Here is a 57,671-nt window from a genome sequence, read left to right on the forward strand (position 1 = left end):
CGAGATCATCTCGCTCGGCGGCCTGTTCTCCGACCTCGAATGGGGTTATGTGCTCGCCTTCGCCTTTTTCATCGTCATGATGTTCATCCGGCCCGCGGGCCTGCTCGCGAGGCGCCGATGATGGGGCAGGGGCGGCTTGCGGCATGGGGAATTGGGCTGGCGGCGCTGGTCGCGCTGCCCTTCGTCTATCGCGATCCCTATCATCTGCACATCCTGGTGCTGATCCTGATCTGGTCGTTCGCCTACACGTCGTGGTCGATGATGGGGCGGTTCGGCCTCGTCTCGCTCGGCCATGGCGGCTTCATGGGGATCGGCGCCTATGTCACCGCGCTGCTCTGGAATCACCTCGGCGTGTCGCCCTGGATCGGCATTCCCGTCAGCATGGTCGCTGCCGGCGCACTGGCGCTGATCGTCGGTTATCCCTGCTTCCGCTTCCGCATCACCGGACACTATTTCGTGCTGGTGACGCTGGCGCTGTCGGGCATCGTGCTCCAGGTTATCACGGCGACGCGCGACTACACTGGCGGCTCGCTGGGCTACACGCCGAATCGAACCTCGGGCAACAAGCTGCTGGCACTGCAGTTCGACGACAAGACGACCTGGTATCTGATTGCGCTCGGGGTCTGGCTGTTCGGCATCGTGGTCTGGCACTGGGTCGACCGCAGCATGAGCCGCTACGCGCTGGAGGCGATCTCGGAGGACGAGGATGCAGCTGCCGCCGCCGGTGTCGACGTCACCGCGGAAAAGCTGAAGATCACGCTGCTCAGTGCGCTGATGACGGCGCTTGCGGGCGCGATCTACTGCCAATACCAGATGTTCATCACGCCCGACACCGTCAGCGGCATCGCGGTGTCGCTGCAGATGGTGTTCGCGGCCATCGTGGGTGGCCTGTTCGTCTCGCTCGGTCCGACCTTTGGCGCCGTGATCACCATCCTGCTGGCGGAAACCCTTCGCATCGGCTTCGGCACCAAGGCGGTCGGCTGGGACAATCTCGTCTACGGCGTGCTGCTGGTCCTTTTCATCATATTCCTTCCCAAGGGCATCCTTGGTAGCTTGCTCGACCGACTGAAGCCGCAACCCAAGGTGCCCCGCGCTCATGAGCAAGAAGCCGTCCAAATCGCTCGCCCAGGAACTTGACCGCTACATCACGCCATTCCGCTACGATGGATCGGGCAAGTTTCATCTCAAGGCGCACAAGACCGACGAGAAGGGCGATCTCGACAAGGAGAAGGCGCTGGCGATTCTCGACGCCAACAAGAAGCGGCTGATCGGGTTTCAGGAGAAGCTCTATGCCCAGGACCGCTGGTCGCTCCTGATCGTATTTCAGGCCATGGACGCCGGCGGCAAGGACAGCGCCATCAAGGCGATCTTCGAGGGCATCAACCCGCAGGGCTGCGAGGTGACCGCCTTCAAGGCGCCGAGCAAGAACGAGCTCGACCACGATTTCCTTTGGCGGCACGCGGTCGCACTGCCCGAACGCGGCCATATCGGCATCTTCAATCGCTCGCACTACGAGGAATGCCTCGTCACGCGCGTTCATCCGCAACTTCTGGCCAACGAGAAACTGCCGTCAAAGCTCCTCACCAAGAACATCTGGAACGAGCGGTTCGAGGACATTGCCGCCTGGGAGCGGTATCTCTGCCGCAACGGCACCGTGGTGCTGAAGTTCTTCCTCAACGTCTCCAGAGAGGAGCAGCGCAAGCGCTTCCTCGACCGGCTGGAGGAGCCGGCCAAGCAATGGAAGTTCTCGATGGACGACATCAAGGAGCGCGCGCTGTGGCCGCGCTACCAGGCGGTCTACCAGGATATCGTCCGGCACACCTCTACGCCGCATGCGCCGTGGTATGTCGTGCCGGCGGACCACAAATGGTTCGCGCGCGTCGTGATCGGCTCGGTGATCAATGCCGCGCTTGAAAAGCTAGACCTGCGTTTCCCCCGCGCCGACAAGGCCTCGGTGGCGGAGTTCGACGAGGTGCGCAAGGCCTTGGAGAAAGAGGGGACGGGAGGCAAGAAGAAAGCAAAGTGACAGCCAATCGGACCGCCGACCGCAAGACCGTCAATTTCGCGCTCCAGGGCGGCGGCGCGCACGGCGCCTTCGTCTGGGGCGTGCTCGACCAGGTGCTCGAAGACGGCAGGCTCGCGATCGAGGCGGTCAGCGCGACCAGTGCCGGCGCCATGAACGCGGTGGCGATGGCTTCCGGCATGGCGCACGGGGGCGCAGAGGCCGCGCGAGAGAGCCTGCACGCATTCTGGTACGAAGTGTCTCGCATGGACATGGCGTACGATTTGATGTCGCCGCTGAACCAGTGGATTCAGGCCCTGAAGCTGCCGCCGGAATATCATCCGGTTCACGCCGTCATCCACACGTTGACGCACACGCTGCCGCCGGGTCTGCTCAATCCCTTTCATTTCAATCCGCTCCGGTCGCTCTTGCAGCGGGTCGTCGATTTCGATCGGCTCAATTCCTCGCCCGAGGCACCGCAACTGTTCCTCAACGCGACCAACGTCCGCACCGGCAAGATCAAGGTATTTCAGAGCCCGCATCTCACCGCGGAGACCGTACTGGCCTCGGCCTGCCTGCCGCCCTATTTCCAGGCCGTCGAGATCGACGGCGAGCATTATTGGGACGGCGGCTACCTCGGCAATCCCGCGATCTTCCCGCTGATCTACCGCAAGGGCAGCCACGACGTCGTCGTCGTGCAGGTCACGGCGATCCGGCGCGACGAGCTGCCGACGAGCGCGGCCGACGTCCTCCATCGCATCAACGAGATCAGCTTCAATTCGTCCCTGATGCGTGAGATGCGCGCGATCGCCTTCGCCACACGGCTGATCGACGATGGCGAGCTCGACAGCGGCAAGCACAGCCGCATGTACATGCACTGGATCGGCAACGACCAGCTGATGTCGCAGCTCGGCACGGCCACGCAATTCCATCCCGAATGGAGCCTGTTGTGCCGCCTGCGCGACGAGGGCCGTTCGGCGGCGCGAAGCTGGCTGGCGCGCAACTTCGACCAGGTCGGGATCGCCTCGACGGTGGACCTGGCCGACATGTTTCTCTAGGCCACAGACAAAAACTACGAAAACGACCCCATGCACAGTAGCCGGGCGCAGCGGAATCAATGGTTTGCCGGCGGGTGTCGTATGAATGCGGATTTTACGAAATAGACTTGATGCGTCGGGCAAAACAGATGCTGCGTCAAACCCTGCGGAACTGACGCCTCCAATTGTGATCGCGCGCTTGTCGATCCCGCTTGACAGTTTTGTGGCACAGGAGGAGCATTCCGCTGGTCGCAACAAGCGACGCGCAACGTCCACCTCGTGAGCAAGGGGAGGTCTATGACTCCACCTCCGCAAATCCAGCCGCGTTAAGTGCGATGGAGCTCGTTCGGACTATCGCATAGCGGCGGAAACCGCGAACGGCACGCCGGGTCAAGGTTTAGCGGGCTGCATCAGTGAGGCAGAGCCCCTACCTTCCCGGCGCTGTATTTTGCATCACATCGATCGTGTCCGGATGGCCAAGACGAGGCTGACCGCGACAGGTGGTTTTGACATCCTGCTTTTCTCCTCCACCTTCCTCCTTGCCGTCATTCCGGGCCGACTCCCGGAATGACGGAGGGTTTGCATGGCACGTCGGCTGGCCCGAGCGCGTCTCGAACCATGGCCGCAGCGCAATTGCCAGGCAATTGACCCGCGCCGATGTTGCGGTTCCCCGATCTTCGCATTGCGGCAAATGCCAAGAGAATGTCGCCTCAAAGGCCAACTTCCGACACAGGCCGGAGGCGAATAGCTGCGATCCGACATGACGCGTGTGCTTCGGCGGCGACGGTCCCGACGCCGCCGGCTCATTCATTTTTTCCAGGGAATCCTCGTGTCGCATAAGCTTGCCCCGGCGGTCCTCGCCGCTCTCTTCCTCGCGATCTCCTCTTTCTCCGGCGTCCGCGCCGAAACGCCTCGGCCGGCGGCCAACAATGCTGCCGCACTGTCGCCCGACGAAGCCAGGCGCGCGCTGGATACGCTCCAGGATGACAAGAAGCGCGCGCAGATGATCGACACGCTGCGCGCGATCGCGAGTGCGTCCGGTCAGCAGCAGCCTGCGCCGCCCGCGCCTGAGCAGAAGTCGCCGATCCCGCTCTCCGCCGACGGCCTTGGCGCGCAACTCCTGCTCACGGTGTCGGAGGAGATTGGCGCGATCTCGAGCGAGATCGCCAGCATGGCGCGGACGCTCACGCACTTCCCGGCCTTCTACTACTGGTTCCTGCGGACTGCGAACGATCCTGCCGCCTACAATCTCCTGATCGAGATCGCCTGGAAGCTGGCGCTGGTGCTCGGCTGCGCCCTTGTGGCCGAGTGGGTGATCTTTCGCCTGATCCGCCGCCCGGTCGCGTTCCTGGAAGGACGCGTGCCGCAAACCGCGCACCTGCCGGCACAGGTGATCCCCGTTGCCGACCCGCCGTCGTCAACGGCCGATGTCACGCCCGCGCCCGACTTGAACAAGCGACGCCACAGCCTCGCGCGCGTGTGGCAGGTCCTGTTGCGGCTGCCCTTCGTACTGGGACGTCTCGTGCTCGAACTGCTGCCGGTGGTCATCTTCGTCGGCGTCGCCACCGCGCTGCTCGGCACCGAGATCGGCGAGCCCACGACCGTTCGCCTCGTGATCCTCGCGGTGGTCAATGCCTATGCCTTCTCGCGCGGACTCATCTGCGTGATCCGGGCGCTGGCGGGACCGTTCGGGCTGTTTCCGGTCCGGGCCGAGACCGCGGCCTATATCGAGATCTGGGCGCGCCGCATCGTCGGCGTCGGCGTCTCCGGCATCGCCTTTGCCAATGTGGCCCTGCTGCTCGGCCTGCATCGTACCGGTTATGCGGCGCTGCTGCGCATGGTGATGCTGGTCGTGCACCTCTTCATCGTCGTCATCATCCTGCAATGCCGCCGGCAGGTCGCCGAGGCCATCCGTGCGCCGGCCGAGCGGCAGGGCATCGCCGCCCGCCTGCGCAACCGCGTCGCCGGCGGCTGGCATTATCTCGCCATCGCGCTCGATCTTGCGCTGTGGGCGGTGTGGGCGCTCAACATCCGCAACGGCTATTCCCTGCTTTTGCAGTATTTCGTCGGTACGGTCGTTGTGGCGCTGGTCACGCGCGTCGCCATCATGCTGACGCTCAGCCTGATCGACCGCGGCTTCCGCATCAAGCCGGAGATCCTCCAGCGCTTTCCCGGTCTCGAGATCCGCGCCAACCGCTATCTGCCGCTGCTGCGCAAGATCGTATCCGGCGTGATCGGCTTCATCGGCTTCGTCGCCGTGCTCGAGGTCTGGGGCGTGGACGCCATCGTCTGGTTCTATGGCGGCCAGATCGGCAGCCGGCTGATCTCGGCCGTGGTGACGATCGGCCTCGCCGTCCTGATCGCGGCGGCGATCTGGGAAGCCAGCAACGCGCTGCTGGACCGCCAGATCAACACGCTGTCGCGGGACGGGCACTACGCCCGTGCCGCGCGGTTGCGCACCTTCCAGCCGATGCTGCGCACGGCGCTGCTGTGCCTGATCGCCACCGTCGTCGGCCTCACCGCGTTGAGCGAGATCGGCGTCAATGTCGCGCCGCTGCTCGCGGGCGCCGGCATCGTCGGCATCGCCATCGGTTTCGGCTCGCAGAAGCTCGTGCAGGATCTCATCACCGGTCTCTTTTTGCTGCTGGAGAACACGGTGCAGGTCGGCGACAATGTCAGCGTGTCGGGGCTGTCGGGCGTGGTCGAGAACGTCTCGATCCGCACCATCCGTCTGCGCGCCGGCGACGGCGCCGTGCACATCGTGCCGTTCAGCGCGGTCACGACCATCACCAATGCCAGCCGCGGCGCCGGCAACGCCTCGGTCAGCGTCAACGTCGCCTACAAGGAAGACACCGACCGCGCCGGCCAGATCCTCAAGGACATCGTCGACGAGATGCGCCGCGAACCGGAATTCCGCCCGCTGATCCGCGGCGACCTCGATCTGTGGGGCATCGACAAGGTCGACGGTGCGATGGTGTCGATTGTCGGCCAGATCCGCTGCACCGAGGCCGGGCGCTGGCCGGTCCAGCGCGAATTCAACCGCCGCATGAAGCTGCGCTTCCAGCAGAACGGTATCGACGTCGCTTCCGCCACCCAGACCATCCTGATGCACGTCGTGCCGCCGGCAGATGGTGCGGCCAATCTGACGCCGCGGCGTGCCGCCGGATAGCGGTCAACTTACCGCTTGCCTCGGCCCGCCCGGCAGCGTTCACTCGCCCTCCAGCCCGCTGCCGACATGCGGGCGGCGAAAAGGGTGGGAGAGGCTGATGCGGGGGCTGTGGGCCGTGTTGCGCGGTCACGTGATCGTCGTTGGCGCGTTGATTGGATGCGCGATGTGGTGCGCACCGGCAAGCGCTCAGCCATCGCGCCCCATAACCCTCATCGTACCGTTCGCGGCGGGAGGCCCGACCGACACGCTGGCGCGAATCCTGTCCGAGCGAATCGCCGCCGCGCTGCACACCACGGTCGTGGTCGAGAACGTGGCCGGCGCCTCCGGCAGCATCGCCGGCGCGCGTGTGGCGCGTGCGACACCCGACGGCACCACCATCACCATCGGTCATTGGGGCACCCATGTGCTGAACGGCGCGATCTTCAAGCTGCCCTATGACATCGTCGCCGATTTCGAGCCGGTCGCAATGATCGCGATGGGGACGCAGCTCATCGTCGGCAGGAAGTCGCTCGAGGCGAATAACCTGAAAGAGATGATCGCCTGGCTGAAGGCCAACCCCGGCAAGGCCACCGCCGGGACGGCCGGGGCCGGCACGGGCGCACATGTCGCCGGCGTCTTCTTCAAGGACAAGACCGGCACCGACTTCCAGTTCGTGCCCTATCGCGGCGCAGGACCTGCCATGATCGATCTCGTCGCTGGGCAGATCGACATCATGTTCGACCAGGCCTCGAACTCGCTGCCGCACGTCAAGAGCGGCGCGATCAAGGCCTTCGCGGTGACTTCGCCGACGCGGCTCGCATCTGCGCCCGATGTGCCGACCGTCGACGAAGCGGGCCTGCCGGGTCTCTACATCTCCTACTGGCACGGCATCTGGGCACCGAAGAACACGCCGAAGGACATCGTCACCAAGCTCAACGCGGCCATCATCGCCGTGCTCGCCGAGCCCGCCGTCAAGCAGCGCTTTGCCGAACTGGGGCAGGAGATTCCGCACCCGGCGCAGCAGACGCCCGCAGCGCTTGCGGCGTTCCAGAAGGCCGAGACCGAGAAATGGTGGCCGATCGTGAAGGCTGCCGATATCAAGCCGGAATAGCCTTGCGACGTTAACCTTTTCGCGTGCGACTGCCTGTCGTTCGCGAGAGTCTCGCTGCAGTGCGAGATCACAATCGATGCCTCCGTCGCTACGTCCTTGATCTCAATGGAGCGCTGGCCGACAATGTCCGCGGTTCAATATGAAGCTTCTTGGGGGAATTCGTGAATAGACCTGCCCGGGTCGTTGCCCAACCGACATCGTCCAATCCGCCGCAAGGCATGACACTGCTGCGCGATCCCTTGCTCAACAAGGGGACCGCCTTCACGGAAGCCGAGCGCGAGGCGCTGGGCCTGCGCGGCCTGTTGCCGCCTTGCGTGCTGACGATGGAGACGCAGGCTCAGCGCGTCCTCACCAATCTGCGAACGCTGCCGACCGATCTGGAAAAATACGTCGCGCTGAACGCGCTGCATGACCGCAACGAGGCGCTGTTCTTCCGCGTCGTCGTCGACAATATCGACGAGATCCAGCCGATCATCTACACCCCGACGGTCGGGCTCGCCTGCCAGAAATTCGGCCTGATCTTCCAGCGGCCGCGCGGCATGTTCATCTCCTCGCGCGACCGCGGTCAGATCGCGGACATTCTGAAGAACTGGCCCTATCCGGCCAAGCTGATCGTCGTCACCGACGGCGAGCGCATTTTGGGACTGGGCGATCTCGGTGCCAACGGCATGGGTATTCCGGTCGGCAAGCTCTCGCTCTATTCGGCCTGCGCGGGCGTGCATCCGGAAGCGTGCCTGCCGATTGTGCTCGACGTCGGCACCAACAACGAAGAGCTCTTGAACGATCCCTATTATCTCGGCCTGCGCGAGCGGCGGCTGACGGGCGAGGCCTATGACAGCTTCGTCGACGAATTCATGCAAGCTGCGCGAAAAACCTTTCCGGGCGTGCTGATCCAGTTCGAGGATTTCGCCAATCATTCGGCGTTCAAGCTGCTGCACAAATACCGGGATGAAGCCTGCGTCTTCAACGACGACATCCAGGGCACCGCGGCAGTCGCGCTCGCCGGCCTGTTCTCGGCGCTACGCGTGAACGGCGGCAAGCTGAAGGATCAGCGCATCCTGTTCCTCGGCGCAGGCGAGGCGGCAACCGGCATTGCCGATCTCGTGGTCTCCGCGATGATGGCGGAGGGTGCTTCGGAAGCCGAAGCACTCCGGCGCAACTGGCTGGTGGATTCCCGCGGGCTCGTCGTCGGCGGCCGTGAGGGCCTTTCCGGCCACAAGCTGCGCTATGCCCACACCGGCCAGGCGCCGATCGCCGACTTCCTCACCGCGATCAAGACGCTGAAGCCGACCGCGATCATCGGTGTCGCCGCGGTTGGCGGCGCCTTCACGCCCGAGGTGCTCAAGGCGATGGCTGAGCTCAACGAACAGCCGATCGTGTTCGCGCTGTCCAACCCGACCTCGAAGGCCGAATGCTCGGCGGAGGACGCCTATCGCTACACCGATGGGCGCGCGCTGTTCGCCTGCGGTAGTCCGTATGATCCGGTGACGCTGAACGGCCGCAGTTTCGTGCCGCGCCAGGGCAACAACTCCTACATCTTCCCCGGCGTCGGCCTCGGCGTCATCGCCAGCGGCTCGAAGCTGGTGACCGACGAGATGTTCATGGCGGCCGCCCATACGCTCGCCGATTGCGTCGGCAAGGAAGATCTCGCGCAGGGCAGCCTCTATCCGGCCCTGCCGCGCATCCGCGAGGTCTCGGTCCGCATCGCCGCGGCGGTGGCGGATGTTGCCTATCAGCGCGGCCTCGCCGACGGACCCGCACCCAACGACGTCAAGGCGCTCGTGCAGTCGCAGATGTACGAGCCGCATTACTAAGCCGCCATCCCCGGCCAAGCGGCGCGGTTAGGGCGCGTCACGTGTCCGCCTCGTCATGGCCGGGCTTGTCCCGGCCATCCTCGTCTTGACGCGCGGTACGAACGTGGATGCCCGGGACAAGCCCGGGCGTGACGACCTCGCATATTTCGACTTCCCTCAAATCACGAGCCGGCAACTAGGTCAGCACACCGGCACCATCCCAGGTGGAATCGCCATTGTGCCGCGCGGCCGCATATGCGACGGTCTGTAGCGCTACAAGAAAACTCAATCCGCAAGGTAAGTCGCCATGGACGATCGTTTGCCCGAACTGGGCGACCTCGAGCACGAGGTCATGCAATTGGTTTGGGCCCATGGTCCTGTCACGGCCGAAATCGTGCGCGAGCGGTTGTCGCGGCGTCTGAAGGAATCGACGGTGCGCACGGTGCTGCGCCGGCTCGAAGAAAAGGGCTATGCTAACCACACCGTGGACGGACGTACCTACGTCTACCAGGCCGCCGAGCCGCGCGCGAAGGTGGCGGCCAAGGCGGTGCAGCGCATCGTCGACTGGTTCTGCAACGGCTCGATCGAGGAGGTCCTCGTCGGCATGGTGGACAACAAGATGCTCGACCAGCAGCAATTGCGCACGCTGGCCGACCAGGTGGCCAAGGCGAAGAAGGCGAGGGGAGTGAAGAAAGAATGATCGCAACTCTGGCGGAGGCGGCACTGCGCTCCCTTGTGCTGGGAGGCGTCGTCTGGTTCGGTCTCAATCTGTTTCGCGTGCGCAACCCGCACGTTCACATGACGGCCTGGGTCGTCGTGCTGCTGGCCTCGCTGGCGATGCCGTTCGTGATGCATTGGCCGACGCTCACGATCACCCGGCTGCCCTTGCCGGTCGCCGTGCCGGATGATTTTCTGCCGGCCGACGTCTCGATGCTGGAGACGCCGCAGCCCGCGCTGCCAGTCGCGCCCGGCATTGCCATCGCGCCGCAGGCCAGAAGCGGGCTCTCGATCAATTGGTGGCTCGTTGCCACCGTGATCTATGCCGGCGTCGCTGGCCTGTTGCTGCTGCGGCTCGCGATCGGGCTCTGCCTGACCTGGCGTCTGGCGCGCGCGGCAAAGCCGATGAAGGGCCTGCAGATGATCGACGCCGACGTGCGCGTCAGCCGCGATGTCGGCGGCCCCGTCACCTTCGGCTCGACCATTCTGGTGCCGCCGCAATTTTTCAGCTGGGACGCGAAGAAGCGCCTTGCGGTGCTCGCGCATGAAGGCGCGCATGTCGTCAACCGCGATTTCTACGTCCTCCTGCTGGCGTCGTTCAACCGCGCGGTGTTCTGGTTCAGCCCGTTCTCGTGGTGGCAGCTGGCGCGGCTTGCCGAGCTCGCCGAGATCATCAGCGACGCCGAGGCGATCGAGGTGATCGACGACCGGCTGTCCTATGCGGAAATCCTGCTCGACTTTGCGAGCACGGTGAAACCGCGGCCGGTCGAGCTTGCGATGGCGCGGGCCTCGACCGTGCGCGCCCGTGTCGAGCGCATCATCGCGGCTGCCGCGATGCCCGTCGCCGTCAGCTGGCGCAAGCGGCTGTGGATCGTCGCTGCGATCGTCCCCGTGGTGATCGTGTCCGCCGGCATGATCGCCTATCGCACGCCGGACGCGGCGCCGGTGGCCGCGGATATCGGCGAGGTGCCCGTCCAGCATTACCGCCCGTCCGTCAATTTCTACGCCATGGGTCCGACCTCGGTGTTCGCCGTCTTCCGCGAGGGCGACGAGCTTTATGGCCAGCTCACGGGCCAGCGCAGGCTGCGCCTGACGGTCGGCAATGACGGCATGGCGTCCTACGCGGCCTCGTCCGGCGAGATCACCTTCGCGCTCGATGCGGAGCGCCGCTCGTCCGAGCTGACGCTGCGCATGAACGGCCGCGACATTCGTGCGGTTCGTGTCGCCGAGATGCCGGCGGCGGTAGCCGAGCCCGTATCGCTCGACCCGTATGTCGGTTGGTACAGGATTGCGCCAAACCGCGTGCTGACGGTGCGGCGTGACGGTGATCGGCTCCGGGTGCAGGAAACCGTGCTGGGCCCGGCGACGCTCCTCGCCGAAGGTGCCGACATCTTCTCAATCCGTGGCGAAAATCTCCTGATCTTCCTGCGTGACGAGCAATCAAAGGTCTCGCGGGTGCTGGTGCACAATTCGGTCTTTGGCGCCCGCCTGGCGCCCCGGATCGATGCAGCGTTGGCTCAGGCGATCGAGGCGGATTTCGCGCGCCGCCTTGCGGAAGTGCCTGACCGATTCAGGGAGCAGGTCCCGGCGCCCGGCGGCAAGGAGATGATCTTGCGCGGCATCGAGGATCTTCGCCGCGGTACGCCCAAGTACGATCGGATGAGTGCGCCGCTGGCGGCCAAGGTTCACCGGCAGCTCAGTGAGTCGCGGGCGACGTTCGTGGCGCTCGGCGCGGTGCAATCGATCTTCTTCCGCGGCGTCGGCCCCGGCGGCTACGACATCTATGGCGCGAAGTTCGAGAACGGCACGGCGGAATTCCGCCTGATGATCGAGCCGGACGGCAAGGCCGGCGACGTGCTGTTCCGGGCCGACGGCAATGAGGAGCTCGGCGGCATCGTGCCTTGCGCGGAGGAGGGAAGCGTTCGCGGCCGCGCCGGCACCTCGCCGATCAGGATCATGCTCTACAACGAGATGGCCGACGACATCCAGGTGTTCAAGCTGGACGCGGACGGCAATCGCAAGGCGCAGATCGTCAGGCCCAACATGACCTGGTTCACCACCACCACCGTAAACAATCCCTGGATGATCGCCGACAAATCGGGACGGTGTCTGGAGATCCTGATGCCGGGCCGGCAGACCCGCTTCCACAATGTCGAAGCCTCGAATATCGGCGCGCATCCCGGTCGCGCCGCGCGCCGCGCCGTTCCGATCGCCAATGGCGAGGCGATGCTTCGCCGCTATATCGAGGGCGTCGGCAGAGGACAGCCGGACTACGAGCACATGACCTCGGAAGTGGCCGACATCACGCGTCAGCAGTTGCCGTTCGACCAGGCGATCCTGGCGCGGCTCGGTGCGTTGCGTGCGGTCTCCTTCCGCGGCGTCACTGCGCTCGACAGCGACATCTACATCGCCCAGTTCGCCAACGGCTCGGCGGAATGGCGCATCGGCGTCAGGAACGACACCATCACGAAGATCGCGCTCGGGCCGAATTTCTAGGGCCGCCGGCTGCTCCCGATGTCTTGATGGAGGTGTTTCAATCTCCGCTTGTCTGCCAGTCCCGCGAATGCTACGATATGTAGCATTACAATTCGTAGCCTCGAGCGGTGCCGTCGGGCGGGCTCGTAGAATTGGGCATTCGCCATGAGCAATTCCGCAAAGGCCGAAGCCGTGCTGGCGCTCCATCGCTTCGGGATGGGGCCGCGGCCGGGCTCGATTGCCGCGCTGGGAAGCGACCCGCGTGGCGCGCTGATCGCCGAGCTCGACCGGCCGCTCGTGCTCGCCGCGGCGGCCAGCCTGCCCTCCAGTGCGAAAGCCTATCGCACCGTGGCCGATGCCAATGCGCGGCGCACGGCCCGCGCCAAGCAAGCGCAGCAGCAGGCCAAGAAGCAGCAGATGGCGTCGGCGCCCACCGCAGCTGACGACCAGGCTCAGCCGCAATTGCAGACGCAGGGGCAAGCGGGCCAGGAAAAGGACGCCGCCGAGATGGCGGCGAAGCAGGCCGCCGACGCTATTCCTGATCCCGGACGTCCGATGTATTTGCAGGAAGCCAAGCTGCGCACGGAGGCGGCGCTTGCAGCCGATATCGGCTTTGCCGAGCGGCTGGTCTGGTTCTGGTCAAATCATTTCTGCGTCTCGGCCAACCGGATCCAGAGCATGTCCGGCGCCTATGAACGCGAGGCGGTTCGCGCCAATGCGCTTGGCCGGTTCGTCGATCTCCTGCTGGCCGTCGAAGGCCATCCGGCGATGCTGTTCTATCTCGACAATCTCGGTTCGATGGGGGCGAATTCGACCGCGGGCATCAACCGCAGCAGCGGCCTCAACGAGAACTTTGCCCGCGAGATCATGGAGCTGCATACGCTCGGCGTGCGCTCCGGCTACACCCAGGACGACGTCATCAGCTTCGCCAACGTGCTGACCGGCTGGACGCTGGTGCCGCCGGGCGCCGATCCCCAGCATGGCGGCGAGTTCACCTTCAATCCCCGGCTGCACGAGCCCGGCGGACAGACCGTGCTCGGCAAGCGCTATGAGCAGGAGGATGTCGAGCAGGGCCGCGCCGTGCTGCGCGATCTCGCCGCGCATCCGGCCACCGCGACCCATGTCGCGACCAAGCTCGCGCGGCACTTCGTCGCCGACGAGCCGCCGCCGGCCCTCGTCGAGCAGATGGCGAAGGTCTTTCGCGACACCGATGGCGACATCAAGCCGGTCGCAATCGCGATGGTGTCGTCGGACGAGGCTTGGGGCGGGCCGCCGTCAAAGCTCAAGCGTCCCGGCGAATGGGTCGTCGGCATGGTGCGTGCGACCGGCATCACGCAGGTCGATCCCGTCCTCTACACCAGTGGCCAGCAGCTGCTCGGCGAGCCGCTGTGGCGTCCGCCCGCGCCCAAGGGTTATCCGGACGATGAAGCGAGCTGGATCGACGGCGTCGGCCGGCGGCTCGACGTCGCCAACAATTTCGCCGAACGCATCACCGGCATGGCCGATCCGCAAGCCATCATCGAGGACGTCCTTGCATCGCAAATCGCCCCCGAGGTGAAGCAGGCGGTCGGCCGCGCCGAGAGCCGGCAGCAGGCACTGGCGCTGCTGTTCATGTCGGCGGATTTTCAGAGGAGGTGAGCATGGGCTTCGTCGATCACCTGCCCACGCGGCGGGAGCTTCTGGTCGGCTCCGGGGCGCTGTTCGCATGGAGCCAGATGCCCAGGATCGCGCGCGCGGAGGGGCGCGATCCGCGCCTGCTCGTCATCGTGCTGCGCGGTGCGCTCGACGGCCTCGGCGCCGTCGCGCCGGTCGGCGATCCCGACTGGATCTCGTTGCGCGGCGATCGCGCGCTGGTGCTGGACGGCAAGCCGCCGGCGCTGCCGCTCGATGCCTTCTTCGCGCTCAATCCGGCGATGCCGAATTTGCACCGGCTCTACAAGAGCGGCAAGGCGGCGATCGTCCATGCAGTTGCGACGCCCTATCGCGAGCGCTCGCATTTCGATGGCCAGGACGTGCTGGAGAGCGGGCTCGTCAAGCCGGGGATGACCAGTTCGGGATGGCTCAACCGCGCGCTGCTCGCGCTGGAATCGGGCGGCCGCGTCGATCCACGCGGCAGCCGCGCGCTCGGCATCGGCTCGGTGACGCCGCTGGTGGTGCGCGGCTCGGCGCCGGTCATGACATGGGTGCCGCAGAAATTGCTCCCGGCGAGCGAGGACACGCAGAGCCGCCTGCTCGATCTCTACCAGCACACCGACCCGAAGCTCGCGACCGTGCTGCAGGCGCGCATGAAGCTCGCTTCGCTCAGCGGGGCACCCAGCGCGGGCGACGTCATGTCGGACGATCCGACCCTGGCGCCGCCGGGCATCGCGCGCGTGCGCGCCTACTTCGCCGACGCCGCCGGCACCGCCGCGCGGTATCTCGCCAAGCCCGACGGTCCGCGCGTCGGCGCCATGGGCTTCGTCGGATGGGATACGCACATCGCCGAAGGCGCGGCCTCGGGCCAGCTCTACAATCTGCTGGGCGCGCTCGACGGTGCCTTCGCCGCGATCGAGAGCAACATGGGCGAGGCCTGGGGCGAGACCGTCGTCGCCGTGGTCACCGAGTTCGGGCGCACCGCGCGCATCAACGGCACGCAAGGCACCGATCACGGCACCGGCACGGTCGCATTCCTGATCGGCGGCGGGCTCGCCGGCGGCCGGGTGATCGCGGACTGGCCGGGGCTGAAGCCGGCGCAACTGTTCGAGGATCGCGACCTCAAGCCGACCACCGATCTGCGCGCCGTGCTCAAGGGCCTGCTCAGGGATCATTTGCGCGTCGAGGAGAAGGTGCTGGCGGATGCGGTTTTCCCCGGCAGCGCCGACGTCAAGCCGATGGGGGGCCTTGTGGCCTGAAGGCGCAATGTGCACGCTGACGCAAAGAGAGCTCGATTTTCTCGCCAGCTTGAAGACGAACTGGCGAAGGCTCTATTGGCGTGAGTTCGCGCGCATCCTCAGAGAGAACGCGCAGCCCCGATACGCCGGCGCCGAAGCTGGCTCCGCGCCGCAACAGGGATGAGGCTCGCATGAGGCGGCGCCAGTTCATTTCGCTTCTCGGCGGCGCCGCACTGGCGCCGCTCTCCGCGGTCTGCGCGAACGCAGCCGACGGCTGCGATGTTCCGCCCGAACGGGGCGACGGCTGGCCGGGCGGCTCCGTCGCTGGCGACAGTCTCGTCAATCGCGAGGCGCTGTGCGGGATGGCCGACCGGCTCGCCACGAGCGATGCCAATATCCATGCGGTGCTGGTCGCCCGCGACGGCAAGCTGGCGTTCGAGCATTACTTCAAGGGCGCCGACGAGATACCCGGCTACATCTACGGCCGCCGTGTGGAAACCATCGCCTTCGATGCCGATACGTTGCACAACATGAAGTCTGTTTCGAAGAGCGTTGCATCGCTCGTCGTCGGGATTGCGATCGATCGCGGGCTGATACGCGGCGTCGACGAGCCGATCTTCAGCTTCTTCCCCGAGCTGTCCGACTTGCGTTCTCCCGAAAAGGACCGCATCCGGCTGGTGCACGTGCTCACCATGTCGATGGGCCTGAAGTGGGTCGAGGCGACGCCCGCGACGGGAGACGACGACAATGACGAGACGCGCATGCATATGGCGTGGGATCCGTGTCGCTACGTTCTCGGTCTTCCCGTGACCGCCGCGGCGGGGCAGGAGTTCTTCTACAACACCGGCGCGCTCACGCTTGTGTCGGCCATCATCCGCAAGGCGACGGGACGTCCTCTCGATGAATTCGCGCGCGAGAATTTGTTCGAGCCTCTGGGTATCACCGGCACGGCGTGGGGCCGGTACAGGGGGGATACCGATGCCGGAGGAGGATTGCGCTTGCGACCGCGCGACATGGCCAAGATCGGCCAGCTCGTGCTTGCGGGCGGTCGCTGGAACGGCCGCCAGATCGTCTCCAAGGCGTGGATCGAGGTTTCGACGGCAGAGAAGATCAAGGCGACGGACTCTCAAACCTACGGATATCTGTGGTGGCGCGGCCAAACGCGCCTCAATGACCGCAAGATCAACTGGATCGGCGCGCTTGGCCGCGGCGGGCAGTCGATCCGCATCGTCCCGGAGCTCGATCTCGTCGTCGCGGTGACTGCGGGTTACTATCAGGACTACAGCTCGCAAGCGTTTCGATTGCAGTTCGGCGTCTTCCGGGACGTGTTGCGCTCGATCCCGCCTCCGGCCTGAACGGGAAGGGCCCCTCTGGGGCGGTCACCGTCCCGATTCAGGACACGCTGGTGTGGTGGAATCGTCACAGCTGACGCGAAACGGCGGCGGCCCCAGGCCCGCTTTTGTTCCGACAAGGTTCTGCCCTCATTGCCCACCGAAATTCCGGGCAGTTCGGAGGGCGCATCATGTCTTGCATTGCACGTGCCGAAACTGCCCGGATTTCGCTGGCAACCTCGAGCCGGCTGCTGCTGGCCATCGTCGGGGCAGCCTCGCTCGCCGCCTGCGCGCAATCGCCGGTCGGCCGTCAGAAGGCCGATCTCGGGGGCACCGGCCGGCAGGCCGCGATCGAGCGGCCGCACCGGGTGGCGGCGCTGCATCCAAGGCCGATCAGCAGGGCGCGCATTCCCAATGGCGATGCAAAGCAAGCGACCTCACACGGCGTTGCCAGCTTCTATTCGGATACGGAGACTGCGAGCGGCGAGAAGTTCGACAAGAACGAATTGACCGCGGCCCATCCGACCCTGCCATTCGGCACCAAGCTGCGCGTCACCGACGTTTCCTCCGGCCGCTTCGTGACCGTCAGGGTCAACGATCGCGGTCCCTATATCCGCGGACGCGTCGTCGACGTCTCGCCTTCCGCGGCCGAGGCGCTCGGCATGGTCGACAGGGGCATCACCAATGTCCGGCTCGACGTCGTGCAATGAGGCCCGGCCCGTCGAGATCGACCCGCGCACTTAACCGGCTGTTAGCTGCTCTGTCGCACCATGGCTGTCCAACAAGTCGAGGCTCCAGGTTCGGGGTCTTCTGGGGAGGCGGCGCTTGAACACGATCCAGTATCTCGAAGATCAGGCTGCGCGCGCCGAGCGGCTCGCCAAACGGATCACGGATACGCTGACGATCGAAAGGCTCCTGACCTTCGCGGGCGAGCGTCGCCGCGAGATCGAAGTCATCGCCGGCAAGCATCGCCGCGCTTAACTCCCGCATTCATGCTATGGCTCTCGACGAAGTCGCTGAGATAGTCGGGCAGCTCTATGCCATAGATGTCGCAGCGCGCCTTTATCGCGCCGGCGACATCGGTCGAGATGTCCTTCATCCAATGTTCGAGCGTGTTGAACGAAATCACCTTGATGGGGTCGTTGAAGCAACCGGCGACGAACTCGCCGATCGTGGCTTCGAGATCGCTCCGCTCGATGCGAATCTCCGTCGCCTGGTCGAGGCGATCGATCACCACGAACAGGGTCTTGTCTGCGCCATAGGGCACGACCGGGGGTAGTACGCCAGTTGCAAGCATGTGAGGCACTCACGCCTTGACTTCCGATTTCCACCAACGGGAAAAACCGGCAGAAGGTTCCTAACGCGCCTGCATGTGAAGCGCCGTCAGAGAAATTCTCTCCAGCGCGAGAGTTCGATAACGTGTTCGGGCGAGAGGATGCCGGTCACGAGCGGCGGCTGCGCCGCTGTCCGGATCTCATAGAGATGCCGGGTCGTCGCCGGCTTCCCCATGAACGCCGAGATGCACTCGTCGAGCGTGCCTTCCCTTATCGGGTATGATTCCCGGTCCGGCCGGCGCTGGTTTGCCAGCGATGGCCATTTATGCAGGGCCGCCAGCGCATCGAAATCGACCTTTGAAGCCGCAACCACGTCCCCCATCGTCCCACCTCACGCAAAAACACCCCAGCACGCGGATTTGCGTGCCGGGGCCCATACCTGTCGCTGCATCTCAATGCCACACGCACTTAACGGGGCAGCGGGGAAAAGGTTCCCGGCCGCTCCGTTTCCGCTCAACTCGCGGCCGCCGCGATTTTGTGCCCTGGGCTGGCGTTGCCGTGATTGTCCTCGTCACCGCGGCCGATCTCCGGCGGCAGCCCGGCGAAGCGTCGCAAGGCTTCCGCCATTTGCACGCGGCCCGGCACGCCCGTGATCACCACATCGACCATTGTGAAGGACGAGTGGAAATGGCCGTGCGCCCTGAGCTGCTCGACCGGGACGCCTGCGGCCGCCATCGCTTCGGCATAAGCGATGCCTTCGTCGCGCAAGGGATCGAACTCGCAGGTCGCCACGAAGGCCGGCGGCAGCCTTTCGACCTTGCCGCGGAGCGGCGAGGCGCGCGGATCGGTGCGGTCCGCCGGCGAGCAGTAGAGGTCCCAGAACCAGTACATCAGCGATCGCGTCAGGAAGTAGCCGGTCGCATTGTCGTTATAGGACGGGCGATCGAAGGTGCAGTCGGTGGCCGGGCAGATCAGGAGCTGGCCAGCGATCTCCGGCCCGCCGCGGTCGCGCGCGAGCTGGCAGGTGACGGCGGCGATGTTGCCGCCGGCGCTCCAGCCCGCCACCATTACCGGGCCAGGCTTGCCGCCGAGTTCAGTGGCGTGTTCGGCGATCCAGCGCGTGGCCGCATAGCCGTCTTCGGCAGCGGTCGGGAAGCGATGCTCGGGGGCGTGGCGATAGCCGACGCTGACGAACATCATGCCGGTCCGCCGCACCATGTCGCGGCAGAATGGCTCGTCCGACTGCTCGTCGCCGAGCACCCAGCCGCCCCCGTGGAAATAGACCACGACCGGATGCGGTCCCGGCGTCGCCGGCTTGTAGACGCGGTAGGGCAGCGCGCCGCCCGTGACGGGCAGGGTGCCGTCGACGATCTCTCCGACCGGCCGTCCGGCGGGCCGGCCCTTGTTGAACTCGTTCACGAACTCGCGCGCGCCGATCGCGCCCATCGACTCGATCGGCGGCAGGTTCAGCGACGCGAGCAGGTTCATCACCAGCCGCACGTCGGGCTGCAGCCGCACCACCTCGCCGTCATTGCATTGCTCCGTGCCGCCAGGGCCGGTGAGCCTGAAGCCGAGCATGCCGCGGCTGACCACCTCGTCGCAGATGCTGCGATAGGGGCCAACGCCGCCGGTATAGGGCATAAGGCCCTGCACCTTGCCGGGGACGTTGGCGCCCGTGTACCAGGTGTTGGCGAGCCGATGCAGCGTCAGCATCGAACAGTCGGCCATGTGCCTGTTCCAGCCGGCCTGCGCCGTCTCGGTCGGCTCAATCGTGGTGAAGCCGGCGTCGCGCAATGCGGCCAGTCGGTCGACCACCCAGTCGACATGCTGCTCGATCGACACCGCCATGTTCGACAGCACCGACGGGCTTCCCGGCCCGGTGATCATGAAGAAGTTGGGAAAGCCTTCGACCGTGAGCCCGAGATAGGTCTGCGGCCCCAGCGCCCAGACATCGGTCAGCGACTTGCCGCCGCGCCCGGTGATCGGATGCACGGCGCGGATCGCGCCGGTCATGGCGTCGAAGCCGGTCGCGAACACGATGACGTCGACGTCGAAGCTGCGGCCGTTCGTGGAGATGCAACTTGCCGTGATCGCCTTGATCGGCTCCTGCCGCAGATTGACCAGCGTGACGTTCGGCCGGTTGTAGGTGGCGTAGTAGTTGGTATCGAGGCAGGGACGTTTTGCGCCGAACGGATGGTCGTGCGGCATCAGCGCCGCGGCGGTCTCGGGATCCTTCACGGCCGCCGAGATCTTCTCGCGGATGAGATCGCAGATAAGCTTGTTGCCGTCGACATCGACCGCCTGATCAGCCCAGAGCTGGGTCAGGATATAGACCAGATCGCCCTTGCCCCAGGCTTCCTCGAAGCGCGCCCGGCGCTCGGTGTCGCTCAATTGCCAGCTCACCGCCATCTGCTGCGGATAGGGCACGCCCGCCATCGACTGGCGCGCCTGCTCACGATAGGCGGCGCGATCGCCCTGCAAAAGGCTCATGCGGTCCGATGGGGCCGGGCCATTATGCGCAGGCAGTGCGAAGTTCGGCGTGCGTTGGAACACGGTCAGATGCGCGGCCTGCTCGGCGATCAGCGGGATCGACTGGATCGCCGACGAGCCGGTGCCGATCACGGCGACGCGTTTTCCTGCGAGATTGACGCCGCCATGCGGCCAGCGTCCGGTGAAATAGACCTCGCCTTTGAAATCCTTGACGCCGTCGATCTCCGGCGGCTTCGGCGCCGAGAGGCAGCCGGTGGCCATGATGTAATGGCGGCAGGAGACCGGTGGGCCATTGTCGGTGGTGAGCTGCCAGCGCTCGGCCTTCTCGTCCCATTTGGCTTCGGTGACCTTGGTCCTGAAGCGGATGTCGCCCCTGAGGTCGTAACGGTCGGCGACGAAGCCGAGATAGCGCAGGATTTCGGGCTGGGTCGCGTATTTCTCCGACCAGGTCCAGGCCGTCTCGAGCTCGGGATCGAAGGTGTAGCTGTAGTCGATGGTCTGGATGTCGCAGCGCGCGCCCGGATAGCGGTTCCAGTACCAGGTGCCGCCGACGTCGCCGGCCTCTTCGAGCCCGACCGCCTTGAAGCCGGCCTTGCGCAGGCGATGAAGCAGATAGAGGCCGGCAAAGCCGGCGCCGACCACGGCGACATCGACCTGCTGAGCGGTTCCGCGCTCATCGGAGGCACGTGTGGCAACCATCGCGTCAGGCATGGCATCCTCCCGTATGTTTTGTTTTGCCGGCAAGGCTATCGCCACATGCACGGCTTGTCATCACGGCATGTGCAATCTTGGGTAGGCGTTTGCGGCGTCATCGTGGCCGCGTGAATGTTGCGGCACTACACGCACCGCGATGCACAATGGCCGTGATTACCCGGGCTAATCATGCCCGATCCGCCTCTGTATGCTTGCGGTTACAAGCCACGCGTACCGGCCGGGCGTCATGACAGAGTTGAGTGAGCGGACCAAAGCGAACATGGACGTCGTCCTGGAGCAGACGTGCCGGCAATTGCCGCATGGCGGCGATCACGACAGCCGCAGGTTCATCGCCGAACGCCTGATCGAAGCTGCGCGGGCCGGGCACACCACGCTTGGCGAGCTCGGCATCGTCGCGCGGCACGCGCTGGCGGAGATCCTCGCAAAGCGCGGTTAGTGCGGGCCGGCAGGCTTGCCCCGCCGACGGCGGCGGACGTAACCTGCAGGAAACCGTTCCGCGCATCGAGATGCACCGAAGATGCGATCCCTGCTCGCGCTTCTTGCGGCCTCCATTGTCCTGTGTTGCGCCGACCCGGCCGTGGCGCAGCCGGTCGGACAATTTCCATTCGCGCTGACGCGTGAAGGACAGATGCTCGGCGCCGTCGAAGGCGAGGTGGCCTCGTTCAAGGGACTGGCCTACGCCGCGCCGCCGGTCGGCGCGCTGCGTTGGCGCCCGCCGCAGCCGACGCCCGAAAGTTCGGAGATGCACACCGCCTACGATTACGGCGCGCCGTGCCTTCAGCCGTCCTTGCCTGATGCGAGCGAGGATTGCCTGACGCTGAACGTGTTTCGTCCCTTCGGGGTCGACGGCCCGCTGCCGGTGATGATGTTCATCCATGGCGGCGGATTCATCAGCGGCACCGCGAATGAGCGGCTGTTCGACGGTGCCAGGCTGGCGCAGGCCGGCCTCATCGTGGTCACCGCAAATTATCGCCTCGGCGCGCTCGGCTGGCTCGCTGATCCCGCGTTGGCGGACGGCGGCTCCGGCAATTACGGCCTGATGGACCAGATCGCCGCGCTGCGTTGGGTTCATGACAACATCGCGGCCTTCGGCGGTGATCCGCACAACGTCACCTTGTTTGGCAGCGACGCGGGCGCGACATCGATCGCGCTTCTGATGCTGGCCGCGCAGTCGCGCGATTTGTTCCAGAAGGCCATTCTGCAATCGGTGCCCGGTCGCGCGCCTCTGCGCTCGGTGCAGGACGCGCAGGCGACCGGCCGGCAGTTCGTGGCGGCGCTCGGACCGCAGGCGGATTTGCGCGCCGCCGAACCGCGCCGCCTGCTTGCCGCCGAAAGCCGTCTGCTGGAGCAATCGCGGTATGCCTTCGCGCCAATGATGGATGGAAGTCTGGTGACCGAGGATATCGCTGCCGGCTTTGCGGCCGGACATCAAAGCCGCACTCCTCTGATGATCGGCTCGAACGACGACGAGACGGGTTTCGACGGCGAGTTCGATACCAGGGAGGAGCTTGCAGCGTCAGGCCTCACAAGCGATGAACTGCGCAAGCTCTATCCCGATCTCGCCAAGCCTTCTCTCGACAGGCCTTCTCTCGCCAAGCCTTCGGATATTGCGGCAAGATTTTACACCGACAAAGTTTTTTCCGAGCCCTCAAGGCTGCTGGCGCGCCTGCATGCCGCAAGCGGCGCAGCGACCTTTCGCTATCGCTTCGCTTACGTGCCCGAGGCGCGCCGCGCCAATCCTGGGGCTGGGCACGGGCGCGAGTTGCAGTTCATCTTCGGTGCAGAAGGCGTGCCGGGAGCGGGCATCTTCTCGCGAGCTGATCGCGAGGTCGCAAGCCGCATGCGGTCCTATTGGATCAACTTCGCCAGGAGCGGCGATCCCAACGGTCCCGGTCTGCCGCATTGGGACGCAGCCGCAGGGAGCGATCGCCTGCTGCTGATTACCAACGAGCACATCGCGAGCGGCGACGATCCCTTGGCGGAGCGTCTCGACCGGCTCGCGCGCTAGCGCCGACAAAAATGGTTGGACTTAAGCCGCGAGCTCGACGCGGGGCGCCGGCGTCAGCCGGCCTTCCTCCAGATAGTCCATCGCGCCGTCCTTCTCGACGGCGTAGAACTGCTGGCCGTCCCGCGACTTGAAGGCGGCGCGAACGATGCCGCGGCGGCCCTTGTCACTGTTGACGACGTCCCCCAGCGCAAACTTCTTCATCTCACGTCTCACTTGTCTTCAGGCCGACTGCTTCGGCCACGCCGGGGATTTTGGGCGGCAAATCGTTAACGACTTGCTAACCATGCCGCTTTGCCTATGCTCGCCGCCGGACGCGCGGGCACGCGCAGAGTGCCGATGAGACGAGCCCCATGACGCGATTTCCGACCCTGTTCCTGTCGCACGGCGGCGGCCCCTGGCCCTTCATGGAGGACCGGCGGGTGCAATATGCCAGGACCGCCGAAGAGTTCGGCCGGTTGCCGCAGCTTCTCCCGGAGCGGCCGAAGGCCGTGCTCGTCATCACCGGCCATTGGGAGGCCGATGCCTTCACCGTCTCGACCTCGGCGCAGCCGCCGATGGTGTACGACTATTACGGTTTCCCCGAGCATACCTATCATCTCAAATATCCGGCGCCGGGCCGGCCCGAACTGGCGACCGAGGTGAAGGCGCTGCTCACGCGCGCGGGCCTCGAATGCCGGGAAGATCCCAACCAGGGTTTTGATCACGGCACCTTCGTGCCGCTCGGCCTGATGTATCCGAACGCCGACATGCCGATCGTGCTGCTGTCGCTGAAGTCTGCTTACGATGCGGCCGAGCACGTCAAGGTCGGCGAGGCGATTGCCCCGCTCCGCGATCAAGGCATCCTGATCGTCGGCAGCGGGCTGACCTATCACAACATGCGCGGCTTCAACCGGCCGGAGTCCAAGCCGGTCTCGTATGACTTCGAGGCCTATCTGAACGAGGCGATCAGCAACCCGGATCCGGCTCGCCGCAACGCGATGCTGGTCGATTGGGAGAACGCACCGAGCGCGCGCCTGGCGCATCCGCGCGAGGACCATCTGCTGCCGCTGATGGTGGCTGCCGGCGCCGCCGGCAGCGATATCGGCAAGCGCGTCTTCGTCGACGAGGTCGCGAGTGTGGCGATGGCGTCGTATGTGTTTGGGTGATTCCGTAGGGCGGATTAGCGAAGCGTAATCCGCCGTCGTGCGGCAAGGTGGCGGATTACGCCCGCGGACTGCGCTTCGCGCAGCCGGGGGCTAATCCGCCCTACGGCATCCCGCGACCTCACCCGTATTTCAGCTTCATGAACAAAATGCCGCCGGCGAGCAGCATGGTGACGGCGTTCGAGGCAATCAGCGGCCCATCGCCGGAGAGCAGGCCATAGATCAGCCAGAGCAGAAGGCCGAGCACCATCACAAGAAACATGCCGAGCGAGATGTCTCCGGTGGAGCGCGTCTTCCACACCTTGATGGCTTGCGGCGCATAGGCCACGGTGGTGCAGGTGGCGGCGGCAAAGCCGATCAGCTTGATCACGAACGGGTCCATGCCGGCTCTATAGCATGGATTCGACGACGGTCATCGCCTCAGGCACGCTCCGTCATGAGCCCGCGATACAGCGCGGCATAGTCGCCGGCGCGGTTGCGCCAGGAGACGTCGGTCGCAAGGCCGTTTCGTTGCAGCCGGCGCCAGGTCTGCTTGTCGTGGAAGGCGGTGTTGGCCTTGCGCAGCGTGCCGGCGAGGGCAGCCGCCGTCACGGGTGCGAACTTGAAACCGGTGGCATCGCGGTCGGCGGCGTCGGCTTCGCTGATGTCGACGATGGTGTCCTCGAGCCCGCCGACGCGTGAGACGATCGGAACGGCGCCATAGCGCAGCGCGCAGAGCTGGGTCAGGCCGCACGGCTCGAAGCGTGACGGCACGATCAGCGCGTCCGATCCGGCCTGGAGCAGGTGCGCCAAAATCTCGTCATAGCCGATCACGACGCCGATCAGGCCGGGATTGGCGCGGGCGGCGGCCTGATAGCGATCCTGGAGATCGCGGTCGCCGCTGCCGAGTAGCGCGAGCTGCATGCCTTCGGCCAGAATGGTCGGAATGGCCTCGAGCAGCAGATCGAGCCCCTTCTGCCAGGACAGCCGGCTAATGACGCCGAGCAGCGGCGCCTCGTCGGAGGAATCGAGATTGAACTGCTGCTGGAGCACCGCCTTGTTTGCCGCCCGGAAGGTCAGGTCCTCGGCGCCGTAGCGGTAGGCGATGTGCGCATCGTCCTGCGGATTCCACACCGAGATGTCGATGCCGTTGAGGATGCCGCTCAGCACGTTCGCGCGTGCGCGCAATAGGCCACCGAATCCCATGCCGCCTTCGTCGCTCTGGATCTCCTGTGCGTAGGTCGGCGACACCGTCGTGATCCGATCGGCGAATTGCAGGCCTGCCTTCAAGAAGCTGATGCCGCCGAAATATTCGATCTCGTTGACGTTGAACGCGTGCCAGGGCAGCCCGATCGCACCGATCAGCTCAGGAGCGAACTTGCCCTGATAGGCCATGTTGTGGATGGTCATCACGGTGCCGGGCCGCGGGCGATTGTCATAGTGCAGATAGGCGGGCGCGAGCCCGGCCTGCCAATCATGGGCGTGCACGACATCGGGAACGAAGGCGGGGACGAGGCCGTGGCCGATATCGGCGGCGATGCGCGACAGCGCCGCGAAGCGCACGCCATTGTCCGGCCAGTCGACACCCTCGGTGGTGACATAGGGATTGCCCGGCCGCGCATAGAGATGCGGCACGTCGAGCACGAACAGGTCGAGCCCGTCATGGGAGCCCGCGAGCAGCCGGCCCGGCCCGCCGAAATAATCCGGCCAGCTCCGGATCTCCTCTGCGTTCGATACGATCCGCGTCACGTCGGGATAGCCCGGCATCAAGGTGCGCATCTCGACGCCATGCGCCTTCAGCGCGATCGGCAGCGCGCCGGCGACATCCGCGAGGCCGCCGGTCTTGACGATGGGGTAGACTTCAGAAGCGACCGCGAGGACGCGAACAGGCCTCATGTATTGAGCCTGTCGATCATCGGCTGGGTGACGAGCGAAATCCCCTGCTCGGTGGTGCGGAAGCGCTTGGCATCGAACGCGGGATCCTCGCCGATCACGAGTCCTTCCGGAATCTCGACGCCGCGGTCGATCACGACGTTCTTCAGCCGCGCGCCGCGGCCGACATTGACATAGGGCATGATCACGGCGTTCTCGACATTGGCATAGGAGTTGATGCGCACGCCGGTGAACAGCAGCGAGCGGCGCAGCGAGGCGCCGGAGATGATGCAGCCGCCCGAGACCAGCGAGCTCACGGCCTGGCCGCGCCGGCTCTCCTCGTCATGGACGAATTTCGCCGGCGGCGTGATCTCCGCATAGGACCAGATCGGCCAGGAGCTGTCGAACAGGTCGAGCTCGGGCACGACGTCGGTGAGGTCGATATTGGCAGCCCAATAGGCATCGACCGTGCCGACGTCGCGCCAATAGGCGCGGGGGTCGCTGCCGGAACGCACGCAGGAGGTGGAATATTGGTGCGCCATCGCGCGGCCGTTCTTGACGAGGTAGGGAATGATGTCCTTGCCGAAATCGTGGTTCGAGTTCGGGTCATCGGCGTCGCGCTTGAGCTCCTCGAACAGGAACTTGGCGTCGAACACGTAGATGCCCATGCTGGCGAGCGAGACGTCCGGCTTGCCCGGCATCGGCGGCGGATCCTTCGGCTTCTCCAGGAACTCCTGAATCCAGCCGTTCTCGTCGATATGCATGATGCCGAAGCCCGAGGATTCCGTCCGCGGCATCTCCAGGCAACCGACGGTGACGTCGGCGCCGCTGTCGACGTGCTGGCGCAGCATCACCTCGTAATCCATTTTATAGATGTGATCGCCCGCCAGCACCACGATGAAGCGGCAGGCGTGGGATTCGATGATGTCGATGTTCTGGTAGACCGCATCCGCCGTGCCGACATACCACATGTTCTCGGAGACGCGCTGGCTCGCGGGGAGGATGTCGAAGCTCTCGTTTCGCTCAGGGCGGAAGAAGTTCCAACCCATCTGAAGATGCCGGATCAGGCTGTGCGCCTTGTACTGGGTTGCGACCGCGATGCGGCGGATGCCCGAATTGACGGCATTCGACAGCGCGAAATCGATGATGCGGGACTTGCCGCCGAAATAGACGGCTGGCTTGGCGCGGCGGTCGGTCAGCTCCAGGAGCCGGCTGCCACGTCCGCCAGCCAGGACGAACGCCAGCGCCTGACGGGCAAGCGGCTCGGGTCTCGCGGCACTCATGTCATTCCTCCCACTCACACCCGGCGCAGGCCGAGGCTATTTGTCGCGAGAAGCCTCGCGCCATTGGAACCGATAGTAGCGGTACGAATAGTCAATCGTGAAGTAGGTTGTTGGTTGCGCGGGCGAGAAGCTTAATGCTTTGCCTTGGCCGCGGGGCTCCGGCATTGCACCGGTGTCACGTCGGGCAGAGCGGGCGCGTTGGTCCGCCTCGCATGCCGGCAGCCGGCTCGCAGCGAGGCTTGGACGGGACTTGGACGAGGCTTGTGCGCCGCACGCAAATCCGGGCTTGGAAAATCCGGGCTTTGACTTGGCGCAAAGATGCCCGATCATGTCGCTGCGATCCTTTTCCAAGCAAGACGTTAGACAGGGAGCAAGTCGATGAGGATCTGGAAAACGGCAATTGCCTGTTCGGTCGCCGGTGTGGTTATCGCCGGTCAAATTCAACAGGCGGCAGCGGCCCCGCTGCCGACCAACGTCGCGGCCATGAAGGCCGCGGTCGGTGACGATGTCGCGCAAGTGCATTGGCGCGGCGGCGGGTGGGGTTGGGGCCTTGGCGGTCTCGCGGCCGGAGCGATCATCGGCGGCGCGATCGCGGCCGGCGCGCCTTACGGCTACGGCTATTACGGCGGCGGACCGTATTATGGCGGCTATGGCTATCCGGGTTACGGCTACGGTTATGCCCCCGCCTATTACGGCGGCTACGGCTACGCGCCGGTGTATCCGCGCTATTATCGGCCCTATCGTCCGTATTACGGCTATGGCTACGGCTACCGGCCGTACCGGGTCTATCACCGGCACTATTATCGCCGATATTGGTGAGAACCGCGCGCGGCTAGAACGAGAACCACACGATCAGGCTCATGCAGGCCAATTGCGTGAGCACGATCGCGGCGAGATGCAGCGGACCGGCCTTGAGGCGAGGCCTGCGCATCCCGCTACGTTCCACCTTGTTGGGTTTGCCTATTGCCGCGAACACGGCGCGCTCCCTCTCCCGCTTGCGGGGGAGGGCTGGGGTGGGGGTGTCTCCGCGGGCGACAACCCCCAAGAGGAGAGAGCTCTCACCCGGCGCGCGGGACGATGCTTCGCATCGCCCGGAACGCGCCGACCTCTCCCGCAAGCGGGAGGGGTCGAGCGAGCCCGCGGCTCAGTCCGCAATTCATCTCGCTCAATTCGATCCCGCCGCCGCGGCGGTGAAGCTGCGGTCGACGGCTTTGCTTACGTCGAGCTTCTTGGGCAGGATGCCGTAGCGCGTCGAGCGGTCGGAGGCTTCCTGTACCTCCTTCACCACGTTCTCGTCGATCACGATCGGGCTGGTCCGCTGCGCGGTGTAGGCTGACAGCAGCACGTCTTCCGGCAATTTGGTCAGCTCGGCGGTGTTCCTGGCATATTCGGAAACGTGATCCAGCGACCACAGCCGCGCCTTGTTCAGCCGCTGCACCAGGTCCTGCACCGCCGCGCGCTTGGTGGCGATGGCGTTGTCGGAGGCGACAATGAAGGTGATGGTCGGCGTCAGGCCTTCGCCGTCGGCGATCACGCGAGCCCTGTCCTTCAGCGTGGCGAACGAGACGTAGGGCTCCCACACCGCCCAGGCATCGATCGAGCCGGCGACCAGCGCGATCTTGGCATCGACCGGGCCGAGCGGCGCGAAGGTCGCATCCTCGAGCTTGATCTGTGCCTTCTCCAGCGTCGCGTCGATCAGGAACTGGCCCCAGCCGCCGCGCGTGCCGGCGAGGCGCTTACCCCTGAGGTCGGCGGCCGATTTGATCGGCGAATCCTGACGCACCAGGATGGCTTGCGTCCTCGCATCCGACCTGGTGCCGCCGATCGCCTTGATCGGCGCGCCGGCGGCGTAGACCGAGAGGAAGGAGAGATCGCCGGTGTAGCCGACGTCGAGCGCGCCGGCGTTGAGCGCTTCCAGGATCGGCGCCGCCGCGGGGAATTCCGACCATTCGATTCTGTAGGGCAGGTCCTTCGCGTAGCCGGAGATTTCGAGCAGCGAGCGGTTGCCGCCCTTCTGGTCGCCGACGCGCAGCACGACGGTGTCCGCGGCAAACGACGCGGCAGTCGTCGACAGCGTGATGGCGGCGGCGAACAGCGAAGCGGCGAGCCAGCGGGTGATGGAATGATCGTGGGAGTTGATGCTCATATAGCCTGTCTTGTTGCTTGCTTGTGATTTTGGCTCACGACGCGTGAGCGAGCGATGCAGCGAGACGATCAAGTCTATGACCGCGCGAAGTGCAGTCAATGAAATGGCCAACCGTATTGCGCGCGCATCGGGCAAGGACGTTTCATTGAATCCTTGCGCGCGAGAACACGACGGTCTTGCGAGAGAAGGATGCACGGGATCCAAGCAGATGCGCGCTCGTGGCGATGGTCGGGAGCAACCGCATTCGCGAAAATCGTTTCATCGTTCCCGCGCGCGCCGATGGAGAGAATGACCTCGCTTCGCATCACATTCGAAATTCCATTTCATTGACGATACGGCGAGTGCGCCGCATGATTTGCGCATCGCATCAACGCGGCGCGACAAACGCCGGCGGAATAATTTTCTCTCAACGCAGCTCCGCACGGACCATGTGCAACGTGAAGCGTTGCGCACATGGCGGAGCCGTGCCAGCGCAGGAGTGGGGACTGATGAACAACGACGACAAGCGCGCCGGACGGGGGCTCGACCGGCGCCATCTGCTCCAGGCGGGGCTTGCGGCAGCCTTCGCCGCGCCGCTCGGCGCGCTGGGCGCGCAGGCCTTTGCGCCGCGCGGGATTGCATCCGGCATCGACTTCTCGGAGTTTCCGCTGTGCCGGACGGCGTCCGATGCGCCCGCGCTCACCGGCGCGCCGCGCAAGCTGAAACTGTCGTGGAACGCCGGCGCCGTCTGCCTCGCACCGGTGCCTGTTGCGATCGAGCATGGCTTCTTCCAGAAGCACAATCTCGACGTCGAGCTCGTCAACTATTCCGGCTCGACCGACCAGCTGCTCGAAGCGATCGCGACGGGCAAGAGCGACGCTGGTCTCGGCATGGCGCTGCGTTGGCTCAAGCCGCTGGAGCAGGGCTTTGACGTCAAGATCGCCGCCGGCACCCATGGCGGCTGCATGCGCGTGTTGTCGCGCGCCGACTCCGGCGTCGCCAGGCTCGCCGATCTCAAGGGCAAGATCGTCGCGGTCGGGGATCTCGCCGGTCCCGACAAGAACTTCTTCTCCATTCAGCTTGCCAAGCTCGGTATCGATCCGAACAAGGATGTCGACTGGCGCGCCTATCCCGGCAACCTCCTTAATGTCGCCGTGGAGAAGGGCGAGGTGCAGGCGTTCCTGTCCTCCGATCCGCTGGCCTATCTCTGGCTCAAGGACACCCAGTACAAGGAAGTCGCCTCCAATCTCGACGGCGAATTTCGCGAAAAGAGCTGCTGCATTCTCGGCCTGCGCGGCAGCCTGGTGCGGGAGGAACCGCTGGTCGGGCGCGCCATCACCCAGGCGCTGCTCGATGCCGCGATGTTCAGCTCGCAGAATGCGACGATCGCGGCAAAGTCGTTCCAGCCCTATGCGCCAAAGGCGGCCACGCTCGCCGATATCGAGGGCATGGTACGCTACCATACCCACCATCATCATCCCGTCGGCGACGTGCTGAAGCGCGAGCTCAAGGCCTATGCCGACGATCTCAAGAGCGTGCAGGTCTTCAAGCCGAGCACCGACACGGCCAAATTCGCGGAGCGCATCTATGTCGACGTATTCGCTGTCTGACGGCCTCGCCTCCGGTGCGCCGCGTCTTTCCCGCACGCCGCTGCTGGCGAGCTGGGCGAGGGAATCCGGCGTCGGCGTGCTCGCCAGCATCGCCTGGATCGCCTTCGGCCTGTCCTGCCTGTGGTGGGAGGATGTCGGCGATTGGTCGCGCACGCATTCGCTCGGCATCGCCGCCTTCGTCATCGCGGCGATCGCGCTGTTCGGCACGGTCGGTGCCGATTATCTCGGCTCAGCCGGCAAGGCCCTGCACAAGCGCGCGCCCTGGCTGGTTGCGCTCGGCGTCTTTCTGACGCTGTGGGAGGTCGCGACGGCAAAGTTCGCCTGGCTGCCGCTGCCGTTCTTCCCGCCCCCGCAATCGATCATCGAGGTCTACACCGATGATCTGCCAAAATTGCTCGACAGCGTCTTCGCCTCGGTCAAGCTGCAGCTCGGCGGCTATCTCATCGGCGCCACGGTTGGCTTTTTGACCGGCGTCTCGATCGGCTGGTCACGCGCGGTCGGGTATTGGGTGCATCCGGTGCTGCGCTTCATCGGCCCGCTGCCCGCGACGGCCTGGCTGCCGATCGCCTTCTTCACCTTCCCGTCGAGCTGGAGCGCCTCGACCTTCCTGATCGCGCTGGCAACTGGCTTTCCCGTCACCGTGCTGACCTGGTCGGGCGTCGCGAGCGTCAGCAATGCCTATTACGATGTCGCGCGCACGCTGGGCGCAAAGCCGTCCTTCCTGGTGCTGAAGGTCGCGATCCCCGCCGCGCTGCCGCACGTCTTCGTCGGATTGTTCATGGGGCTCGGCTCGTCGTTTGCCGTGCTCGTCGTCGCCGAGATGATCGGCGTCAAGGCCGGGCTCGGCTGGTACCTGCAATGGGCGCAGGGCTGGGCCGCCTACGCCAACATGTATGCGGCGCTGATCGTGATGTCGCTGCTCTGCTCCGGCGCGATCACGCTGCTGTTTGCGATCCGCGATCGGCTGCTGGTCTGGCAGAAGGGGACCGTGAAATGGTAGCCACAGCTCTCGCCGAAACCGTTACGCATCCCGCCGCCGGCGCCGCGCTCGACATCGAGCAGGTCAGCCACGCTTTCGACATCGACGGCACTGAGCTGCCTGTTCTCAGCGACGTCAGCATTTCCGTGGAGCCAGGCGAGTTCGTCGCGCTGCTCGGCCCCTCCGGTTGCGGCAAGTCGACCTTGCTGCGGCTGGTCGCCGGCCTCGACAAGCCCAAGGCAGGAAGGTTGCGCGAGGACGAGGAGCGCATCAGAAGCCCGCATCCTCGCGTGGTCGTGTTCCAGGATCCGACCCTGTTTCCCTGGCGGTCGGTCTGGGACAACGTCGCCCTGGGCCTCGAGGCCCAGGGCATCCTCAAGAGCCAGCGACACCGCGTCGACGACGCGCTCGATCTCGTCGGACTGGCCTCGTTCCGCAACGCCTTTCCGCACCAGCTCTCCGGCGGCATGGCGCAGCGCGTCGCGCTGGCGCGCGCGCTGGTCAACGATCCCAAGATCCTGATCCTCGACGAGCCGCTCGGCAAGCTCGACTCGCTGACCCGCATCACCATGCAGGCCGAGCTCGTCTCGCTCTGGCAGCGCAAGGGTTTTACCACGCTGCTCGTGACCCACGATGCTGAGGAGGCGTTGGTGCTCGCCAATCGCGTCATCGTCTTCAGCGATCGGCCCGCGCGCGTGAAGGCCGACATCCGCGTCGACCGGCCCTATCCCCGCCATCGCGGCGATCCCTATCTGGCGGACCTGCGCCGCCAGATCCTCGGTCTGCTGGGATTGGACGCGACATGGTGACATCCGCAGCCAAAGGGCGCACGGCCCAGAGCGAGCCCGACTACATCGCGCGAGCCGAAGCACTCGCCGAAGGTTTCGCGGCACGCGCAGCCGAGCATGACCGCAGCGGCAGCTTCCCGTTCGAGAACTTTCGCGAGCTGTCTGAGGCGGGCTTGCTGTCGCTGACCGTGCCGGCGGTCCATGGCGGGGCCGGCGCCGGTGCGCGCTACGCCGCGCGCGTCCTCGGCATCATCGGCAAGGCCGACCCGTCGACCGCGCTGGTGCTGTCGATGCACTACATCAATCATCTCGTCATGGCGCGCAGCCCGACCTGGCCGGCGCGGCTGTCGCGCAAGCTTGCGCGCGAGAGCGTCGAGGGCCTCGCGCTGGTCAACGCGCTGCGGGTCGAGCCGGAGCTCGGCTCACCCGCCCGCGGCGGCCTGCCGTCGACGATCGCGCGGCGTACCGAGACCGGCTGGCGGCTTTCCGGCCACAAGATCTATTCGACAGGCTCGCCGATCCTGAAATGGTACCTGGTCTGGGCGCGGACGGATGAGGCCGAGCCGCGCGTCGGGCCGTTCCTGGTGCCGGCGGGCTTGCCGGGCGCGCGCATCGTCGAGACCTGGGACCATCACGGCCTGCGCGCCAGCGGCAGCCATGACGTCATCTTCGACGACGTCGTGATCCCGCTCGATGCCGAGGTCGATCTGCGCAAGCCGGCGGACTGGCGGACGCTCGACGTCACGCAGGCCGCCGTCCACACGGTCTTCGTCGCCGCGATCTATGACGGCGTCGCCCGCGCCGCGCGCGACTGGTTGATCACGTTCCTGAAGCAGCGCGTTCCCGCCAGCCTCGGCGCGCCGCTCGCGACCTTGGCCCGCGCACAGGAGATCCTCGGCGCCATCGAGGCGCGGCTCGCGGTCAATGCGCGCCTGATCGCCTCCTTCGCCGGCGATTTCGACGACGGTGTCGCGCTCTCTGCGGCCGAATCCAACGTGATCAAGCTCACCGTCACCAACAACGCCGTCGCCGTGGTCGAGGATGCACTGTCACTCACCGGCAATCACGGCCTGTCCCGCGCCAATCCACTGGAGCGGCACTATCGCGACGTCTTGTGCGGTCGGGTGCATACGCCGCAGGACGATTCCACGCGCATCGGCCTCGGCCGTGCCGCACTGGGCCTCTAAGACATCAACACGGAGACGGGACATGTCGATCGAGTTCATCGGCTTCATCAGCAACAACAATTCGTCCGAGACCGTCGTCCGCGAGGGACCGGTCCTCAACCCCACCCACATCGAGACAGTGACGAAGGCGCATGAGAATGCCGGCTTCGACCGCGCGCTGCTGGCGTTTCATTCGACCTCGCCCGACGCGCTCCAGGTTGCCCAGCACGTGCTGGGCGTGACCTCCCGCCTCAACGTGCTGATCGCGCAGCGGCCGGGTTTCACCGCGCCGACGCTGCTGGCGCGGCAGTTCGCGGTGCTCGACCAGTTTTCCCGCGGTCGCGTCGCGCTCCACGTTATCACCGGCGGCAATGCCACCGAGCTCAGGCAGGACGGCAACACGCTCGACGACAAGGACGAGCGCTACGCCCGCACCTCCGAATTCCTCGACATCCTCAAGCTGGAATGGACCAGCGACAAGCCGTTCACCTACAAGGGCAGGTATTACCAGGTCGAGAATGCGTTCTCGCAGGTGAAGCCGTATCGCCCCGAGGGCATCCGGGTCTATTTCGGCGGCGCCTCGGATGCGGCGATCGATGTTGCCGGCAAGCACGCCGACACTTTTGCGCTGTGGGGCGAATCCTACGCGCAGGTGCGCGACGTGACCTCGCGCGTCCACAACGCCGCTATCAGGCAGGGCCGGCCGACGCCGCGCTTCAGCCTCTCGGTGCGTCCGATCATTGCCCCGACCGAGAAGCAGGCCTGGGAAAAAGCGGAGGAGATTCTGGCACGCGCTACCGCGCTGCAGGACAAGACCGGCTATCGTAAGCCCGCCGACGGCCACGCCACTGCCGGCGCGCGGCGCCTGCTCGCGCTCGCCGACCAGGGCAGTCGCATCGACAAGCGGCTCTGGACCGAGATCGCAAAGCTCACCGGCGCCAACAGCAACACCACCGCGCTGGTCGGCACGCCCGAGCAGGTCGCCGAAGTCTTCGGCGATTATTACGATCTCGGCATCAGCCATTTCCTGATCCGCGGATTCGATCCCTTGATCGACGCGATCGAGTATGGCCGCGAGCTGATCCCGCTGACGCGCGAGCTGGTCGCCAGGCGCCAGGCCGTTCGCGGCCAGGCCGCGGAATGATCCGCCGCTCGTGTCCCGGACGCGGTGCAGCGTGCAACGCTGCGTGATGCCCTGCGTCCGGGGCACGAGAACTCACAGGGCGCTCAAGCATCCGTGAAACGAGGGTGCGCCTTCTAACCCGATCGCCATCCTCGACACGTTCGTTCTGCGCTTCAGGCCGCCGACAACATCCCCATTGCTATTTGCACCGCCTCCCTTGCGCCGCTTCGCACCCCGTCAAAAATCAATCCGACGACCACATCGGGAGACCGGCCATGGGCCTGCAAGAAACGAGAATCGAATCGCTTCCCTTCGTCACTGCCGAATTGAACTATCTCGCGCCGACCGCGGGAAAACCGCGCACCTACGCCTTCGATCCGCCGGCCGGAGAGCCCAAGAGCACGTCGCTGCCGGAGCCGCATCAGGTGCCGATCTTCGATGCGCGCCTGATCGCGAACAATTTCTCGCTCGACCGCGAGGGCTTTGCGCTGGTGCGTCATCCGACCCAGGTGAAAGACTTCTACGACGAGGCGGAGGTGAGAGCGCTCTACTATCCCGCCGTCGAGGCGTTCCTGCGCGCGACGCTGAAGGCCGACCGCGTCGTCATCTTCGACCACACCGTGCGCAAGCGCGTCGAAGGCGCGGCCGACATTCGCGGCGGCGGCCCGCGCCAGCCGGCCACGCGCGTCCATGTCGACCAGACCGCCATCTCCGGCGCCAACCGCGTGCGCGAGCATCTGCCTGATGAAGCCGAAGAGCTGCTGAAGGGCCGCGTACAGGTGATCAATCTCTGGCGGCCGATCCGCGGTCCCTTGCGCGATTCACCGCTGGCGATGGCCGACGGCACCACGGTTGCGCCCGGCGATCTCGTGGCGTCCGACCTGATCTATCCCAACCGCCGCGGCGAGACCTATTCGGTGAAATACAATCCTGATCATCGCTGGTTCTATTTTCCGGAGATGACGCCGGACGAGGCGCTGCTGCTCAAATGCTACGATTCCGCCACCGACGGCCGCACCCGCTTCGGGCCGCATACCGCCTTCGTCGATCCGACCACGCCTGACGATGCCGCGCCGCGTGAAAGCATCGAGGTGCGCACGCTGGTTTTTCACAAACAGTAACAATCTTTGATGGCGCTGCCGGGATCCGTCCCGGCAGTTCCAGGAACTGAAGGGAACAAATCGACGTTTGCGGGACGGGTTTGGGCCAACCCGGAGCGGTGCCGTGCGCGCGCAGCCGACGATATTGTTTTGTCTCGCTACTTTCTCGTTTTCACCATTTTCTGTTGCATATGCCGAAAGCGGGCTCGCCTCGTACTACGGCTACGCAAAAGCCGGCAAAGGCGGCGAGCTCACCTGCGCGCACCGGACGCGCCCGTTCGGCAGCGTGCTGAGGGTCTCCTATGGCAGCCGCACGATCCAGTGTCGCGTCAACGATCGCGGCCCGTTCATCCGCGGCCGTATCGTCGACCTCTCGGTGCCGGCCGCCCGCGCGCTCGGCATGATGAGCGCCGGCGTGGTGCGAGTCTCCGTGGAATAGGCCGGCCAGCGCGCTATAGTGCCGCCCAAAGCAAGGGGGCGCTATGGCAGGAATCAGGATCGGACTCGTCGGCTGCGGCTTTGTGTCGGAGCTGCATATGTATGCGTTCCGGCGCGTCTATGGCGTGGACGTCGAGGTCGCGGCGGTGGCCGCGCGCGGCGACCACGTCGTCGAATTCGCCGGCCGTCACAACATCCCGCGGGTCTATCGCAGCTTTGCCGATCTGATCGCCGATCGCGAGATCGACGTCGTCGACATCTGCACCCCGCCCAACCTTCATGCCGAAATGATCGTCGCGGCGATGCAGGCCGGCAAGCATGTCATTTGCGAAAAGCCGTTCGCCGGCTATTTCGGCCGCGACGGCGACAAGCAGCCGATCGGCAAGCACGTGCCGAAGGCGCTGATGTATGAGCGCGTGCTGGAGGAAATGGACAAGACGCGCGCCGCGATCGAGCGCACCGGGAAACTCTTCATGTATGCCGAGGACTGGATTTACGCGCCCGCGGTGACCAAGACTGCGGAGATCATCAAGGCGACCAAGGACAAGATCCTCTTCATGAAGGGCGAGGAGAGCCATTCCGGCTCGCACGCGGCCCACGCCGCGCAATGGGCGATGACGGGCGGCGGCTCGCTGATCCGCATGGGCTGCCATCCGCTCTCCGCCGTGCTCTACCTCAAGCAGGTCGAGGCCAAGGCGCGCGGTGAGAGCATCCGTGTCGCCAGCGTCACCGGCGATGTCGGCAACGTCACAGCGGGCCTCAAGCCGGAGGAACGCACCTACATCAAGGCCAATCCCGTCGACGTCGAGGATTGGGGCACGCTGACGGCGACGTTCTCGGACGGCACCAAGGCCACCGTGTTCTCCGGCGACATGATCATGGGCGGCGTGCGCAATCTGGTCGAGACGTATACGTCAGGCGGCTCGCTATTCGCCAACATTACCCCGAACAATCATCTGATGAGCTACCAGACCTCCGAGGAGAAGCTCGCCAGCGTCTACATCACCGAGAAGGTCGACCGCAAAACCGGCTGGCAATATGTCTGCCTCGAGGAGGAATGGACGCGCGGCTATCTTCAGGAAATCCAGGACTTCATGGAATGCGTGGCGACTAGCCGGCAGCCGCTGTCAGACCTCGCGCTCGCCTATGAGACGATCAAGGTGAACTACGCAGGGTACTGGGCCGCGGAGGAGGGGCGGAGGGTGGTGTTGTGAGAGTGTGATGAACTCGCTGAGCTAGCCGCGAGCAGGCTGCCAATCCTTCTCCCCTTGTGGGAGAAGGTGGCGCGAAGCGCCGGATGAGGGGTTCCATCCGCGAATTCAATCGCGAGAGGCTCGCCTGCGGAGGCAACCCCTCACCCGTCTCGCCGCTGCGCGGCGAGCCACCCTCTCGCACAAGGGGAGAGGGGGCACCGTCCGCATCGCCCCTACGTCCCGTAGGTCGAGCCCTTCGGCAGCGGGAATACCGGGTCTTGCGTCCTGATATTGGTCGGCCACACCACCGAGATGTGCTCGCCGGCGTTCTGCATCACCACCGGCGTCGAGCGCTCGTTCTGGCCGGACAGCGGCGTGCCCGGCGGGAAGAACTTCACGCCATAGCCCTGGATGGTGCCGCCGGCGGGAATGTCGACGTCGAGCGCGGCCTTGCGGATCGCCTCCGGCTCGAAGCTGCCGTACTTCTCCTTGGCGACAGGCAGCACGTTGTTGAGCAGCACCCAGGTCTGGTTGAAGCCCATCGAGCAGTGCGGCGGCACGTCGGTGGCGCCGGTCTTGGCCTGGTAGCGCGAGACCATGGTCTTGATCAGCTCGCCCATGCCCGGCGCGAGTTTTGCCGCATCGAGCAGCTGCGCCGGCACCGGGTCGATGTTGCAGAAATTGTCGATGTCGGGACCGAAGGTGGCGCGCAGCTTGTCGAGCTGGCTGTAGCCGGCGCCGGCACCGAACAGCATCTTGAAGCGCAATCCGCTCTCGCGCGCCTGCCGCAGGAACAAAGTGATATCGGGGTTGTAGCCGGCATGCGAGATCACGTCGGCCTTGGCGCGCTTGATCTTGGTGACGAGCACCGAGAGGTCGGGCGCGGACGCCGAATAGCCTTCGCGCAGCACGACCTGGATGCCGGCCTGCTTGGCATAGGCCTCGTCGGCCGCGGCGACGCCGACGCCATAGGGGCCGTCCTCGTGGATAAGCGCGACCTTGACGTCCTTCGCCTCCATGCCGAGCTTGGCTTTCGCATGCTCGGCGATGAAGCCGGCAAAGGCCTGGCCGTACTGGTCGGAATGGATCTGCGCGCGAAACACGTATTGCAAATTCTTGTCCTTGAACACGGCGGTCGAGACCGCAGTCGTGATCCAGAGGATCTTCTTCTGCTGCTCGACCTTCGCCGCCATCGGCACCGCATGCGCGCTGGAATAGACGCCGTTGATGATGTCGATCTTTTCCTGGCTGATCAGCCGCTCGGCCTCGTTGATGGCAACATCCGCCTTGCTCTGCGAGTCCGCCGCAACCGGCACGATCTTGGTCTTGCCGCCGATGCCGCCCTTCTCGTTGACGAGGTCGATGGCGATCTGTGCGCCGACCGAGGAGGCGACCGAACCGCCGGCGGCGAACGGGCCGGTGAGGTCGTAGATCAGGCCGATCCGTAAATTCTCGGCCTGCGCCTGGGCCCGTGTCCAATCGAGGCTGAGTGTGGCGGCGGCAGCCGCCGTACCCTTCAGCAGCTGCCTGCGTGAAGTCGGCATCCTATCCTCCCTCAAAACGTTCTTATGGCTGGTTGTTATTTTTTCGCGAAGTATGGGGAGCGGGACGGAGGAAAGTCAACATCGCGAAAGTCGGGTCTGTCAGCTGCGCCATAGAACGCAAATGCGAAATGACGGTGAGGCCCGGCGAGATCGCGCGTCACTGCTTCAAGCGCCGCGCCAGATAAGGCGCGGTCTTTCCGCCGGCCTTGGCAACCTGATCCGGTGTCCCCGAAGCGACGATGCGGCCACCTTCGTCACCGGCACCGGGGCCGAGATCGATGATCCAGTCGCTATGAGAGACGACGTCCATGTCGTGCTCGACCACGACCACGCTGTTGCCGGCGTCCACGATCCGGTCGAGCTGGGCGATCAGCCGCTCGACATCCCGTGGATGCAGCCCGGTGGTCGGTTCGTCCAGCACATAAAGCGTATGGCCGCGTTGCGGACGCATCAGCTCGGTCGCCAGCTTGATGCGCTGGGCTTCGCCACCGGACAATTCGGTGGCGGACTGGCCGAGGCGGATATAGCCGAGACCGACCTCGCGCACGACCGAGAGCGACCGGTTCAGCGCGGCATCGCCCTCGAAGAACTCGAAGGCCTCGTCGACGCGCATCGCCAGCACGTCGGCGATGGATTTGCCGCGGATTGTCACCTCGAGCGTCTTGTCGTTGTAGCGGGCGCCTTTGCAGGTCGGGCAGGGCGCGTAGACGCTGGGCAGGAACAAGAGCTCGACACAGACGAAGCCCTCGCCCTCGCAAGTCGCACATCGGCCTTTCGCGACATTGAACGAGAAGCGTCCCGCGTCGTAGCGGCGGGACTTTGCCTGCGGCGTTGCCGCGAACATCCGCCGCACATGGTCGAACAGGCCGGTATAGGTCGCAAGGTTGGACCGCGGCGTGCGGCCGATCGGCTTCTGATCGACGACGACGAGGCGGCCGATCCGGTCGAGGCCGGCAACAATCTTGCCGCCCAAGGTCTCGACCCTTGCGGCGAGGCTGTCGTCGTCCGCTTCGTCCGCGAGCGTATGGCCGAGATGCCCGGCGACGGCCTCGACGAGGAATTGGCTGATCAGGCTCGATTTGCCGGAGCCCGACACGCCGGTGATGCTGGCGAGGACACCCAGCGGGATATCGACGTCGAGACCGCGAAGATTATTGCGGGCGACGCCCCTGACCTTCAGGTGGCCCTTCGGCTCGCGACGGGTCGTCGGCAGCTTCTTGCGGGGATGCGCGAGATAGTGGGCGGTGCGCGATTGCTCGATCTGACCGAGCTCTGCCGGCGGCCCGCTGTAGAGGATGAGCCCGCCGCCGTCGCCCGCGTCAGGCCCGACATCCACCAGCCAGTCGGCATGCCTGATCACTTCGATCTCGTGCTCGACCACGAAGATCGAATTGCCGGCGTGCTTCAGCCGGTCCAGCGCCCGCAGCAGCGCCTCGGTGTCGGCGGGATGCAGGCCCGCGGACGGCTCGTCGAGCACGTAGACGACGCCGAACAGGTTCGAACGAACCTGCGTCGCAAGGCGCAGCCGTTGCAATTCGCCCGGCGACAGCGTCGGCGTGCTGCGCTCGCAGGCGAGATAGCCAAGGCCGAGGTCGAGCAGAACGGCGAGGCGCGCCGACAGATCCTCGCAGATGCGCCTGGCGACGACGGTCTTCTCCGATCTGTCCGTCGAAGTCTTTGCGAACGGCTTGACCAGCTCCTGCAGCTGCTTGAGCGGCAAATGCGACATCTCGGCGATATTGAGCCCGGCGAACCTGACCTTGAGCGCCTCGGGCTTGAGCCGGGTGCCGTGGCAGGTCGGGCAATCCCGCGTGATCATGAATTGCGCGACACGGCGCTTCATCATCGCGCTCTCGGACTTGGCGTAGGTCTGCATCACGTAGCGCTTCGCGCCGGTGAACGTGCCCTGGTAGCTCGGCTCCTCCTTGCGGCGCAGCGCGCGTTTGACCTCAGCGGCGTCGTAGCCGGCATAAACAGGAACGGTCGGCTGCTCCTCGGTGAACAGGATCCAGTCGCGGTCCTTTTTCGGCAGCTCGCGCCAAGGTCTGTCCACGTCGTAGCCGAGCGTCGTCAGAATGTCCCGGAGGTTCTGCCCTTGCCAGGCACTCGGCCAGGCCGCGACGGCGCGCTCGCGGATCGTCTTGGTGTCGTCGGGCACCATCGACTTCTCGGTGACGTCGAGCATCCGGCCGATGCCGTGACAGGTCGGGCACGCCCCTTCGGGCGTGTTCGGCGAGAACGCCTCCGCATAGAGCATCGGCTGTCCCCGCGGATAATCGCCGGCGCGGGAATAGAGCATCCTCAGCAGGTTCGAGATGGTGGTCACGCTGCCGACGGATGACCTTGTCGTCGGCGCCCCGCGTTGCTGCTGGAGCGCGACGGCGGGCGGCAGGCCCTCGATGTCGTCGACCTCGGGGACTTGCATCTGGTGGAACAGCCGCCGCGCGTAGGGCGACACCGACTCCAGATAGCGCCGCTGCGCCTCGGCGTAGATCGTTCCAAAGGCGAGCGAGGATTTCCCGGAGCCCGACACGCCCGTGAACACGACAAGCGCGTTGCGGGGAATGCGAACGTCGACGTTCCTGAGATTGTGCTCGCGCGCGCCGCGCACCCGGACGAAGCCGTCGTCCTGCATCAGGCTGTCGGGTCGTCTTGGTCGATCGTCCATCTTGCTTCTCCAGGCCGCGTCGGAATTAACGGCAAGATCGCAGGATGGGTCCTTTGAGGCCAGTGGGCCTCTGCGTTCTGCACAAAGCCAAGGCCCGCCGCGATGACAGTGAAGGGCCTTGCGAGGGATTTGGGTCGCGGCGGCAAGCCGCGCCTCAGACCATGAAATCCCTGGCGTTGAGATCGGCGGCATGGATGCCATCCAGCGTGATGGTGTCGTTGGCCGTCAACTGGATCACCGCATTGCCGGCGCTGTCATCGCTGATCAGGCTCTTCAGCGCGCCCCAGTCCGCAAAGCCATAGGCCCGCACATCGATCACGTCATGCTCGAGCATCGTGCTGCCCGCCGCCTTGTTGCCCTGATCGAAATCGTTGATCACGTCCTGGCCCGAGCCTGCCCCGAACACGAACAGATCGTTGCTCGGTCCGCCCCAGAGCTGATCGTTGCCGCCTCCGCCGTTCAGCAGATCCCTGCCGCCGGTGATCGAGCCGCCTACGAACGGGTTGTAGGCTCGTGCATCGCCATAGAGCCAATCGCCGCGATCGCTCCCGTAGAGAATATCATTGCCACCCTGTGCGTTGCCGGACATCTGCGAGCCATCGCCGACGAGCGCGATGGAGGTCGAATTGGGATTGCCGTCGACGGCTGCGATCAGGATGTCGTCCCCGCCACGGGCATTGTCGCTCATGTAGCCGCTATCGCCGAGCAGTGATGCGCCGCCGGACCGCGCATCGTCGCCGGCCGTATAGATGAGGATGTCATTGCCGCCGCGTGCATCGCCGATCATGGACACCAAGGCATCACCTGACATCGATATGTTGCCAGAGGCGCCGGCCTGGACCACGCTGACGATGTCGTTGCCGCCTTGGGAGTTGCCGCTCATGAGCGATCCGGAATCGCCGCTGAACGCACCATACGATCTGTCGCCCATCTCTGCCTTGATGAGGTCATTGCCGCCCTTGGCATCCCCGGTCATGGCGATTTCGGCGTCGCCTGAGAGATAGACGCTCGCATAGATCGCATTCGAGGCCTCGACATGCAGCAAATCGTTGCCGCCGCGGGCTTGGCCGGACATGATCTGCGCGTCGCCGTCAAAGGTCGTATAGGGCAAGCGGCCCTGGATCGTCGCGACGAGAAGGTCATTGCCGCCATGCGATTGGCCTTCCAGGATCGACTCGTCGCCGACAAACAGCAGGCTGCTGGGCCCGTCATCGACTGTTGCGATCATGATGTCGTTACCGCCATGGCCGTCGACCGGTAGACCGGGGTCTCCGAACGCGATCACGAGCTCCTGGCTTCCAACGCTGACGATGATCGTGTCGTTTGGCATACGGCGCATCGTGCAACTCCCAATTTCTTGTCCGGCGCGGACGGAGGCGAAGCGACATGCCTGCGCACCGCGCTGCGGCCCTGCCGCGTCACACATCATCTTTGGTTTGATGGCGGAGATTGGCCCGCGATGGAGCTTGATTGCGGCCGCGGAACCGCCGGAGCCGGCGCGTCGTTAAGCTGTCATGAAACGCACAAGCGAAGGGGTATTTACGGCGATCGATCCGCAGATCGTGCCGCAGAAAGCAGTGCCGTAGGGTGGGTAAAGGCGCAAAGCGCCGTGCCCACCATCTCGTTCCGTATCAAGGGGATCGTGGGCACGCTTCGCTTTGCCCACCCTACGAGAGCGGTGCAAGCCTGCAGGATGCAGCGCTCTCGGCTCAGCCTGGGCCGGCGCCTTGCGTTGCCGTGAAGACCGCGTAGAGCGACTGGCTCGCGGCCATGAACAGGCGGTTGCGCTTGGGGCCGCCGAAGGTGATGTTGCCGCACACCTCCGGCAGGCGGATGCGGCCGAGCAGCTTGCCCTCCGGCGACCACACCGTCACGCCGCTGTAGCCGACGGCGCGGCCGGCATTGCTGGAAGCCCAGACATTGCCGTTGACGTCGCAGCGCACGCCGTCCGGCCCGCACTTCACGCCGTCGATCACGCAATCGCTGAACTTCTTGGGGTTGGAGAGCTTGTTGTCGCCGCCGACGTCGAACACGAAGATCTCGCCCTTGCCGCCCGGGCCGGTGTCGCCCGGCCCTTTGCCGGTCGAGGCGACGTAGAGCTTCTTGTAATCCGGCGAGAAGCACAGTCCGTTCGGATCGGGGACCTGGTCTTCGGTAACGACGAGGTCGATGCGGCCGGAAGGGTCGATGCGATAGCAATTGGTCGGCAGCTCGCGCTTGCCCGGCTGGAAACCGGCCGGCTGTCCGATCCGCGGATTGAGCTTGCCGCCCGCATTGCTCGGGCCGCCCGCGGCATCCGGCTCGCCTTCGTAGAGCTGACCGCCATAGGGCGGATCGGTGAACCAGTAGCTGCCATCGGGATGCGCGGCGATGTCGTTCGGCGAGTTCAGCTTCTTGCCTTGATAGGAGTCCGCGAGCACGGTGGCGGTGCCGTCATGCTCGTAGCGCGTCACCCGGCGGGTCAAATGCTCGCAGGAGAGCTGGCGGCCCTGGAAGTCGAAGGAGTTGCCGTTGGAATTGTTGGACGGCGTGCGAAACACGCTGACGCGGCCGTCGTCCTCGCTCCAGCGCATCTGCCGGTTGTTGGGAATGTCGCTCCACAACAGATACCTTCCTTGCGCGCTCCACGCCGGGCCCTCGGCCCACAGCAGGCCGGTGTACAGGCGCTTGATCGCGGTGTTGGGCTGGGCGAGATCGTTGAAGGAGGGATCGACCGCGATGGTGTCGGGGTCCCAGAAATAAGTGGTCGGCGCGCCGTGGGGGCCGAAATCGCGTGGCGGCGTGGTGATGGTGGTCGGCGGTGCGGCGGGTCCGGTCTGGGCCAGCGCGGGGCCGGCGACCGTGGCTGCGGCGCCAAGCGCAAGCCCCCGGACAAGCGTTCGTCGTGAAAGCGCAGCATCCTGGTCACGCTGCTCGTGGTCACGAGCCGTGTGGTCACGAGCCTCTTGGCGTGTCATCGCGTCCTCCCAATGATGTTCGCTGGCCGGTTGATCCGGCCGAGCAACTGGAGGTTAATGCGGTCCGGCGCCGGTTGCGAGGGTGGAATCGGATTCGCGCAGGCCGCATTCTCGTCATATTCGAATGCACTTCGCGTCCGCCTTGTGCCGTTTGCAAGGCGCGAAAATGTTCCGCGGATCGAAGCAAAAATTTGCTTGCGGCAAAGCGCGGCAGTCCGCCCGTTCGGCGCAGTTCAAGCCTTGATTTCGCGCTGATTGCCACGCAGAACCCGTGCGGGGGCATGGACGGAGTTGATTGTGGCTGGCGTCATCGTATTGATCGTGTTGCTGGGAATCGCGTTCGCGGCCGGCTATTTCACGCGTGAATTCATCTCCAACAAAAGACGCGCCGAAGCCCGCCGCTGGCGCGAATACACCGAGCCGGATTGGCTTCCCGCCAACGCGCCCGCCAACACCAACGAGATCGCGAGCGCCATCACGGCGGTCCCCGTGGTCAACGGCGAACTCGGCCAGATGCTCGACCGCTGGGAAAGCAGAGCCCGCGCCCGCCGCGCGGGATAGGGCGAAGTTCGTAGCCCGGATGAAGCGACTTGTCCGCCATAGCTCGAAGAGCGACGGCGGAAGCGCAATCCGGGGCCGCTCGCCCGGCATCTCGCACCGTCCCGGATTACACTGCGCTCCATCCGGGCTACGGCGCCGAGAGCCTGTGTCGCGCTCTGTCAATCCAAGCGCGCGAAAATATTCCACTTTACCGAAATTCGGTTTCGGCGTATGTGTTTGCCCATCCCGGCTCACCCAAGAGGGGCGACTATGTGTCGTCACTGTCGCGAGCCGGGGTTGCGGTGGACGCGGCAGCGTCGGCATGAGAGGTGCGGGCAGGGCGGGTAGTCCCTGTGAGCCCGAGGCTTCGTGCGGACGACGGCGCTGCCAGGCTTCGTCTCGTCTGTAAGTTTCCGGCTCCGTCGACAGGGCTCGGGAAAACTGCGGCGAAATGGCGGGCCGTGCGTACGGCAAAACCGTGTGGTCCTGGCCGTCGTTGCTACGGTCAAGTGCTTGCGAAGATGCGAGCGAGCCCAACCGGGCAGACTGCATCATCCAATTCGCGGGGCGAGGGAGGCCAGAAGGAATGGTCGGCTCCCGGGAGATCACGGCATAAGCCGTCCAGCCACCGCGCAGGGAAGGCCGAGTGATCGGCACCACCTGTATGCTGCTGTGCGGTTCTTCCTGCGTGTGCATTTCGCGCAGCGGACCGCGGGTGCGAGCCGGCACCCGGCCTTCCCTGCGCCCTCTTGGATGAGAGGGTAGCGAGACCAAGCAAAGCTCGGGCGAATTGCGCCGCGAGGACGCGAAGGCATGTCCGTGAGCTGAACTGCGTGCCACAAACTCGATCTAGTAGGGTGGGCAAAGCGCAGCGTGCCCACGCCTTGTTGTTTATGGACGGAGATCGTGGGCACGGCGCTATGCGCCTTTGCCCACCCTACGGCACCGCCGCTGGGATGTGCACTGGAGCATCGCAATGACAAGTGGAGACAGCATGCGCCACGCTGCGTTCTCGTGCCCCGGACGCCGCGCAGCGTCCCCGGCGATGCGAAGCATCCTCCCGTTCGATGGTGCGCTGCAGAGCCGGGCCATCCATCCGGATCATGTCCTGTCGGCCCTGGGTCCCGGCTCTGCGCAGCAACGCAAGTGCGTTACAACGCGTCCGGGACACGAGATCGGCGCAACCAGGTCAGGCTACCTGACCATCTTTTGGCGTTGCAGTTGCTGCTATTTCTCGTCTAGAAACGGGTCACTGAGCCTCCCGGCAACCAACCGTCAATGGTTTTGACCGAGGATTTGGGGCTCAAAAGGGTCTGGCAATGCTGATTCGCGGCCAAATCGATGGGATTTCGGGGGAGGTGGCTCTGGCCGCCGCCACGATCCCGGCCGCGCTGCTGCCCACCCTCCTTATTGGCGGCCTCCTTCTTACTTGCCCCTGAGGGCCGGCTGGGCGCGACGCGCCTGGGCGCTCAGGGGCTGGTCGAGATCACCGGACACCTCAAGCGCCCAGCAGACTGACGGCGCAAAAGCTCAAAAGGAAATTTGCAATGGCCACCGCGAACAAGTCCGACAAGGACCGCGTCATCATTTTCGACACCACCTTGCGCGACGGCGAGCAGTGCCCCGGCGCCACCATGACCTTCGAGGAGAAGCTCGAGGTCGCCGAGCTGCTGGACGATATGGGCGTCGACGTCATCGAAGCCGGCTTCCCGATCACCTCGCAAGGTGACTTCGAAGCTGTCAGCGAGATCGCCCGCCGCTCGAAGAATGCCGTCATCGCCGGCCTGTCGCGCGCCCACCCGGCCGACATCGACCGCTGCGCCGAGGCGGTGAAGTTCGCCAAGCGCGGCCGCGTCCACACCGTGATCGCGACCTCGCCGTTGCACATGCGGGTGAAGTTGAACAAGACGCCGGAAGAAGTGCTCGAGACCTCGGTCGCGATGGTCGCCCGCGCCCGCAACCAGATCGACGACGTCGAATGGTCGGCCGAGGACGGCACCCGCAGCGAGATGGATTTCCTGTGCCGGATCGTCGAGGCCGTGATCAAGGCCGGCGCCACCACGGTGAACATTCCCGATACCGTCGGCTACACGGTGCCGGAGGAATACACCCACTTCATGAAGACGCTGATCGAGCGCGTGCCGAATTCGGACAAGGCCGTGTTCTCCGTGCACTGCCATAACGACCTCGGCATGGCCGTGGCGAACTCGCTGGCCGGCATCGTCGGCGGCGCGCGCCAGGTCGAGTGCACCGTCAACGGCATCGGCGAGCGCGCCGGCAACGCCGCGCTCGAAGAGATCGTGATGGCGATCAACGTCCGCAACGACAAATTCCCGTACTGGAACAAGATCGACACCACCCAGCTCACCCGCGCCTCCAAGGTGGTGTCGGCAGCGACCTCGTTCCCGGTGCAGTATAATAAGGCGATCGTCGGCCGGAATGCGTTCGCGCATGAGAGCGGCATCCACCAGGACGGCGTGCTGAAGGACGCCTCGACCTACGAGATCATGCGGCCCGAAATGGTCGGCCTGAAGCAGTCCTCGCTGGTGCTCGGCAAGCATTCCGGCCGCCATGCCTTCGTGCACAAGCTGGAGGAGATGGGCTACAAGCTCGGCCCGAACCAGCTGGAAGATGCGTTCACTCGGATGAAGGCGCTGGCCGACCGCAAGAAGGACATCTACGACGAGGACATCGAGGCGCTGGTCGACGAGGAGATGGCGGCCTCGCACGACCGCATCAAATTGACCTCGCTGACCGTGATCGCCGGCACCCATGGCCCGCAGCGCGCGACCATGAAGCTCGACGTCGACGGCCAGATCAAGATCGAGGAGGCCGAGGGCAACGGTCCGGTGGACGCGGTGTTCAACTGCATCAAGCGCCTGGTCCCGCACGAGGCCAAGCTGGAGCTGTATCAGGTCCACGCGGTGACCGAAGGCACGGACGCGCAGGCCGAAGTGTCGGTGCGGCTGTCGCAGGAGGGACGCGCGATGACGGCACGCGCGGCCGATCCGGATACGCTGGTGGCTTCCGCCAAAGCCTATCTCGGCGCGCTCAACAAGATCGTCATGAAGCGCCAGCGCGACAATGTGACGACGGCGGCTGCGAGCTGAGAAGCACCGCTGCGAGTTGTTGCACCTCTCCCGCTTGCGGGAGAGGTCGACGCGAAGCGGCGGGTGAGGGTTCTCTCCTCTGGGGGAATGTCCCGTTGCGGAGACACCCTCTCCCCAGCCCTCTCCCGCAAGCGGGAGAGGGGGCGCACCTGCGCTTGCAGCATTCACCATGAATACCTGCCCTGCTAAGGGCCAATAGCGGCTGCGTCTCCCAGCCGCTATTGATACTGTCGGCATAAGGATTGGCCGCCCGCGCGCCGGGCGGCCTAGATAATAACAGGGAGAGATTATGCGCACCTTCGCGATCGCCGCGTCCATCGCGGCACTGGCACTCGGACTTGCCGGGCCGGCATCGGCGCAATCGCCGATCATCATCAAGTTCAGCCACGTCGTCGCCACCGACACGCCGAAGGGCAAGGGGGCGGAGAAGTTCAAGGAGCTCGCCGAGAAGTACACCGGCGGCAAGGTCAAGGTCGAGGTCTATCCGAACTCGACGCTGTACAAGGACAAGGAAGAGCTCGAGGCGCTGCAGCTCGGCAGCGTGCAGATGCTGGCGCCGTCCAACTCCAAGTTCGGACCGCTCGGCATTCGCGAGTTCGAAGTGTTCGATCTGCCCTACATCCTGCCCGACCTGAAGACGCTACGGAAGGTGACGGAAGGCCCGCTCGGCACGCGGCTGCTCAAGCTGCTGGACGCCAAGGGCATCACCGGCCTTGCCTATTGGGACAACGGCTTCAAGCAGATGAGCGCCAACAAGAAGCTGATCGCGCCCGCCGACTATCAGGGCGTCAAGTTCCGCATCCAGTCCTCGCGCGTGCTGCAGGCCCAGTTCAAGGCGCTCAGCTCGCTGCCGCAGGTGATGGCGTTCTCGGAAGTCTACCAGGCGCTCCAGACCGGCGTGGTCGACGGCCAGGAGAACACCTGGTCGAACATCTATACCCAGAAGATGCACGAGGTGCAGAAGTACATCACCGAGACCAATCACGGCTACATCGGCTACGTCGTGATCGTGAACAAGAAGTTCTGGGACGATCTGCCGGCCGACATCCGCGACCCGCTCACCAAGGCGATGAAGGAAGCGACCGACTTCAGCAACGCGCAGTCGCAGAAGGAAAACGACGACGCGCTCGCCGAGATCAAGAAGAGCGGCAAGAGCGAGATCATCAAGCTCACGGCCGAGCAGGACGAGGCGATGCGCAAGGCGATGGAGCCGGTCTACAAGGACGCCGCCGGCCGCGTCGGCCAGCCGCTGATCGACGAATTCCTTAAAGAGGCCAAGAGCACCACGAACTGAGCACGACGAACCGATCGTTTCGAACGATGAACGAAGGCTTCCGTGCAGCCTGCACGGAAGCCTTTTTGTTGCGAATGATTTCCGATTGCGGCTGGAGGTAAAATCGGGCGTTACAATCCAGGCAAGGGCCCGCTTCCTGTCCAAGTTGTAAGTTGCGTATCAGCGGCGTCGCGCCCATCTTCATGGACATCCTTCCAGAGGAGGTCCGGATGAAGAAGTTCACCATCGCCGCCATCGCCGTGCTCAGCATCGCCGGCTCGGGCGCGGTCTATGCGCAATATCATCGCCCGTGGATGGAGCACATCCGCCACATCCGCATGAACCCGGAAGACCGCGCCGCTTTTGTCGACGCGCGGATCGCCGCCGTCCATGCCGGCTTGAGGCTCAACGCCGACCAGGAGAAGCTGTGGCCGCCGGTCGAGGCTGCCGTGCGCGAATTCGCCAAGCTGCGCATCGACCGCGCCAATGCGCGGATGAATGCCGGCCCCGGCGATGCCGGCAAGGACGCTGCAAAGGACGCCGACAGGCCGGAGGATCCGGTCGCCCGCCTGCGCCAGCGCGCCGAGGACATGGGCGCGACCTCGGCGGCCCTGAAGAAGATCGCCGATGCCGCAGACCCCCTCTACAAGACCCTGGACGAGGGCCAGAAGCGGCGCCTCGCCGTGCTGACCCGCCACCGCGGCCCGTTCGGCGGCGGCGAAGACAGCCCGCACCGCCACTTCATGGAACGCGGCATGGACCGCATGATGGAGCGCGGCATGGAGCACTTCCATCGTGACCGTTTCGACCGCGACGGCGGCCCCGACCGGGATCGCGAGGGCCGGCTCTGAACGGGGCGGGATTCTGCGACGATTAACCCTGGAGAAGCCGCTGGAATCCAGCGGCTTTTCGCTTTCTGGGGACTGTGGAAAAACCTTCATTGCATCGCTTGCCAGACCCGGATCGCTTTGCTAAACGACCGACCTCGCAAGGCACTAACCGCCTTTCGGGCGCATAGCTCAGTTGGTAGAGCAGCTGACTCTTAATCAGCGGGTCCCAGGTTCGAGCCCTGGTGCGCCCACCATTCTTAAGAGATTGGCCCGCAAGGGCTTTTTTAAATTCTCCCGCAGAACAAAGCGCGTCTCGTGCGACGTTCTTTGTGTGGGGTGGACACGGCGTGCACGCACGATCTAGCCGGCTTACCCACTTCCGCGTCAGCCGCGCTTTCGCTCAGAGGGTGGCTTAAACTCCACGACCTCGTGCGGGTTGCTCGGATCAGGTGGCTCACTTTTCTTCACGATTAGCTCGAGCTCGAGAGCCTCGAAGGCGAGCTCATCCGCCAAGCGCCTAAACAGCTCACGCTTTTCCATGTCCGTGGCCTGCTGACTCATCAGCGTAAACTCTCTGGCGTCAGCGCGGACCTTTTGCAAACGTCGTCGGAAGTCCTTCATGTGTGCCAGCTTAGCTTTTGAACTTTATCGGCCCGAACAATCAGTTTGCTTGTTCGGATCCACCGGGAGTCAACTGCCGAAACTCGATATTGGTTCTAGGCGGACCGCCAAATTCGCCGCTCATCGTGCTGCGATATTTAGGCCATGCTCTATGACCATGCCCCTGTTCAGGGGTTGCGGGCTGGAGGACGCCGCTGGCTGATGAGCCATCCCTGTCCGGCTCTCGCCGGACGATGCATAGAACTAGCATACCTGAAGGGGCATGAATGTTCGAAAGCGCACAGACGCGAGTGTTGCGCCCGACTAGGCTGCGAGTGATCCTGCAGGCTCGCGAAGCGCTCAGGGCCCAACGGCCTCGGGGGATGCCAAATTGTGCCGGCTGCGCTGAAGCGGCTCCGTCCGCGAACGCAGTGTTGCCGGCTGCGTGCCGGGTATGAGGCAGGATTAAGCTCGACAGATTTTAGATCAACGATGGTCGTCTCGTGCGTACTTTCCTTCTCATTGTGGGAATATGGCTACTGGCGAACGTTCTGTTCGTTGTAGCTGTCCTGCCCTCGCGCAGACCGGCACCTACTCGACGAGCAGGAACTCCATCTCCGGTGACGATCAACACGACGGCCGGTCGCTCGGACGATCACGACCTACCACTCCTGCAGCGCGGGATGACGCCGGTTTCAATCAGAGTTCTTTTCCTCGTCCTCCTCCTTCCAATCCTTCGAGCGTGGAATGCGGTTAGGCGGCACTTCAGAGGGCACCACGACTAGACGTGGGCCATCGCGCGCTTGAGACTCTCGTCGATGTCTTCACTGCGCCGCGGGCCCCCCGAGCGATTCAGCGAGAACCATCAGCCAGATCGCAAGTGCGCTCGCTACGGCCATGCCTCCAAGCATGGTTATGACCCGCGTTGAAACGATGATGTGAAAAGCTCAGAGCCCAGGGTGCGCCGGCATTCCCATCCCGAAATGCCGCAATCGGCGCTCAATTTGTCTGCCGCTTTTGAGCTGAAGCCTGATCGATCAGAAAATCGTCCAGAACTCGGCCGCTTCGAAGCTGCGGACGCAGCCATCGCGGCTGCCTGCCGCGACCCGACCATGTCTCCGCTGGGTTCTTCGGATTGCGATATTTGGGACGAACGGGCGGGTATGCACGGCGGCGCTTACGATTGAGCCGCGTGGCCTCGTTGGCCAGTGCAATCCTGTGGAGCCTTTCCTCCAAATGTGCTTTTTGCACCAACATTTTCTGAGTGAGTTTGGCGGCGACCTCTTGATGAATCATCCAGAGCTCGTCAACGGAGAGCGAATTAAAATGCGCGGTGTTCATGGCTCCATCCGAATCTTGGGCAGAAGGCCCAGGCAGACAAGTCGGGAATCCGGGAGCAGACAAGCCGTCAGTTAAATATTGATCGTGAAATCCACATTTAAATCGGGAGGTGGCAGGGAGAAAGGCGCGACAGTGGTAATATCGTGGCTCATTATTTAATTCGCCCCGAGGGGGTAGCCACGTCTCGTGACATCCACAAACTCATCCCTCGGCGAGTTGCGCTTTCGTGATCGACGAGCGCAACGTTGGCGATCGAGCGGGCGGCCGCGGCGCGGATCGTGGGCAGGAGCGAGGCCAGGCGCAACTCAGATGGATCGATGAATCGATCGCGCCGCCTCGTGTTGCACCCCTGGAGTGCCGGGCCGGCATATTAAATTAGGTGGCCAAGAGAATAATTAATTCATCGCGTCGCCCGATTTAAGCCGCATGGGGGCCGTTGTCGCCGCTAAGGCTCAAGCGGGGGTGGGGCGCACCCGGGAGTTTTCGATGTCCGGTCAATTGCGATTGTACTTCGCCAGTTTGGTCCTTGTCGGAGGTTCTTCGGCGGCGCCCGCGTCTTCCAATCCTCTAGCCGACTACTTCAATACTGCTACGTCCCAACCCACGGTAACCTCTCCGTCGCAAGCCGAATGCGTGCCGCGTCCCGGTACCTCGACCAGTGGCGGACAGCGTTGGGTCTACCGAACGGACGGTCGCCGCAAATGCTGGTTTTTGGCCGAGGGCATCGCGAGGGTGAAGAAGCCCATTCGGGCTCGCGCGGCCAAAGACCGCAGCGCCAGTTTGGACGAAAACGGGACCACGCAGACCAGGCGGAGCGCGGTCGTTGATGCGCGCGCGGAGTTGCTGCGCTCCGCACCGCCCGAGCGATCTCAGACGCCTGTACCCGAAATGCAGGTAGCAGATGCCGCTTCCGATCCTGGCACGGGCCCCACCCTGATGTCGGCGACCCCCATCGTGAATCTTGCCAGCAACCAGCTCACGCCCGAACACTCCGTGCCGGGCCAAGTCGACGCTGGGCAGCTTCTCGCCGCCGCGCCCGCCGACCCACCTCAAGATATGCCGCTGGGCGCGCGCACTGCGGAGGCGCACGGCGAAGCGCGCAGCTGGACGGCCTGGTTCGGTGTGCTGCTGATGACGCTTGGTGGTCTCTCGCTTTTAAGCTCGAACCGCACGCTTCGGCACGCAGTGAGATTACGCCACTGAGGTAGTACAAGGCTGCCGGCCGCGCGACCGAGGGATTGAACGAGCAGGTATAGCCGAACTGCCACACGTACCAAGGTTCCGTGTGTCGTCACTTAGTTTTACACTGTCCTAGACGGACATTCGAGTATGATGACGGTCGCCTTTTGGATCGGACTGCATCATGCGGTACAAGGTGTTCGTGGTGGACGGCAGCCGGCAAGTAATCTGCACAGCAAAGCTCGACTGCATTGACGAGCAGGCGGCGAGACGCCGAGCCGAGCAAATGCATGACGAGCACGACGTTGAGCTTTGGGAAGGCGATCGACTCGTTGCGGTGTTCCGAAGTGCAACATCGCATGAAAGTCGGAGCTAACGCGCGATCCTGAATAGGTTGGCCGATCTCGCCGCCGAGTTAGTTAAAGCGTTGTGAGGCACCCCGCCTGGCTGGTTGGCGACATGTCTCAGCGACGTCATAGCCGAGGCTCGCTACTGCCGGGATGAAGGCGCCCAGTCTCTTTCAAGATAGTGGCAGATGCCAGGAACGCGGGCAATCCGTGCATCGAATCGCGCGAGTGAGCCAACGCGGGTCAACCTTCGGACCCGGCGGAGGTCTCTAACCGGCTCTTGCTCTGCCGCTCGCTTTGATACGCCGTCTTCTGCCGATTGTTTTTGCTTCTACATGTCGGAGCTTACTTCGAAGCTTCTCCACCTCTCTAAGCTCCGCCAGAAGCGCCTGATGCCGTTCGCTCAGAACAGCACTCGAAAAAAATCGACGCGTACTCGACATCACATGCCTCAGAAAATGACTTGAAGTAAGAAGTCGACGAAAAGCGAAGGACAAAGAACGCTCGACCGAAGCTCAATGAGCTAACGCCGCAGCCGCCAGATGCTCCCAGTACTCTGCCTCTGCAAGCAGTTTCCAGCTTCTCTCAGGTTGGAGTGCGGCAGTCTGTCGGCAAAGCAACGCCATTGCGCGAAAGCGGCGGGCAGCTTCCATTCCAACCTCCCATGTTTTCTTTTCCCCAACATATTTTTCAATTTTGCGATGGAGTCATCATGATTATATACGATAATCAAATATATCATTTAATGGCAGGTCGATTTGACCGACTTCCCGAGTCAAGCGGGAACTGGTTTCGGTTTAAGCTTCACATGGATTTCGAATGCGCCTTGCCGCGCCCTTTTGCGCGTTAAAGCGAACGAGAAAGCGTGCGCGGGGCAGCACCAGATGATGCGAAGCTTCGTGCGCGAGCATCGCAATGTCAGAAATCCCAACCGAGGACTCTTCACGCCGCACCCAGGGCACGTGCGCCGGCTACCGAGCCATGACCCAGTCATTGCATGCGTCAGCGGTCTGGCGACGCGCCTCGCTCTTAACGCACAATGCCGCCAACGGCTCGGTGAATGGCCTTACGTTCTGAATAACGGGGCCGCCCAGTACCTCGCTGCGGACCAGACGATCACCGAGAGCTTCCCGGTGACGATCAATGGCGGCCACGGCCCGGCAGATAGCCAGACGGTGACTGTCACGATCACAGGCACAAACGATGCGGCCACGGTCGCTTCCGAGGCGAAGTCCGTCACCGAGGGCAATGCCGCGGCGGCGCTCAATACCACCGGGCAGCTCAGCATCACTGACCCGGATGCGGGCGAAGCCCATGTCGTGGCGCAGAGCAATGCGCACGGCAGCTAAGGCGACTTCAGCATCGACGCCACTGACAGGCTGATGCAGCGCCATAGCTCATCGCCATCACATAATTCTCGAAGCTCAGAATAATAAAATTATACCCTTGGTCACCCGTACTATTCCGGTGAATCTTTGCCGACCCTTGGCCGGCGCCGTCCTCGGGGTTCGATTGCGGAGTCTGACATCATCTTCATATTTCGACGTTTTTGCCGGTTTATGGATCCTTACGGCGGCTTGTTTCGCGCGCGATTAACTCAGAAAGCTCATTAATATATTAAATGTTGACGATAATAAACATTTAATGGATAGTTTTATCGCTGGCGGGGCCGGACATAAATCCGCGGCCGCTGGAAGTTGCCGAGGTGTCTGCAAATTCATCTTGAAAGAAGGGATTCTTCCTATGTTGCATCATTTCATCGAGACCAAGGAAGCGTTGAAGCGTCTGCGGACGGACCAGGACGGCGTGGTGTCATTCGAGTACATCATCGTCGCGGTTTGCATCGTTGGCGCAGTGGGTGCCGTGTTCGGCGGTGGAGCCGGCGGGCAGATTGGGGCGGCGCTGACCACCGGGATCACCGCAATCACCACCGCTTTCGCTACCGCGATCGCTGGCTGATACAGCCATTTTTGGCGCCAGAGGGGGGCAATCCAGCTGCCCCCCTCCCGCAGGAGTGCTCCCGCCAGTTTGCCTTCCACTTTTTTGAAACGTGCATTTCATGAGTTGGATTGCTCCCACAGCCTCGATCCTGGAAATCCTTTTGTTGCTCTATGTCGCAACGATGGACGTTGCGACCCGCTTGATCCGAAACGAATTTTGTCTTGCGCTGGCGCTCCTCGGGATTGCCGGTCAATTGCCCAGCCCGATTCAAGTCGCTGTGTCGCTGATCGCAGCCGCGATCCTCTTTCTGCTGCTTTTTATCCTATACGCGCGCGGAGGAATTGGTGGCGGCGATGTCAAGCTGCTGGTTGCCCTGGCGGTTGGTCTTCCGCCGAGCGGCGTGATGCAGTTGCTGACCGTCACCGTGCTGGCCGGCGGCGTTCTTGCCTTGGTGCATCTGATGATGCGTCACCTGCCATATCCCAGGCTGGCACCCGCCGGATCGTCGCTCGCGCGCAGGATCTACGCGATCGAGCGTTGGCGCCATTTGCGACACGCCCCGCTGCCTTACGGAGCCGCTATCGCCTGCGGCGGTATCTGGACCATTTTGAGCAAAGGATCATGAAATGTCATCCGCGCTGCGTCTGTCGATCATCGTGGTGCTTTTGCTTGCAACCACAGCGTTCGGATTGATCGCCTATAGCATGAACCTGCCGAAGGCGCAGACTCCGGTCCCAGTACAGGTGACAGCGGCGCCCCTCGCGCCGGCGGCGCCGGCGACCGCCGGGTACTTTGTCGCGGCACGACCATTGCCGAGGGGGACGTTGGCCCGCGAAGAGGATTTCGCCGTGCGCTCGGTGCCACCGGAGCGCGTTCCCCAAGGGGCTATCCTTGAAAATCCCGAATCCAAGGCCGGACTTCCCGGTTCACTCATCCGCAACTTCGTCGAAGCGGGCAGTCCCGTTACGTTGCAGGATATCCTGCGTCCGCGGGATCGAGGTTTCCTCGCCAGTGTCCTGGCGCCAGACAGCCGCGCCATCAGCATCAAGGTTGACGAGGAGGCCGGTGTCTCCGGCCTCATCAGGCCAGGCGATCACGTCGACGTCGTGTTGACCCAGGTCTTCGAGAAAGTCGATACCGCGCGCCGCGCCCTCAGCGAAACCGTTCTGCGTAATGTTCGAGTCATCGCGATTGATCAGGAGATCGTGCAGGGCGCGCGACCCATCAGCGGGATGGCAGGTAAGCAAACCCAGACCGTGTCACTGGAGCTTACGCAGGTGCAGGTCAAGAAAGTCACTGTCGCAAAGCAGCTCGGGACGCTCTCCTTGGCCGTGCGCGCAGCAGTCGATCAGTGGGACAAGGCAGACACCGGCGCGATGTCGAGCTGTGATGTGTCGCCTGAACTTGCCCGCCAGTATGCAATTTCCGCACAGAGAACGGCAGTGGTCGTTCATTCAGGCGGCGAGGTCAAGCAATACACGGTCAGGAAGCAAGAGGAAGACGCTCTCGTCAGCTGCGACGGTGCATCGGAAACTGTACGCCCGACTGCGACGGCGGCGGGTTACGATAACAG

Annotated in this window: 49 protein-coding genes and 1 tRNA gene (2 of these 50 running past the window's edge); 36 read left to right on the forward strand and 14 right to left on the reverse strand. The window is 64.5% G+C overall.

Annotated features, from left to right (window positions below; translation table 11 throughout):
- From GGD65_RS10115 to GGD65_RS10180, 14 genes are all read left to right on the forward strand, one after another.
- Nucleotides 1–121, forward strand: partial view of a branched-chain amino acid ABC transporter permease gene (locus tag GGD65_RS10115; RefSeq protein ID WP_092253303.1) — the 3' end only. Its footprint begins 761 nt before the window's first position; the window shows 121 of its 882 coding nt (coding positions 762–882); its start codon lies beyond the left edge, outside the window; its stop codon occupies nt 119–121.
- On the forward strand, nt 118–1,137 hold the full coding sequence (locus GGD65_RS10120; RefSeq protein ID WP_026202244.1) for a branched-chain amino acid ABC transporter permease: 1,020 nt from the start codon (nt 118–120) through the stop codon (nt 1,135–1,137). Before GGD65_RS10115 ends, GGD65_RS10120 begins: the two co-directional genes overlap by 4 nt.
- The gene (locus tag GGD65_RS10125; protein ID WP_183235176.1) at nt 1,097–2,026 is read left to right on the forward strand and encodes a polyphosphate kinase 2 family protein; all 930 of its coding nucleotides are present in this window, start codon (nt 1,097–1,099) and stop codon (nt 2,024–2,026) included. Before GGD65_RS10120 ends, GGD65_RS10125 begins: the two co-directional genes overlap by 41 nt.
- Nucleotides 2,023–3,060: a patatin-like phospholipase family protein gene (locus GGD65_RS10130; protein WP_183235177.1), complete on the forward strand. Its 1,038-nt coding sequence runs from the start codon at nt 2,023–2,025 to the stop codon at nt 3,058–3,060. Before GGD65_RS10125 ends, GGD65_RS10130 begins: the two co-directional genes overlap by 4 nt.
- A gap of 808 nt (nt 3,061–3,868) precedes the next feature.
- Entirely contained in the window at nt 3,869–6,208 is a 2,340-nt protein-coding gene (locus tag GGD65_RS10135) for a mechanosensitive ion channel domain-containing protein (RefSeq protein WP_183235178.1), read from the forward strand.
- A 97-nt stretch (nt 6,209–6,305) separates the two neighbouring features.
- A complete protein-coding gene (locus tag GGD65_RS10140; RefSeq protein WP_183235179.1) occupies nt 6,306–7,298 on the forward strand; it encodes a tripartite tricarboxylate transporter substrate binding protein in 993 nt (330 codons plus the stop codon).
- A gap of 161 nt (nt 7,299–7,459) precedes the next feature.
- Nucleotides 7,460–9,112 carry an NAD-dependent malic enzyme gene (locus GGD65_RS10145; RefSeq protein ID WP_312017694.1) on the forward strand — a complete coding sequence of 551 codons (1,653 nt, stop codon included), beginning with the start codon at nt 7,460–7,462 and terminating at the stop codon, nt 9,110–9,112.
- Nucleotides 9,113–9,398: 286 nt separating this feature from the next.
- A complete protein-coding gene (locus tag GGD65_RS10150) occupies nt 9,399–9,791 on the forward strand; it encodes a BlaI/MecI/CopY family transcriptional regulator (protein ID WP_018319749.1) in 393 nt (130 codons plus the stop codon).
- The gene (locus GGD65_RS10155; RefSeq protein WP_183235180.1) at nt 9,788–12,304 is read left to right on the forward strand and encodes a M56 family metallopeptidase; all 2,517 of its coding nucleotides are present in this window, start codon (nt 9,788–9,790) and stop codon (nt 12,302–12,304) included. The genes GGD65_RS10150 and GGD65_RS10155 overlap by 4 nt, the downstream gene beginning before the upstream one ends.
- A 144-nt stretch (nt 12,305–12,448) precedes the next feature.
- On the forward strand, nt 12,449–13,921 hold the full coding sequence (locus GGD65_RS10160; RefSeq protein ID WP_183235181.1) for a DUF1800 family protein: 1,473 nt from the start codon (nt 12,449–12,451) through the stop codon (nt 13,919–13,921).
- Between the two features lie 2 nt (nt 13,922–13,923).
- Nucleotides 13,924–15,174, forward strand: coding sequence for a DUF1501 domain-containing protein (locus tag GGD65_RS10165; RefSeq protein ID WP_092253285.1), 1,251 nt, complete (start codon nt 13,924–13,926; stop codon nt 15,172–15,174).
- Between the two features lie 170 nt (nt 15,175–15,344).
- Nucleotides 15,345–16,508, forward strand: coding sequence for a serine hydrolase (locus GGD65_RS10170; RefSeq protein WP_183235182.1), 1,164 nt, complete (start codon nt 15,345–15,347; stop codon nt 16,506–16,508).
- 167 nt (nt 16,509–16,675) lie between these two features.
- Nucleotides 16,676–17,194: a septal ring lytic transglycosylase RlpA family protein gene (locus tag GGD65_RS10175; RefSeq protein WP_183235183.1), complete on the forward strand. Its 519-nt coding sequence runs from the start codon at nt 16,676–16,678 to the stop codon at nt 17,192–17,194.
- A gap of 115 nt (nt 17,195–17,309) precedes the next feature.
- A complete protein-coding gene (locus GGD65_RS10180; RefSeq protein WP_018319756.1) occupies nt 17,310–17,465 on the forward strand; it encodes a hypothetical protein in 156 nt (51 codons plus the stop codon).
- Here the strand turns inward: GGD65_RS10180 and GGD65_RS10185 are convergent.
- The 3 genes from GGD65_RS10185 to GGD65_RS10195 form a co-directional block, all read right to left on the reverse strand.
- Nucleotides 17,437–17,781 carry a hypothetical protein gene (locus tag GGD65_RS10185; protein WP_179736052.1) on the reverse strand — a complete coding sequence of 115 codons (345 nt, stop codon included), beginning with the start codon at nt 17,779–17,781 and terminating at the stop codon, nt 17,437–17,439. The two genes, GGD65_RS10180 and GGD65_RS10185, sit on opposite strands and share 29 nt — an antisense overlap.
- An 86-nt stretch (nt 17,782–17,867) precedes the next feature.
- Nucleotides 17,868–18,140, reverse strand: coding sequence for a hypothetical protein (locus GGD65_RS10190; RefSeq protein WP_179736050.1), 273 nt, complete (start codon nt 18,138–18,140; stop codon nt 17,868–17,870).
- A gap of 131 nt (nt 18,141–18,271) precedes the next feature.
- Nucleotides 18,272–20,959, reverse strand: a complete 2,688-nt coding sequence (locus GGD65_RS10195; RefSeq protein ID WP_183235184.1) for an alpha/beta hydrolase fold domain-containing protein — start codon at nt 20,957–20,959, stop codon at nt 18,272–18,274.
- 190 nt (nt 20,960–21,149) lie between these two features.
- Here GGD65_RS10195 and GGD65_RS10200 point away from each other — a divergent pair, with 190 nt between their 5' ends.
- Both GGD65_RS10200 and GGD65_RS10205 read left to right on the forward strand, forming a co-directional pair.
- Complete coding sequence (locus GGD65_RS10200; RefSeq protein WP_183235185.1) at nt 21,150–21,398, forward strand: hypothetical protein; 249 nt, start codon at nt 21,150–21,152, stop codon at nt 21,396–21,398.
- 81 nt (nt 21,399–21,479) lie between these two features.
- The gene (locus GGD65_RS10205; protein ID WP_183235186.1) at nt 21,480–22,970 is read left to right on the forward strand and encodes a carboxylesterase/lipase family protein; all 1,491 of its coding nucleotides are present in this window, start codon (nt 21,480–21,482) and stop codon (nt 22,968–22,970) included.
- Between the two features lie 21 nt (nt 22,971–22,991).
- Here GGD65_RS10205 and GGD65_RS10210 read toward each other — a convergent pair whose 3' ends face one another.
- The gene (locus GGD65_RS10210) at nt 22,992–23,171 is read right to left on the reverse strand and encodes a hypothetical protein (protein ID WP_018319760.1); all 180 of its coding nucleotides are present in this window, start codon (nt 23,169–23,171) and stop codon (nt 22,992–22,994) included.
- Between the two features lie 149 nt (nt 23,172–23,320).
- On the opposite strand from GGD65_RS10210, the gene GGD65_RS10215 reads away from it, so the two are divergent.
- Nucleotides 23,321–24,115 (forward strand): class III extradiol ring-cleavage dioxygenase, encoded by a 795-nt coding sequence (locus GGD65_RS10215; RefSeq protein ID WP_018319761.1) that lies wholly within the window; start codon nt 23,321–23,323, stop codon nt 24,113–24,115.
- 118 nt (nt 24,116–24,233) lie between these two features.
- Here the strand turns inward: GGD65_RS10215 and GGD65_RS10220 are convergent, their stop codons facing one another.
- Genes GGD65_RS10220 through glgC form a run of 3 tightly spaced genes read right to left on the reverse strand, consistent with a single transcriptional unit; the run spans nt 24,234 to nt 27,246 of the window.
- Nucleotides 24,234–24,494: a SemiSWEET transporter gene (locus GGD65_RS10220; RefSeq protein WP_183235187.1), complete on the reverse strand. Its 261-nt coding sequence runs from the start codon at nt 24,492–24,494 to the stop codon at nt 24,234–24,236.
- Between the two features lie 38 nt (nt 24,495–24,532).
- The gene (gene glgA, locus GGD65_RS10225; RefSeq protein ID WP_183235188.1) at nt 24,533–25,987 is read right to left on the reverse strand and encodes a glycogen synthase GlgA; all 1,455 of its coding nucleotides are present in this window, start codon (nt 25,985–25,987) and stop codon (nt 24,533–24,535) included.
- Complete coding sequence (gene glgC / locus GGD65_RS10230) at nt 25,984–27,246, reverse strand: glucose-1-phosphate adenylyltransferase (RefSeq protein ID WP_018319764.1); 1,263 nt, start codon at nt 27,244–27,246, stop codon at nt 25,984–25,986. Before glgC ends, glgA begins: the two co-directional genes overlap by 4 nt.
- Nucleotides 27,247–27,624: 378 nt before the next feature.
- Between glgC and GGD65_RS10235 the strand changes: the two genes are divergently transcribed.
- A complete protein-coding gene (locus tag GGD65_RS10235; protein ID WP_183235189.1) occupies nt 27,625–28,065 on the forward strand; it encodes a hypothetical protein in 441 nt (146 codons plus the stop codon).
- 346 nt (nt 28,066–28,411) lie between these two features.
- On the opposite strand, the gene GGD65_RS10240 is transcribed toward GGD65_RS10235, so the two are convergent.
- Nucleotides 28,412–29,392, reverse strand: a complete 981-nt coding sequence (locus tag GGD65_RS10240) for an ABC transporter substrate-binding protein (RefSeq protein ID WP_183235190.1) — start codon at nt 29,390–29,392, stop codon at nt 28,412–28,414.
- 488 nt (nt 29,393–29,880) lie between these two features.
- Between GGD65_RS10240 and GGD65_RS10245 the strand changes: the two genes are divergently transcribed.
- From GGD65_RS10245 to GGD65_RS10280, 8 genes are all read left to right on the forward strand, one after another.
- Complete coding sequence (locus GGD65_RS10245; RefSeq protein ID WP_183235191.1) at nt 29,881–30,981, forward strand: ABC transporter substrate-binding protein; 1,101 nt, start codon at nt 29,881–29,883, stop codon at nt 30,979–30,981.
- Complete coding sequence (locus tag GGD65_RS10250) at nt 30,959–31,981, forward strand: ABC transporter permease (RefSeq protein ID WP_183235192.1); 1,023 nt, start codon at nt 30,959–30,961, stop codon at nt 31,979–31,981. Before GGD65_RS10245 ends, GGD65_RS10250 begins: the two co-directional genes overlap by 23 nt.
- Nucleotides 31,975–32,769: an ABC transporter ATP-binding protein gene (locus tag GGD65_RS10255; RefSeq protein WP_183235193.1), complete on the forward strand. Its 795-nt coding sequence runs from the start codon at nt 31,975–31,977 to the stop codon at nt 32,767–32,769. Before GGD65_RS10250 ends, GGD65_RS10255 begins: the two co-directional genes overlap by 7 nt.
- A complete protein-coding gene (locus GGD65_RS10260; protein ID WP_183235194.1) occupies nt 32,763–33,935 on the forward strand; it encodes an acyl-CoA dehydrogenase family protein in 1,173 nt (390 codons plus the stop codon). Before GGD65_RS10255 ends, GGD65_RS10260 begins: the two co-directional genes overlap by 7 nt.
- A gap of 22 nt (nt 33,936–33,957) precedes the next feature.
- Nucleotides 33,958–35,058 (forward strand): LLM class flavin-dependent oxidoreductase, encoded by a 1,101-nt coding sequence (locus tag GGD65_RS10265; protein WP_183235195.1) that lies wholly within the window; start codon nt 33,958–33,960, stop codon nt 35,056–35,058.
- Between the two features lie 254 nt (nt 35,059–35,312).
- A complete protein-coding gene (locus GGD65_RS10270) occupies nt 35,313–36,158 on the forward strand; it encodes a CmcJ/NvfI family oxidoreductase (RefSeq protein ID WP_183235196.1) in 846 nt (281 codons plus the stop codon).
- Nucleotides 36,159–36,261: 103 nt separating this feature from the next.
- The gene (locus tag GGD65_RS10275) at nt 36,262–36,576 is read left to right on the forward strand and encodes a septal ring lytic transglycosylase RlpA family protein (protein WP_183235197.1); all 315 of its coding nucleotides are present in this window, start codon (nt 36,262–36,264) and stop codon (nt 36,574–36,576) included.
- A 43-nt stretch (nt 36,577–36,619) separates the two neighbouring features.
- Entirely contained in the window at nt 36,620–37,789 is a 1,170-nt protein-coding gene (locus GGD65_RS10280; protein ID WP_183235198.1) for a Gfo/Idh/MocA family protein, read from the forward strand.
- Between the two features lie 212 nt (nt 37,790–38,001).
- Here the strand turns inward: GGD65_RS10280 and GGD65_RS10285 are convergent, their stop codons facing one another.
- The 4 genes from GGD65_RS10285 to GGD65_RS10300 form a co-directional block, all read right to left on the reverse strand.
- Nucleotides 38,002–39,312 carry an ABC transporter substrate-binding protein gene (locus GGD65_RS10285; RefSeq protein ID WP_018322896.1) on the reverse strand — a complete coding sequence of 437 codons (1,311 nt, stop codon included), beginning with the start codon at nt 39,310–39,312 and terminating at the stop codon, nt 38,002–38,004.
- A gap of 157 nt (nt 39,313–39,469) precedes the next feature.
- On the reverse strand, nt 39,470–41,980 hold the full coding sequence (gene uvrA / locus GGD65_RS10290; RefSeq protein ID WP_183235199.1) for an excinuclease ABC subunit UvrA: 2,511 nt from the start codon (nt 41,978–41,980) through the stop codon (nt 39,470–39,472).
- Nucleotides 41,981–42,134: 154 nt separating this feature from the next.
- Nucleotides 42,135–43,319: a calcium-binding protein gene (locus GGD65_RS10295; protein ID WP_246783245.1), complete on the reverse strand. Its 1,185-nt coding sequence runs from the start codon at nt 43,317–43,319 to the stop codon at nt 42,135–42,137.
- A gap of 370 nt (nt 43,320–43,689) precedes the next feature.
- On the reverse strand, nt 43,690–44,937 hold the full coding sequence (locus GGD65_RS10300) for an SMP-30/gluconolactonase/LRE family protein (protein ID WP_183235200.1): 1,248 nt from the start codon (nt 44,935–44,937) through the stop codon (nt 43,690–43,692).
- Nucleotides 44,938–45,234: 297 nt separating this feature from the next.
- On the opposite strand from GGD65_RS10300, the gene GGD65_RS10305 reads away from it, so the two are divergent.
- The 5 genes from GGD65_RS10305 (at nt 45,235) to GGD65_RS10325 (ending at nt 50,944) form a co-directional block, all read left to right on the forward strand.
- The gene (locus tag GGD65_RS10305) at nt 45,235–45,498 is read left to right on the forward strand and encodes a hypothetical protein (protein WP_183235201.1); all 264 of its coding nucleotides are present in this window, start codon (nt 45,235–45,237) and stop codon (nt 45,496–45,498) included.
- A 1,526-nt stretch (nt 45,499–47,024) separates the two neighbouring features.
- Nucleotides 47,025–48,587, forward strand: a complete 1,563-nt coding sequence (locus GGD65_RS10310) for a 2-isopropylmalate synthase (RefSeq protein ID WP_018321622.1) — start codon at nt 47,025–47,027, stop codon at nt 48,585–48,587.
- 289 nt (nt 48,588–48,876) lie between these two features.
- Entirely contained in the window at nt 48,877–49,881 is a 1,005-nt protein-coding gene (locus tag GGD65_RS10315) for a TRAP transporter substrate-binding protein (protein WP_183230637.1), read from the forward strand.
- Between the two features lie 209 nt (nt 49,882–50,090).
- Nucleotides 50,091–50,711, forward strand: coding sequence for a Spy/CpxP family protein refolding chaperone (locus GGD65_RS10320; RefSeq protein ID WP_183235202.1), 621 nt, complete (start codon nt 50,091–50,093; stop codon nt 50,709–50,711).
- 157 nt (nt 50,712–50,868) lie between these two features.
- A tRNA-Lys gene (locus GGD65_RS10325) sits at nt 50,869–50,944 on the forward strand.
- A gap of 130 nt (nt 50,945–51,074) precedes the next feature.
- Here the strand turns inward: GGD65_RS10325 and GGD65_RS10330 are convergent.
- Both GGD65_RS10330 and GGD65_RS10335 read right to left on the reverse strand, forming a co-directional pair.
- The gene (locus GGD65_RS10330; protein WP_183235203.1) at nt 51,075–51,311 is read right to left on the reverse strand and encodes a hypothetical protein; all 237 of its coding nucleotides are present in this window, start codon (nt 51,309–51,311) and stop codon (nt 51,075–51,077) included.
- Between the two features lie 978 nt (nt 51,312–52,289).
- Nucleotides 52,290–52,631, reverse strand: a complete 342-nt coding sequence (locus GGD65_RS10335) for an H-NS family nucleoid-associated regulatory protein (RefSeq protein WP_183235204.1) — start codon at nt 52,629–52,631, stop codon at nt 52,290–52,292.
- A 486-nt stretch (nt 52,632–53,117) separates the two neighbouring features.
- Here GGD65_RS10335 and GGD65_RS10340 point away from each other — a divergent pair, with 486 nt between their 5' ends.
- The 5 genes from GGD65_RS10340 to cpaB all read left to right on the forward strand — a co-directional run.
- The gene (locus tag GGD65_RS10340; RefSeq protein WP_183235205.1) at nt 53,118–53,834 is read left to right on the forward strand and encodes a hypothetical protein; all 717 of its coding nucleotides are present in this window, start codon (nt 53,118–53,120) and stop codon (nt 53,832–53,834) included.
- A 1,081-nt stretch (nt 53,835–54,915) separates the two neighbouring features.
- Nucleotides 54,916–55,506 carry a VCBS domain-containing protein gene (locus tag GGD65_RS10345; protein WP_183235206.1) on the forward strand — a complete coding sequence of 197 codons (591 nt, stop codon included), beginning with the start codon at nt 54,916–54,918 and terminating at the stop codon, nt 55,504–55,506.
- Nucleotides 55,507–55,801: 295 nt separating this feature from the next.
- Nucleotides 55,802–56,116, forward strand: a complete 315-nt coding sequence (locus tag GGD65_RS10350) for a hypothetical protein (RefSeq protein WP_244550615.1) — start codon at nt 55,802–55,804, stop codon at nt 56,114–56,116.
- Between the two features lie 100 nt (nt 56,117–56,216).
- Nucleotides 56,217–56,723, forward strand: a complete 507-nt coding sequence (locus GGD65_RS10355; protein ID WP_183235207.1) for a prepilin peptidase — start codon at nt 56,217–56,219, stop codon at nt 56,721–56,723.
- A 1-nt stretch (nt 56,724) separates the two neighbouring features.
- On the forward strand, nt 56,725–57,671 hold the 5' portion of the coding sequence (gene cpaB, locus GGD65_RS10360) for a Flp pilus assembly protein CpaB (RefSeq protein WP_018318135.1). Its footprint extends 19 nt past the window's final position; 947 of the gene's 966 nt are visible here — the first part of the coding sequence; the start codon lies at nt 56,725–56,727; its stop codon lies off the right edge, out of view.

The organism is Bradyrhizobium sp. CIR18, assembly GCF_014198295.1.
Lineage (GTDB): Bacteria > Pseudomonadota > Alphaproteobacteria > Rhizobiales > Xanthobacteraceae > Bradyrhizobium.

Bases quoted from the DNA above. Each gene is read 5' to 3' on its own strand.
- GGD65_RS10120 (WP_026202244.1), top strand. From the start codon at position 118: ATGATGGGGCAGGGGCGGCTTGCGGCATGGGGAATTGGGCTGGCGGCG.
- GGD65_RS10125 (WP_183235176.1), top strand. From the start codon at position 1,097: ATGAGCAAGAAGCCGTCCAAATCGCTCGCCCAGGAACTTGACCGCTAC.
- GGD65_RS10140 (WP_183235179.1), top strand. From the start codon at position 6,306: ATGCGGGGGCTGTGGGCCGTGTTGCGCGGTCACGTGATCGTCGTTGGC.
- GGD65_RS10150 (WP_018319749.1), top strand. From the start codon at position 9,399: ATGGACGATCGTTTGCCCGAACTGGGCGACCTCGAGCACGAGGTCATG.
- GGD65_RS10155 (WP_183235180.1), top strand. From the start codon at position 9,788: ATGATCGCAACTCTGGCGGAGGCGGCACTGCGCTCCCTTGTGCTGGGA.
- GGD65_RS10160 (WP_183235181.1), top strand. From the start codon at position 12,449: ATGAGCAATTCCGCAAAGGCCGAAGCCGTGCTGGCGCTCCATCGCTTC.
- GGD65_RS10165 (WP_092253285.1), top strand. From the start codon at position 13,924: ATGGGCTTCGTCGATCACCTGCCCACGCGGCGGGAGCTTCTGGTCGGC.
- GGD65_RS10170 (WP_183235182.1), top strand. From the start codon at position 15,345: ATGAGGCGGCGCCAGTTCATTTCGCTTCTCGGCGGCGCCGCACTGGCG.
- GGD65_RS10175 (WP_183235183.1), top strand. From the start codon at position 16,676: ATGTCTTGCATTGCACGTGCCGAAACTGCCCGGATTTCGCTGGCAACC.
- GGD65_RS10185 (WP_179736052.1), bottom strand. From the start codon at position 17,781: ATGCTTGCAACTGGCGTACTACCCCCGGTCGTGCCCTATGGCGCAGAC.
- GGD65_RS10190 (WP_179736050.1), bottom strand. From the start codon at position 18,140: ATGGGGGACGTGGTTGCGGCTTCAAAGGTCGATTTCGATGCGCTGGCG.
- GGD65_RS10195 (WP_183235184.1), bottom strand. From the start codon at position 20,959: ATGCCTGACGCGATGGTTGCCACACGTGCCTCCGATGAGCGCGGAACC.
- GGD65_RS10200 (WP_183235185.1), top strand. From the start codon at position 21,150: ATGCTTGCGGTTACAAGCCACGCGTACCGGCCGGGCGTCATGACAGAG.
- GGD65_RS10205 (WP_183235186.1), top strand. From the start codon at position 21,480: ATGCGATCCCTGCTCGCGCTTCTTGCGGCCTCCATTGTCCTGTGTTGC.
- GGD65_RS10210 (WP_018319760.1), bottom strand. From the start codon at position 23,171: ATGAAGAAGTTTGCGCTGGGGGACGTCGTCAACAGTGACAAGGGCCGC.
- GGD65_RS10215 (WP_018319761.1), top strand. From the start codon at position 23,321: ATGACGCGATTTCCGACCCTGTTCCTGTCGCACGGCGGCGGCCCCTGG.
- GGD65_RS10220 (WP_183235187.1), bottom strand. From the start codon at position 24,494: ATGGACCCGTTCGTGATCAAGCTGATCGGCTTTGCCGCCGCCACCTGC.
- glgA (WP_183235188.1), bottom strand. From the start codon at position 25,987: ATGAGGCCTGTTCGCGTCCTCGCGGTCGCTTCTGAAGTCTACCCCATC.
- glgC (WP_018319764.1), bottom strand. From the start codon at position 27,246: ATGAGTGCCGCGAGACCCGAGCCGCTTGCCCGTCAGGCGCTGGCGTTC.
- GGD65_RS10235 (WP_183235189.1), top strand. From the start codon at position 27,625: ATGAGGATCTGGAAAACGGCAATTGCCTGTTCGGTCGCCGGTGTGGTT.
- GGD65_RS10240 (WP_183235190.1), bottom strand. From the start codon at position 29,392: ATGAGCATCAACTCCCACGATCATTCCATCACCCGCTGGCTCGCCGCT.
- GGD65_RS10245 (WP_183235191.1), top strand. From the start codon at position 29,881: ATGAACAACGACGACAAGCGCGCCGGACGGGGGCTCGACCGGCGCCAT.
- GGD65_RS10250 (WP_183235192.1), top strand. From the start codon at position 30,959: ATGTCGACGTATTCGCTGTCTGACGGCCTCGCCTCCGGTGCGCCGCGT.
- GGD65_RS10255 (WP_183235193.1), top strand. From the start codon at position 31,975: ATGGTAGCCACAGCTCTCGCCGAAACCGTTACGCATCCCGCCGCCGGC.
- GGD65_RS10260 (WP_183235194.1), top strand. From the start codon at position 32,763: ATGGTGACATCCGCAGCCAAAGGGCGCACGGCCCAGAGCGAGCCCGAC.
- GGD65_RS10265 (WP_183235195.1), top strand. From the start codon at position 33,958: ATGTCGATCGAGTTCATCGGCTTCATCAGCAACAACAATTCGTCCGAG.
- GGD65_RS10270 (WP_183235196.1), top strand. From the start codon at position 35,313: ATGGGCCTGCAAGAAACGAGAATCGAATCGCTTCCCTTCGTCACTGCC.
- GGD65_RS10280 (WP_183235198.1), top strand. From the start codon at position 36,620: ATGGCAGGAATCAGGATCGGACTCGTCGGCTGCGGCTTTGTGTCGGAG.
- GGD65_RS10285 (WP_018322896.1), bottom strand. From the start codon at position 39,312: ATGCCGACTTCACGCAGGCAGCTGCTGAAGGGTACGGCGGCTGCCGCC.
- uvrA (WP_183235199.1), bottom strand. From the start codon at position 41,980: ATGGACGATCGACCAAGACGACCCGACAGCCTGATGCAGGACGACGGC.
- GGD65_RS10295 (WP_246783245.1), bottom strand. From the start codon at position 43,319: ATGCGCCGTATGCCAAACGACACGATCATCGTCAGCGTTGGAAGCCAG.
- GGD65_RS10300 (WP_183235200.1), bottom strand. From the start codon at position 44,937: ATGACACGCCAAGAGGCTCGTGACCACACGGCTCGTGACCACGAGCAG.
- GGD65_RS10310 (WP_018321622.1), top strand. From the start codon at position 47,025: ATGGCCACCGCGAACAAGTCCGACAAGGACCGCGTCATCATTTTCGAC.
- GGD65_RS10315 (WP_183230637.1), top strand. From the start codon at position 48,877: ATGCGCACCTTCGCGATCGCCGCGTCCATCGCGGCACTGGCACTCGGA.
- GGD65_RS10320 (WP_183235202.1), top strand. From the start codon at position 50,091: ATGAAGAAGTTCACCATCGCCGCCATCGCCGTGCTCAGCATCGCCGGC.
- GGD65_RS10330 (WP_183235203.1), bottom strand. From the start codon at position 51,311: ATGAAGGACTTCCGACGACGTTTGCAAAAGGTCCGCGCTGACGCCAGA.
- GGD65_RS10335 (WP_183235204.1), bottom strand. From the start codon at position 52,631: ATGAACACCGCGCATTTTAATTCGCTCTCCGTTGACGAGCTCTGGATG.
- GGD65_RS10340 (WP_183235205.1), top strand. From the start codon at position 53,118: ATGTCCGGTCAATTGCGATTGTACTTCGCCAGTTTGGTCCTTGTCGGA.
- GGD65_RS10350 (WP_244550615.1), top strand. From the start codon at position 55,802: ATGGATAGTTTTATCGCTGGCGGGGCCGGACATAAATCCGCGGCCGCT.
- GGD65_RS10355 (WP_183235207.1), top strand. From the start codon at position 56,217: ATGAGTTGGATTGCTCCCACAGCCTCGATCCTGGAAATCCTTTTGTTG.